The following is a 57,522-nucleotide window of genomic DNA, read 5'->3' as shown; positions in this document are numbered from 1 at the left end:
CCCGCCGGCAGGATGCCGATGCCCACCTCCAGCCGCGTGGCCGCCAGGATCGCCCCGGCCTGCGCGATGCCGCCGCGCCAGCTCATGTCCTCCACCACCCACAGGGCGGTGAAGCCGGCGTCCTGCGCCTGGCGCGCGTAGTCCAGCACCTGCCCGGCGGGCAGGTCGCGCGGCAGCAGCAGCCCGACCCGCGGCCGCCGACCCCGCCGGTCGGGAACGTCCTGGTGGGCAAGGGTCATGGCTCTCCTCGGTCTTCCGGTGGCGGTCCGGCGGCCGCTGCCGCCGGCCTGCGGGCCGACCCGTGCCACCGCGTGCGGTGGCACGGGTCGGCCCGGGGTTCAGTCGGACGCGAGCACGGCGAACGGTACCGCCAGCAGGTCCTCCGGGCGCGAGGACGGGCCCACCAGGGCCTCGAAGCCCCCCGGCTCGACCCGCCGGATTCCGGCGGCGTCCACGATCGAGCACTCCGCGACCGGCAGTTCCAGCACCACCCGGCGCTGCTCCCCGGGGGCGAGGTCGATCTGGCGGAAGGCCTTCAGCTCCCGGTCCGTCCAGCTGGCGGAGGTCACCTCGTCCCGGATGTACAGCTGGACCGTCTCCCGCACCGGGCGCCCGCCGGTGTTGGCGACGGTGACCTCGACCCGCAGCGTCCCCGCGGCGGTCAGCCGGTCGTCCGCCACCGCCGGGTCCGCGTAGGAGACGGTGGAGTAGGAGAGCCCCTGGCCGAAGGCGAACGCCGGCGTCTGGGTGAGGTCGGCGTACCGGGTGCCGTGCTGGCCCCGGACCTGGTTGTAGTAGGTCGGCTGCTGGCCCACGTGGCGCGGGAACGAGACCGGCAGCCTGCCGGACGGCTCCGAGAGCCCCAGCAACAGCTCCGCGACGGCCCGCCCGCCCTCCATGCCCGGGTTCGCCACCCACAGCAGTGCCGCCGCGCCGTACGCCGCCGGCGGCAGCACCAGCGGCTTCGAGGCCAGCAGCACCACCACCAGCGGCGTGCCGGTCGCCGCCAGCGCCTCCAGCAGTGCGGCCTGGCCGCCGAGCAGCTCCAGGGTCGCCGTCGAGCGGCCCTCGCCGACCAGCTCGATCCGGTCGCCCACGACCGCGACCACGTGGTCGGCCCCGCGGGCGGCCGCCACCGCCTCCGCGATCAGGGCGTCGTCGGGCTCCGCGGGCGCCACCACGGGCGGCCGGGGCTGGCCGTCGGGGAAGAGCGCGCCCTCCGGGTCCGGCGCCAGGGTCAGGATGTCCGCGCCCCTCGCCTCCGTCACCCGCCAGGTGTCCGGCACGGCGGCGCGGATTCCGTCGAGAACGGTGGTGATCATCGAGCGCGGCTGCCCGTCGGGCAGCCAGTCGGCCTGGCCGGACGAGCCGGCCCAGTCGCCCAACTGGGTCTGGGCGTCGTCGGCCAGCGGGCCGACCACCGCCACCGTGCGGGGGCCCGCGGCGGCCGGGCCGACCGCGCTCGCGCCGGTGCCCTCGGTCAGGCCGCCGGCCAGCGGCAGCACGCCGTCGTTGGCCAGCAGCACCAGCGAGCGCCGCGCGGCCTCCAGGTTGAGCCGGGCGTGCTCGGGCGACCCGACCACCGCCCGCTGCCGCCCCGGCTCCGGCAGCCGCGGGTCCTCGAACAGCCCGAGTTCGAACTTGAGGGCGAGGATGCGTGCGACCGCCCGGTCCAGGTCCTTCTCGGCCAGCATGCCCCGGTCGATGGCCTCCAGCGCGCCGGCGAAGAAGCCCGGCGTCGTCATGACCAGGTCGTTGCCGGCGCGCACCGCCGCCGCGGCGGCGTGGGCGTGGTCGGGCTGCACCCGCTGCTCCCACACCATGCGACCCACGTTGTCCCAGTCGGTCACCAGCACACCGGTGTACCCCCACTCGCCGCGGAGCACCTCGTCCAGCAGCCAGCTGTTGACGGTGATCGGGACGCCGTCGGTGGTCTGGTAGCCCAGCATGAAGGTGCGGCACCCCTCCCGGGCGACCCGCTCGAAGGGCGGGAGGAACCACGAGCGGAGCTTGCGCCGCGAGATGTCCGCCTCGCTGGCGTCCCGCCCGCCCTGCGTCTCGGAGTAGCCCGCGAAGTGCTTGGCGCAGGCCAGCACGGCGGTCGCGTCGGCCAACCCCTCGCCCTGGTACCCGCGCACCATCGCCGAGGCCAGTTCGCCGATGAGGAAGGGGTCCTCGCCGAACGTCTCGTTGACCCGGCCCCAGCGCAGGTCGCGCGCGATGCAGAGGACGGGGGAGAAGGTCCAGTGGATGCCGGTGGCCGACGCCTCCACCGCCGTCGCGCGCGCCACCCGCGCCAGCAGGTCGGCGTCCCAGGAGGCCGCCATGCCCAGCTGCGTGGGGAAGATCGTCGCGCCCTCGAAGAACGAGTGGCCGTGGATGCAGTCCTCGCCCACCAGCAGCGGGATGCGCAGCCGGGTGCGCGCCGTCAGCGCGTGCGCGGCCGCGAGCCGCTCCGGCGAGGCGTGCAGCACCGATCCGGCGTGGTGGTCGAGGACCACGTCCGTGAGGTCGCCGCGCGCGTCGAGTTGCAGCATCTGACCCGCCTTCTCCTGCGGGGTCATCAACGCCAGCAGGTGGGCGACCCGGTCGTCCACCGACCGGGAGGTGTCGAGGTGGGGGAGCTGGTCGGTCATGATGGGGTCTCTCCGTGGGTCGGGGCACGCGCCACGGGCATCCGCCGGCCCGAACTCCCGGTGGCACGGGCCGGTTACGGCTCCCCCGGGACGGCCACCCCGGGTGTGCACGATCGTACATTCGCCGCCCCCGCACGGCAGGTGGGCGCGGGCGTCCCGGAACGCCCGCCCCGTCCGCGCCGTCCCCCGGCCCCACCGCCGCGGCACGGCTCAGAGCTCGCGCAGCACCCCGTCGTCGTCGGCGGCCTCCGCGAACTCCTCCCAGCCCATGTTGGCCGTCGTCAGGTTGTTCTCCACCATCTGCACCGCCCGGGGGACGACGCGCAGCCGGCGCACGAGATCGTTCTCGTCGATGTCGATCTCCACCAGCAGCAGGTGGTGTTCGGCCGAGGTCACGGTGGTGGCATCCGCCACCAGCAGCAGTGTCGCCGCCGGTTCCTCGGGGCACTCCGGGTCCGCCGGAACCCGCTCCACCAGCTCCGCGGCGGCCAGTCCGGCGAACCTGCGGTCCTCGACCGGCTCGACCTCCGCCCGGAAGACCTCGCCGCGGCCCTGGGGGTGCGGGGCCAGCACGGCGTCGCGGACCGCCGTCCAGACCGCGTCGTCGCTGAAGTCGGTGCGGATCAACGGCACCTCCTCCGTCACCGGCAGGGTCGGCGTCCCACCGCCCGCGCGTATCCGCCAGGGCTCCGAGGGGCCGGCCGCCTCGCGCTCCTCCCGCCGTTCGAGGATGCGCCGCAGCCGCCCGAGCCGTCCGCCGTTGTCGTCCATCGTTCGCTCCGTCCTTCGTCGACGGAGGTCCGTCGAGCTGTCGGACCGTCAGTCTGCCGCCGCCCACTGACAGACCCGGCCCGCGCCCCGGTCGCCGCCCGCGGACGGCGACCGGCAGGGGGACATATGGGTGTTTCGGCGCAGTGGCGCAGGGCAGTCGCGAGAGGATCACGACGCCACGACCTGCTGACTGTCCCACGCCCACCGGAGGGACCCCGCATGACACCCCGACCGTCCCCCGCCACCGACCTCGGCTTCCACGCCTCGCACGAACAGTTCCCGCCCTCCGCCCTCCTGACGGCGCTGCGCGCGGCACAGGAGGCCGGGTTCTCGTCGGGAATGTGCTCCGACCACTTCGCGCCGTGGAGCAGCCGGCAGGGGCACTCCGGCCACGCCTGGACATGGCTGGGCGCCGGCCTGCAGGCCACCACCCTCCCGCTGGGCGTTGTCACCAGCCCCGGGCAGCGTTACCACCCGGCGGTGCACGCCCAGACGATGGCGACCCTTGCCGAGATGTTCCCCGGCCGGTTCTGGGCGGCGCTCGGCACCGGCCAGGCACTGAACGAGCGGATCACCGGAGGACGATGGCCACCGAAGGATGTCCGCGCGCGGCGGCTGCGCGAGTGCGTGGAAGTGATCCGCGCCCTCTTCGACGGCGAGGTGGTCGACCACGACGGACTGGTGCGCGTCGAAGGCGCCCAGCTGTGGACGCGGCCCGCCCGCCCACCGGGCCTGCTGATCGCGGCCGTGACACCCGCGACCGCCCGGCAGGCGGTCGCCGACTGGGCACCGGACGGCCTCATCACCGTCAACCAGCCCGAGGACGGCCACATCGACACCCTCACCGCCTACCGCGAGGCGGGCGGGGCCGGGCCGGCGGTGCTCCAGGCGCACCTCTCCTGGGACCGCAGCCGTGAAGCCGCCCTCGCCGCAGCGCACGACCAGTGGCGGGAGCCGGTGCTCGGCAGCGAGGTCGGCTGGGAGATCGCCCGGCCCCGGCACTTCGAGGAGGTGGGGCGGTTCGTCACCCCCGCCGACGTCGAACCGTACGTGCACGTCTCGGCGGACCTGGCCGAACACGCCGACTGGCTCGCCCGCCAGGCCGCCGCCGGGTTCGACCGGATCATGCTGCATCAGGTCGGCCCGGACCAGTTGCGGTTCGTCGAGGAGTTCGGAGCCCACGTTCTCCCGCAGCTGGCACCCGGGCGCTGACAGCGTCCGGCCCGCGGCAGACCGACCCGACGAAGGAGGAGCCACCGATGACGCCCGCACCGCCCCCGACGAGCGACAGCGACAGCCCCGCGTCCGGCGGCCACCGGCCCGGTGAGCCCCGACCGCCGCGGCGTCCGGCCGACGACTACCCGCCCATCGGCGACTACGCCTTCCTGTCCGACTGCCACACCAGCGCCCTGCTCGGCCCCGACGGCACCGTGGAATGGATGTGCGCGCCGCGGTTCGACAGCCCGAGCACCTTCGGGCGGATGCTCGACCGGGCCGCGGGAGGCTGGGAACTGACCGTGGCCGGGGCGGGTCCGCCGGAGCGGCGCTACGTGGACGACAGCCTCGTTCTGGAGACCCGCTGGGAGGCTCCGCACGCCACGGTCGTCGCCCACGACTTCCTCGCGCTGCGACCCGCCGGGCACGGCGACGACGAGGCGGACATCACCCCGGAGCACGTGCTCGTCCGGCTCGTCCGTTGTGTGGAGGGCACCGCCTCCATCACCCTGCGGGTCGAGGCCCGGCCCGACTACGCCCGCGCCACCGTCCGCTGGCGGGAGACCGACCACGGGCTCGCCACCGGCCACGGCACCGACGACGGCTCTGTGTGGCTGACGGGCGCACCACGCCCCGCGGCGACCGGTGACGAGCAGCAGGAGGCCGTCACCCGCGTCGAGCTCACGGCGGGCGCCGCGGCAGTGCAGGCGCTCGGCTACCGGGGCGGCCCGGCCCGCCCGCTCGACGTCGCGACGGCGGAACAGCTGCGCGACGCCACGGTCAGCGCCTGGCAGAGCTGGTCGGACCGATCCACCTACGACGGGGTGGGGGCCGCTCAGGTGCGCCGCAGTGCCCTGGTGCTCCGCGGCCTTCTTGCGGACGAGACCGGCGTGCTGCTGGCGGCCCCCACCACCTCGCTGCCGGAATGGATCGGCGGGGCACGCAACTGGGACTACCGCTACGTGTGGCACCGGGACGCCTCGCTGGGCGTCCTGGTACTGCTGCGCCTGGGCCACTCCGAGGAGGCGGGACGCTACCTCCGCTTCCTCCTCGGCCGGTGCCTCGTCCACCACGACCGGCTGGACCCCATGCTCACCGTCGACGGGACGACGGAGATCGCCGAGGCGGAGCTGGACCACCTCGAGGGGTACGCCGCCTCACGCCCCGTCCGGGTCGGGAACGAGGCGCACCAGCAGCACCAGATCGACGCCTACGGCCACATCGTCGACGCCGCCCACGCGTTCCACCAGGCCACGGGCAGCTTGAGTGACACGGAGGTGGAGGAGGTCGGGCGGCTGGTCGACGTGGTCGCAAAGCGGTGGCGGGAGAAGGACCACGGACTCTGGGAGGCCCGGGACTCGCCCCGCCACTGGACGCACTCCAAGCTGTGCTCCTGGGTGGCACTGGACCGCGGCGTCCTGCTCGCCGAACGCGCCGGGGCCGGCCGGGAGCCGGCGGTCGCGCGCTGGCGGCGGGAGCGCGACGAGGTCGCGGCCGAACTGCTGCGGGAGGGCTACGACGAGGGCGTCGGCTCGTTCGTCCAGTCCTACGGGGCGACGCACACCGATGCGTCCCTGCTGCACGTGCCGCTCTTCGGGTTCCTGGCCGGTGACGACCCCCGGGTGCTGTCCACCCTCGACCGCGTCGAGGCGGAACTGGGCATCGGCGGCGCCCTGCTGCGCCGCTACGACCCCGAGGCGACGGACGACGGGCTGGACGACCCGGAGGGGGCGTTCCTGATGAGCTCCTTCGACATGGTCTCGGCCCTGGTCCTGGCCGGCCGCCGGGAGGAGGCGGAGGAGCGGTTCGCAGCGCTGTGCTCCCACGTGGGCCCGCTGGGCCTCCTGCCCGAGCAGATGGACCGCGCGGGCACCTTCCTCGGCAACTATCCGCAGGCTTTCACCCACCTGGCGTTGATCGAGGCGGCGATGAACCTCGACGGCGCGGAGCAGGGCGAGGCCCTTCACACCTGGGCCGCCCGCCAACGTGGCGACGGGTGACCGGAGCCCCGGCACCGCTGGCGGGCCGCTGCGCGCGGTCGGTCGAGCCGTGGTTGCGGCGCCCGGCCGGCTCCGGGGCGCCCGCGGTTAGCATGGTGCGGACGGGCCGGAGGGCAGCGCCGCCGACGGCTCGTTGCCTCCCGCCGTGGCGCCACCGCGCCGGGGCGACCGAACCGCGCCGACGAGACGGGTGCCCGAGAACGTGCTGACAGAGGTCACCGCGACCCGCTACATCACCCCCCTGCGGGAGGGCGGCTCGCTCCCCGGACTGGTCGAGGCCGACGACCTCGGGACATACGTCATGAAGTTCACCGGCGCCGGCCAGGGGCGCCGCACCCTGGTCGCCGAGGTGATCAGCGGGGAGCTGGCCCGCCGGCTCGGGCTGCGCGTCCCCCGGCTGGCCGTGCTCGACCTGGACCCGGCGGTCGGGCGGGCCGAGCCCGACGAGGAGGTGCAGGCGCTGCTGCACGCCAGTCCCGGCCCCAACCTCGGGATGGACTACCTGCCCGGCTCCCTCGGCTTCGACCCGCTCGCCTACGCGGTGAGCCCGCGGGAGGCGGGCCGCGTCGTGTGGTTCGACGCGCTGGTCAACAACGTCGACCGCTCCTGGCGCAACCCGAACATGCTGGTCTGGCACGGCGACCTCTGGCTCATCGACCACGGGGCCACCCTCACCTGGCAGCACAACTGGCCGGCCGTCGAGGCGGCCGCCGCCCGGCCCTACGACGCCTCCGACCACGCGCTGGCGCCCTGCCGGCCGGACCTGGGTGCGGCCGCCGACGACCTCGCGCCGCTGGTGACCGCCGAGCTGCTCGCGGAGGTCACCGCCCTCGTCCCCGACGCCTGGCTCGTCGGCGACGACGAGACCGCCGACCCGGCCGCGCTGCGGGCCCGCCACGCCGAGCTGCTGCTCGCACGGGCCGCCGTGGTCTCCGAGGCCATCACCGTCGGCGACCCCACGCCCGCGCGTCCGCCCGCCCCACCCGGCTGGCTGCTGGCCCCCGCGCCCCGCCGGGCGGGGGAGGGCCGATGACCGCCGCCGCGCCCACGCCCCGTGCCGTTTTCGAGTACGCCCTGCTCCGTGTGGTCCCCCGGATCGAACGGGGCGAGCACATCAACGCCGGGGTCCTCGTGTACTGCCGCCCCCGGGGTTTTCTCGCCGCCCATGTCCACCTCGACCCCGCGCGGCTGCGGGCGCTCGACCCGACGGCCGACGTGGCCGGCGTGCGGGCCGCCCTCGGCGCGGCGCAGGCGCTGTGCAGCGGCGGGCCGGGCGCCGGTCAGGCGGCGGCGGACGACGCCGGGCGGCGGTTCCGCTGGCTGACGGCCCCCCGCAGCACCGTGGTCCAGCCCGGTCCGGTGCACACCGGCCTCACCGCCGACCCCGCCGCCGAGGCGGAGCGGCTGCTGGAGCTCCTGGTCCGCTGAGTCCGGGGAGACGGCGCGTTCGGACGGCGCCCGCCTGCCGGTTGCCCGACCTGCTGGCGGGCCGGGGGCACCGTTGACACCTCGGTCCGCGCCTTCTAGCGTCCGGTCCGGACCACGCGTCCGCCCGGCCCCGTCGGCCCCGGGCGGCCCCACAGCCCCGGGAGGCACCCGCTGTCCACCGACCGCCGCGTCGCCGTCGTCACCGGAGCCGCCCGCGGTATCGGGGCCGCCACCGCGCTCCGCCTCGCCCGGGACGGCCGGTGCGTCGCCGTCCTTGACCTCGACGAGGCGGAGTGCGCCGCCACCGTCGCCGCCGTCAGCGAGGACGGCGGTACCGCGCGGGCAGTCGGCTGTGACGTGACCGACGCCGCGGCGGTGACGGCGGCCGTGGAGCGGGTGACCGCCGAACTCGGCCCGCCCGCTGTGCTGGTCAACAACGCGGGTGTCATCCGCGACAACGCGCTGTTCCGGATGACCGAGGACGACTGGGACACCGTTCTCGCGGTGCATCTGCGCGGCGCCTTCCTGATGACCCGGGCCTGCCAGTCCGCCATGGTGGACGCGGGCTTCGGACGGATCGTCAACATCTCCTCCACCTCGGCCCTCGGCAACCGCGGGCAGGCCAACTACGCGGCGGCGAAGGCCGGCATCCAGGGCTTCACCAGGACGGTCGCCCTCGAACTCGGGCGGTTCGGTATCACCGCCAACGCCGTCGCCCCCGGTTTCGTCGCGACCGCGATGACCGCTGCCGCGGCGGAACGCGCCGGCCTGACGGTCGAGGAGTTCGAGGCGGAGGTCGCCGCGCGCACCGCAGTCCGGCGGATCGGGCGCCCGGAGGACGTGGCCGGCGCGGTCGCCTACCTGGCCGGGGACGGCGCCGGCTATGTCTCCGGCCAGACGCTGTACGTCGCCGGCGGCCCCGCCGGCTGAGCAGGGGGCGCCCCGCCCCGAGTACGCCCGGCCACGACGCCCGGCCACGACGCCCGGCCACGACGACAGGACCCGACGACCGACCGAGAGGCCGCCACCATGAGCGCAGCGCAGTCCCCGCCCGGCCCCGCCCACGAGCGCCGCGACGCCGCACCTCCGCCCGGGAGCGAGGTGGCCCTCGTGACCGGTTCCAGCCGTGGCATCGGCCTGGCGGTCGCCGAGGCGCTCGTGGCGCGCGGCGACCGCGTCTGCCTGACCGGCCGCGACCCGGAGACGTTGGAACAGGCGGTGGCGCACCTCGGGCCGGACCGTGCGATGGGCGTGGTCGGCAGGGTGCACGACCCCGACCACCGGCGGGAGGTCGTCGACCGGGTGATGGCCCGCTGGGGGCGCCTGGACCACCTCGTCAACAACGCCGGGATCAACCCCGCGGTGGGCACGCTGGCCGACGCGGACCTCGGCACCGTCGCGAAGGTCCTGGAGGTCAACGTCCTCTCCGCGCTGGCCCTCGCCCAGCTGACCTGGGCCGCCTGGCAGCGCGACCACGGGGGAACCGTGGTCAACATGGCCTCCGTCGCCGGGGTGTCGGCCTTCCCGATGCTCGGCGCCTACGGCATCAGCAAGGCGGCCCTGATCAGCCTGACCCAGCAGCTCGCCCACGAACTCGCCCCCGGCGTCCGCGTCAACGCCGTCGCGCCTGCCGTGGTCCGGACCCGGTTCGCCGCCGCGCTGTACGAGGGTCGGGAGGCCGAGGCGGCCGCGGCCTACCCGCTGGGCCGGCTCGGCGCGCCGCAGGACGTGGCGGGGGCGGTCGCCTTCCTCAGCTCCCGCGAGTCCGGCTGGATCACCGGTCAGACGCTGCTCGTCGACGGCGGGCTGCTGCTGGGCGCCACCGTCACCTGAGGCCGGGGCGCCCCCGCCGGCCGCGGTGCGCGGTACCGGGAGGCGGGCGGCCCCGGGGAGTGTCCGACCCCCGGGGTACGTTCGGGCGTATCACTGGCGACGGCGACCGGAGGTCCGCACGTGTTCGAGAAGCTGCCCGAGTCCTGGCGGGACGCCCTGGGCGAGGAGCTCGCCCACCCCCGCTACGAGGAGCTGGCCGCGTTCCTCACCGCGGAGCGGGCCGCCGGCCCGGTGTTCCCGCCGCAGGACGAGGTCTTCGCCGCGCTGGAGGCCACGCCGTACCACGACGTCCGCGTCGTGGTGCTCGGGCAGGACCCGTACCACGGGGAGGGCCAGGGCCACGGCCTGTGCTTCTCCGTCCGGCCCGGGGTGAAGGTCCCGCCGTCGCTGCGCAACATCTACAAGGAGATGCTCAGCGACCTCGGCCACCCCGTGCCCGACAACGGGTACCTCATGCCCTGGGCGCACCAGGGCGTGCTGCTCCTCAACACCGTGCTCACGGTCCGCTCGGGCGAGGCCAACTCCCACAAGGGCCGCGGCTGGGAGAAGTTCACCGACGCCGTGATCTCCGCCGTCTCCGCGCGCGACGAGCCGGCGGTGTTCGTGCTGTGGGGCAACCACGCCAAGAAGAAGGCGGCGCTGATCGACACCGACCGGCACGCGATCGTCGACGGCGCCCACCCCTCACCGCTCTCCGCGCGCAAGTTCCTGGGCTCCCAGCCGTTCTCGCGCATCGACGCGGCCCTCGCCGCCCAGGGCCACCCGCCCGTCGACTGGCGGGTGCCCGACCTCGCGGGCTGAGCCGCCGGACGCGCCGCGCAGCGGCCCCGCGTTGCGCCACCCGGGTCGGGATGGCGCGGCGGGGGCCGCGCCGCGCCCGCCTCCCGGCCGCCGTCCGGTCTAGCCTCGGGGTCCGCCGCCGTCCAGCCGCCCAGGAGGGCAGGTGCCCCAGCACACCCCGAGCCAGCACCCGGTGATGCAGCGCGTCGGCCAGGCCGTCATGCTCCACCGCGCCGGCGACCGCGAGGAGGCGCGCAACCGCCTCGCCGCGCTCTGGGCCGACCCCGGACCGGGGGCCGGGCCCCTGCAGCGCTGCACCATCGCCCACTACCTGGCCGCCGCGCAGGACGACCCGCGCACCGCTCTGCACTGGGACCTGGTCGCCCTGGCGGAGGCCGACGCAGCCGCGGGCGGGGACGAGGCGCCGCCCGGCGCCACCCGCGCAGCCGGCGCACCAGAGGCACGCGGCACGGCCGAGGACGCCGAACCGGCCGGCCCCGCACCGCGGTCGGCCACCGCGGACGCCCGCGGCCTCTACCCCCTGCTGTACCTGAGGCTGGCCGGCGACCACGTCGCGCTGGACTGCGTCACCGCCGCCCGCCACGAACTCGGTCGTGCCCGGCGTGCGGCGGCCCGGCTCCGGGACGACGACCACGGGCGGCGGACCAGGGCCGCCGTCGAGTCCCTGGCCGCCCGGCTCGCCGCCGGCTCCGGTCGGCGCGGTGGCGGCGGCGACCCGCCGCCGCACCGTACGGCGGACGGCCCGGATCTGGCCTAGGCTGCGCGGCACCGGGGCGACGGTCCGCCTCGGCGCACAGCGGCGGGCCGGCGGTCGGGCGCCGGCGAGCGAGAGGAGACACCGGTGAGGATCGCGGTGATCGGACTGGGCGACATCGCCCGCAAGGCCTACCTGCCGGTGCTCACCGCGCTCCCCGGCGTGCGGCTTCACCTCCACACCCGCTCCCCGGCCACCCTCGCCGAGGTCGGCGACGCCTTCCACATCCCGCCCGACCGCCGCCACGGGGAGCTCGACGCCCTGCTCGCCACGGCACCCGACGCGGCGCTGGTCCACGCGCCGACCGAGGCGCACCCCTCCCTGGTGACCCGGCTGCTGGGCGCGGGCGTCCCCACCTACGTCGACAAGCCGCTCGCCTACCACCTGGACGACGCCCGCCGACTCACGGAGCTGGCGGCGTCCCGCGGACTCCCGCTGGCGGTGGGCTTCAACCGCCGCTTCGCCCCCGGCTACGCGCAGTGCCGGGACCACCCGCGCGACCTGGTCGTCCTGCAGAAGCACCGCGTGGGGCTCCCGGACCAGCCGCGGCGCGTCGTCTTCGACGACTTCATCCACGTCGCGGACACCCTCCGGTTCCTGGCGCCGGGCGAGGTGACCGCGACCGACGTCAGCGCCCGGGTCCGCGACGGGCAGCTCCACCACGTGGTGCTGCGCCTGTCGGGCGACGGCTTCACCGCGCTGGGGGTGATGAACCGGATGTCCGGCTCGGCCGAGGAGGTGCTGGAGGTCTCCGGCGCGGACACCAAGCGCGAGGTCCGCAACCTGGCGGAGGTCATCGACCACAAGGGCCAGCCGACCGTGCGCCGCCGCGGTGACTGGGTGCCGGTCGCCCGGCAGCGCGGCATCGAGCAGGCGGTGCACGCCTTCCTGGACACCGTGCGCACCGGTCGCGTCGAGGCCGTCGCCGACGCGGAGGACGCGCTCCGCACCCACGAGCTGTGCGAAGAGATCGTCCGCCGCGTGACTGCGTGACTGCGTGACTGCGTGACTGCGTGACCGCGTGACCGCGTGACCGCGTGGCCACGTGACGGCCGGTTGGGTTCCGTCCCGCAGCGGCGGGCGGGGCCTCGGGCGGCCCCGTCCGCCGCCCGAGGTGTCAGCCGCCGAACTCGGCGCCGGCCAGCGGCTCCAGGACACCGGCCCACACCAGCACCAGGATCGCGACACCCACGACGATCCGGTACCAGACGAACGGCATGAAGCTGCGGGTCGAGACCCAGCGCATGAACCACGCGATCACCGCCCACCCGATGGCGAACGAGACGAGCGTCGCGAAGAGCGTCGCCCCCCACCCCGCGTGCCCGGTGTCGCCCCCGATCTCGCGCAGCTCGTAGAAACCGGAGCCCATGACCGCCGGGATCGCCAGCAGGAACGCGTAGCGCGCCGCCGCCTCGCGGGTGTACCCGAGGAACAGGCCGCCGGTGATGGTGGCGCCGGACCGCGAGGCCCCGGGGATCAGGGCCAGCGCCTGCCAGAGGCCGAAGAAGACGCCGTCGCGGACGGACAGCTGGTTCAGCTCCTTCAGCGGCTTGCGCGCCCGGTGGCGGCCACCGCGCTCCGCCTGCGTGGCCATGCGGTCGGCGACGCCCAGCGCGATACCGAGGACGATGAAGCCGAGCGCGATGAGCCGGAGGTCGCGGAAGGGCCCCTCCACGGTGTCCTTGAGCAGGATGCCGAGGACGGCGATGGGCACCGAGCCGACGATCACCAGCCAGCCCATGCGGGCGTTGGGGTCGCTGCGTAGCGACCGGTCGAACAGCGACCGCGTCCAAGTGGTGACGATGGCCCAGATGTCCTTGCGGAAGTAGATCAGGATCGCCACCTCGGTGCCGATCTGGGTCACCGCCGTGAACGCCGCGCCGGGGTCCTCCCAGCCGGCGACGACCGCGGTCAGCCGGATGTGCGCGCTGGAGGAGATGGGCAGGAACTCCGTGAGCCCCTGGACGATTCCGAGGACCAGTGCTTCGAACCAGGTCATGGCGTGCTGTGCTCGTCCCTGTGGTCGAGGGTGGCGGTACCGGCGGCGCCGGCGGGGGTGGAGCACCCGGTCGAGCCGGGATGCGAACCGTCACCGGTCCCGCCGCCGGCACGGCGGTCGGGACCGGCGAGCGCGGTAGGGTCGGCGGCTTCCACGGCGGCGCCGTGCTCGGCCGCCGCCGCGGCGGCCCGCTCGCGACGGGCGCGCCGGCGCCGCCACACCGAGGCGGAGACCGGCCCGGAGAGCACGAGGAAGGCGACCGCCGACAGGAAAGCGGGGGAGACGGGGTCGGTGGCCCGCGCCCCGGCCACCGCGAACGCCGTGTTCTGGGGGAGGCCGCCCAGGGCCGTCGCCGCGAGGAACGGCAGCCACGGCACCCGCGAGACGGCGGCGACGGTGTTGACCACGGCGAACGGCAGGATCGGCACCAGCCGCAGCACCAGCAGCGACCGGAAGCCGTGGCCGCTCAGCTGCCGGTCCGCGGCCGTCAGTAGCCTGCCGCGCACCAGCGGGCGCAGCGCCCGCTGGCCCAGAAGCCGTCCGGCGGCGAACCCCGCCGCCGCGCCCAGCATCGTGCCGACCACGGCGAGTGCGGCGCCGGCCGCCACTCCGAAGAGCGCGCCGGCCGCCAACGCCATGACCGGCCGCGGCACCATGAGCGCGCTGAGGACGGCGAAACCGAGGGTGAAGACGATCCAGGTGCCGAGCCCGGCCGAACCAAGGGTCTCCTCCGTCAGCAGGCGCTGCGGTTCCAGCGCGGCGACCGCCAGGAGTCCGCCGCCGAGCAGTGCCCCCAGCACCAGCAGCCGGAGTGCCACGGCCGTCCGCGAGAGCGGCGGTTCGGGCAGGACAGCGGCGGCTTCGTCAACGGCGGTGGACACGCGGCGAGCCTAGCCCACGGGGTGTGAACAACCGAGAGCCCCGAGGCGGCCGTGGTGTGGCGTACCCGCGAACGGGTGTCGCGCCCGGCCGCTGTGACCGGCGGGGATACTGGGGGAGTGACCAGCGCCCCCGCCCGGCCCGTCAGCGGCCCCGTCGCCCATGGCACCGCCCGCCTCCTCCCGGACCTCGACCGGCCGCACGCCTGGCTGCTGACGGTCGACGACGTGCCGCAGTCCTACGTCGACCTCGCGGACCCGGGGCACCTGGAGTTCGAGTACGTCCGGCGCCTCGCGCAGCTGCTGACGACGACCGTCCCCGACGAGCAGCCGCCGCGCGTCGTCCACCTCGGCGGCGGGGCGCTGAGCCTGCCCCGCCACCTGGCGCACCGCCGGCCCGGCTCGCGGCACCTGGTGGTCGAGGACGACGGCGCTCTCATCGAGCTGGTGACCGCGACCCTCGGTGAGCCGCCGGCCGGGGTGGAGCTCTGCCACGGCGACGCGGCCGCGGTCCTCTCCGAACTGCCGCCGCACTCCGTGGACGCGGTGGTCGCGGACGTCTTCAGCGGCGACCGGACGCCCGCCCACCTCACGACCCCGGCCTTCCTGCGGCGGTCGGCCGCGGCGCTGCGGCCCGGCGGCGTCCACCTCGCCAACCTCGCGGACTCCGCCCCCTTCGCCTTCCTCCGACCCCAACTGGCCGCCGCTGCGGAGGTCTTCGCGGAGGTCTGCCTGGTCGCCGAGCCGTCGGTGCTGCGCGGCCGCCGCTTCGGGAACGTGGTGCTCGCCGCCTCCGACCGGTCGCTGCCGGTGGCGGAGCTCACCCGCGGCTGCGCCGCCGACGCCTTCCCCGCCCGCGTGGTCCACGGTCCGGCGCTGCTGCGGTTCCTCGGCGATGCCCGGCCGCCCGGCGACGCGGGCATCCCCTCGCCCCGGCCGCCGGAGGGCGCCTTCACCGTCGGGTGAGCCGGGACGCCACGCCCCGGCCCGCCGCCGTCCGGTGTCCCGGGCGGGCGGCTTCCGCACGGCGGGAACACGCCCTCCCCGCCGGCCCTACCGACTGGTAACGTGCCGCTCATGACGGAGACCACGCCCGCGCGTACGCCCACTGTCGGGGACCAGCTCGCCGCCTCGGTGCCGATGGCCCGCACCCTGGGGCTCGAGTTCACCGAGACCACCGCCGAGCGGGCCGTCGTCCGGCTCCCGGACCGGCCCGAGTACCGCAACCACGTCGGCGGCCCGCACGCCGGGGCGATGTTCACCCTCGCGGAGTCCGCCTCCGGCGCCATCGTGCTCGCCGCCTTCGCCGACCAGCTCGGTCGCGCCGTGCCGCTCGCCGTGCGCGCCGAGATCGGCTACCGCAAGCTCGCGATGGGCCCCATCACCGCCACCGCCGTGATGCGCCGCCCCATCGTCGACGTCGTCGCCGACCTCGACGCCGGCACCCGTCCGGAGTTCGAGGTCCACGTCACCCTCCGCCGGGAGAACGGCGACGTCACCGGTGAGATGACGGTGGTCTGGACGCTGCGCCCCAGCAACTGACGCGCAGGAGGGGACGGCGGGACGGGCGGGCGGGGGCGATGATGCTGACGGCACTGCGGCGCCTCGCCGGCCGCGCCGCCTCGGGCACGGCGCACGCGCTGTGGCGCCGCCTGCGGGCGGCGGCGGCCGTCACCGCCGACCGCCCCGGCCCCTACGCCTTCCACCACCTGGGGGAGCGAACCCGCCTGGCGTTCCCGCAGGGCACCGTCTTCGGCGAGCGGTACATCTCGCTCGGCGCACGGTGCGTCGTCGGGCAGGACGTCACCCTCACCGTCGGCATGGCGCCCGGCCTGGACCTCGGACCCGGGCTGCGCATCACCCTCGGCGACGGCGTGGTCCTCGGCAGGGGCAGTCACATCGTCGCCGACGCGCCCGTCGACGTGGCGGACGACGTCTTCCTCGGGCCGTACTGCTACGTCACCTCCACCAACCACTCCTACGACGACCCGGCGCGGCCCGTCGGACTCCAGTGGCCCCGCGCGGCGCCGGTCGCCATAGGAGCCGGCAGCTGGCTCGGCGCGGGCGCCGTCGTCCTCCCCGGCGCCCGCCTCGGGCGCAACGTCGTGGTGGCGGCGGGCGCGGTGGTCCGCGGCGAGATACCGGACCACACCGTCGTCGCGGGGGTCCCGGCGCGCGTGGTGCGCCGCTGGAGCGCCGAGGAGGGCTGGCAGCCGCCGCTGCGCACCCCCGCCCCGGTGCCGTGGACGGGGCCGCCACCCGGGGAGTGACCCGCCGTCGCGGACACGGCGCGCCGCGGCCGTCCGCGCCCCGCGCCGGGAGCGGGGCGCTGCCGTTATCGGGCCGGCCGTGCCGGTGGCGCCGTCAGCCGCCCGCCGTCCGCAGGTCGGCGAAGTCCGGCCGCCCCAGCTCGATCGCCGGGCAGCGGTCCATCACCATGGCCACGCCGGCGTCCCGGACCCGGTCGAACGCCGCCTCGTCCACGACGCCGAGCTGGAACCAGACCGCGCGTGCCCCCACGGCCACCGCCTCGTCCGCGACGGCGCCGGCCTGCGCGCTGTTGACGAACACGTCCACCACGTCCACCGGGAACGGGATCTCGGACAGCGAGGCGTACCCCGGCTCGCCCAGTACGGTCTCCGCCTTCGGGTGGACCGGCACGATCCGCTTCCCGAACCGCTGCAGCAGCTCGGCCACGCCGTGGGCGGCCCGCGCCCGGTTGGTGGACAGGCCGACCACGGCCCAGGTCTCTCCCGCCGGTGCGAGTATCGAGCGCACCGTCCCGTCGTCTCCGTACATACCCGCGCCAACAGCCGTGCGCGTCGCGCCATTCCCCGGTGGCGGGAGACCCGCGCGGTGCCGGTGCCCCGGCCGGGGCCGGGCCCGCTCCCGGGCGGGGCGCGCCCCGCGCCTAGGGTGGCCCCATGTCCGCACCCGACCGCTACCTGACCGTGCCGGGCCCCGGGGTCCACGAGACCGAGGTGAACCGCTCGCGGTTCGTCTGCACCCTGGACCCCGTCGCCACCGAGGCGGAGGCGGCGGCCGTCGTCGCCCGGGAGCGGCAGCGCCACCCCGCCGCCTCGCACCACTGCTGGGCGTACGTCCTCGGCGCCGACGGCGCGGACCGCAAGTGCTCCGACGACGGCGAGCCCGGCGGCACCGCAGGGCTGCCCATGCTGCAGATGCTGACCCGCCGCGAGGTGCGCTGCGTCGTCGCCGTCGTCAGCCGCTACTTCGGCGGTACCAAGCTCGGCGCCGGCGGCCTCATCCGGGCCTACGGCGCCGCCGTCGGCACCGCCCTCGACAGCCTCGGCACCGTCACCCGCACCCGGTACCGGCTCGCCACCGTGACCGTGGACCACCAGCGCGCGGGGAAACTGGAGAACGAACTGCGCGCCCGGGGCCACGTGGTGCGCGACGTCGCCTACGGCAGCGCGGTCACCATCACCACGGCGCTGCCGGGAACCGAACTCGACGCCTTCACCGCCTGGCTCGCCGACGCCACCGCGGGCACCGCCGCCCTGGAGCCCGGCGGTGACTGGTACGGCGAGGGCCGACCCGGCGGCGGCTGGTAGCGTTCCGGTGCCGCCGGGCCCTCCGGGCCCCGGGGGCGGGGTGACAGGGGACGACGACAGGGGACGAAGGGGACGCCGCACGTGCGACTGCTGCACACCTCCGACTGGCATCTGGGGCGGGGCCTGCACCGTGTGCCGCTGCTGGACGCGCAGCGCGACGCGCTGGAGCACCTGGTCGCCGTCGCCGTCGAACACCAGGTCGACGCGGTGCTGGTCGCGGGCGACGTCTACGACCGGGCCGTTCCGCCGCTCTCCGCCGTGCGCCTCTACGACGAGCTCCTGCACCGCCTCGCCGACCACGGTGTCGCCGCCGTCATCATCTCCGGCAACCACGACTCCCCGCACCGGCTCGGGGTCGCCGCCGGCCTCATCGGGCGCGCCGGGGTCCACCTGCGGACCGATCCCGCCGACTGCGACCGGCCGGTCCTGTTGGAGGACGCCCACGGGACGGTGGCCGTCTACGGCATCCCCTACCTCGAACCCGCGCTGGCGCGGGCCGAGTTCGGCGTCGAGCGCGCGGGTCACCGTGAGGTGCTGGGCGCCGCGGCCGACCGCATCCGCGCGGACCTCGCGACCCGCGGCCCCGGCGTCCGCTCGGTCGTGCTCTCCCACGCCTTCGTCACCGGCGGCGTCGGGTCCGACAGCGAACGCGACATCACCGCCGGGGGAGCGGCGGCCGTTCCGGCCTCGCTGTTCGACGGCTTCGACTACACCGCGCTCGGCCACCTCCACGGCGCACAGACCATCAGCGACCGCGTCCGCTACTCGGGTTCGCCGCTCGCCTACTCCTTCTCCGAGGCCGCCCACCGCAAGAGCATGTGGCTGATCGAGCTGGGCCCGGACGGCGAACTCGCCGCGCAGACCGTGCCCCACCCGGTGCCGCGCCCCCTCGGACGCATCCGCGGCCGCATCGACGACCTCCTCGCCGATCCCGCGCACGAGGGCCTGGAACAGCACTGGCTGGAGGCGACCCTGACCGACCCGGCACGGCCCGAGGAGCCCATGCCCCGGCTGCGCGCCCGCTTCCCCCACCTCATCAGCCTGGTCCTCGACCCGGACCCGGTGCCCGGGGACGGCGCCACCACCTACGCCCAGCGGCTGCGCGGCCGCACCGACCGCGAGATCGCCGCCGACTTCGTCCGCCACGTGCGTCCCGGCTCGGGACCGAGTCCCGCCGAGGCCGCGCTGCTGGACCGCGCCCTGGAGGCGGCCCGCGTCGACACCCCGCGCGGCGGGCCGGAGGAGCACACCGCATGAGGCTCCACCACCTGACGGTCACCGCCTTCGGGCCCTACGCCGGTACCGAGCACGTCGACTTCGACCGGCTCGGCGCCGCCGGACTGTTCCTGCTCCACGGCCCGACCGGCGCCGGCAAGACCGCCGTCCTCGACGCCGTCTGCTACGCGCTCTACGGCTCCGTCCCCGGCACCCGCCGCGCCGATCTCGGAGCACTCCGCAGCCACCACGCCCCCGCCGACACCGCCACGGAGGTGGTCCTCGACGTCACCGTCGAGGGTCGCCGTCTGCAGGTCACGCGACGCCCCGAGCAGCTCCGCCCGAAGAAGCGCGGCACCGGGCACACCCGCGACAAGGCCGTCAGCCTGCTCGCCGAACGCGGCGCCGACGGCCGGCTGCGCCCGCTGAGCCGGTCCCATCAGGAGATCGCCGAGGAGATCGGCACCCTCCTCGGCATGAACCGCGACCAGTTCTGCCAGGTGGTGCTGCTGCCCCAGGGCGACTTCGCCCGGTTCCTGCGCGCCGACGCGGAGGAGCGCGCCAAGCTGCTCGGCCGGCTCTTCGACACCCGCCGGTTCGCCGCCGCCGAGCAGTACCTCTCCGCCGCGCGCGGCGAGGCGCTGGAGGCGCTGCGCGACGCCGACCGCACGGTCGACCAGCTGCTGCACCGGGTGCACCAGGCCACCGGTGGCGGGGAGCCGCCCCCGGCCGCGCCGGACACCCCCGCCCACGGCGGGGACCGCACCGACGCCGTGATCGGCTGGGCCGCGGTCGCACGCTGCGCGGCACGCGAGGACCGCGAGCGCACCGCCCTGGCCACCGCCGCCGCCGAGTCACGCCACACCACCGCACGCGCCGCCCACGAGGCGAGCGCCGAGACCGCCCGGCTCCAGCAGCGCCACGCCGAGGCCCGGCAGCGGGCCGACCGCCTCGCCGCCGCGGCCGGCCACGTCGCCGACCTGCGCCACCGGCTCGCGACCGGCCGTGCCGCCGCCACCGTCGCGTCCGCCCTCGACCTCAGGGAGGACGCCGCCGCGGAGGTCGCCCGCACCCGCGCCGCGGAGCAGGCGGCCCGGGAACGGCTCCCCGCGGAGCTGCGCGGCGCCGGCGCCGAGACGCTGACCGACCGCGCCCACACGGCCCGGCGGGAGTCCGGCGCGCTCGATGCGGCCCGGCGCGCCGAGGAGCGCGCCCGCAGACTGCGCGGGGAGGCGGACGCACTCGACACGGCCGCCGCCACCGAGTCCACCGAGCTCGACACCGCGCTCCGGGAGCACGAGGACGCCGCCGGCTCCCTGCGGGAGCTCCGCGACCGGCTCGCCGCCGAGCGCCGCCACGCGGCCGAGGCCGACGGGCTGGCCGAACGACTCCGGCCGCTGCGGGACCGGTTGGCGGCGGCCCGTGAGGCGGAGCGGACCGCCGCCTCGCTCCCCGCGCTGCGCACCGCCGTGGACGAGGCCCGCGAGGCGTCGCGCGCCGCCCACGAGCGGTGGCTGACGGTCCGCGAACGCCGGCTCGACTCCCTCGCCGCCGAACTCGCCGCCGGGCTGGCCCCGGGGGAGCCCTGTGCCGTGTGCGGCGGCACCGAGCACCCGGCGCCGGCGGCACCCCGGGCGACCGCGCCGGACCTCGCCGAGGAGGAGGCGGCGCTCGCCCGCCACGAGGCCGCCACCGACCACCGGCGCGCCGCCGAGCACGACCTGGCCGCCGCCGAGGCACGCCACGACCAGCTCCGCGACACCGCGGGCGACACCGCGGCCGCCCTCACCGAGGCCGAGTCCCACCTGGCTGCCGAGACCGACGCCGCCCGGAGCGCCGGCCCCGCGGCCGACCGGACCGCGGCGCGGCTGGAGCGGATCGCCGACCACCACGGCGGGCTGGGCCGGCGGATCACCGAACTGCGCGAACGCGAACGCGCCCGCGCCGACCGCCGGACCGCGCTCACCGCCGACCTCGCCGAGGCCCTCGACGAGATCCGGCGGGCCCGCGGCGACGCCGCAGGGGTCGCCGAGCACGCACGCGCGCTGGAGGAGACCGCCGACCTCCTCGACACCGCCGCCGCGGCGGTGACGGCGGCCGCCGACGCCGCCTCCCGCCACAAGGACGCGGACGCCCGCGCCGCCGACGCGGCGTTCCGCGCCGGCTTCACCGGGCCGGACGCCGCGGCCGACGCCCTGCTCCCCGACGGCGAGCTGCGGTCCCTCGCCGAGGAGATCGACGCCCACACCGCCGAGGAGAGCGTGGTGGCCGCGATCCTCGGCGACCTCGCCACGGCCCGCGCGGCGGAGCTGCCCCCCGCCGACCCGGCCGCCACCGCCCGAGCCCTGGACGTCGCGTTGCGCGAGCTGCGCGCGGCCGGCGCGGCCGAGGCCGCCGCCGACGGCCGGTCCCGTGAACTCGACACGCTGTCCGATCGGTTGACCGCCGCGCTGCGCCGGCAACTGCCGCTGCGGACCCACGCGGGCCAGGTCTCCCGGCTGGCCCAGCTCACCGCCGGCACGGCGGCGGAGAACCGCCACCGGATGCGGCTGGAGACGTACGTGCTCGCCGCCCGGCTCGAACAGGTCGCCCACGCCGCGGGCTCCCGCCTGCACCGGATGTCCGCCGGCCGCTACACCCTCACCCACACCGACGCCCGCTCCGGACGCGCCCGCTCCGGTCTCGGACTGCGCGTCACCGACGCCTGGACCGGACGCGACCGCGACACCGCGACCCTCTCCGGCGGCGAGTCCTTCCTGGTCTCCCTCGCCCTGGCGCTCGGGCTCGCCGACGCCGTCGCCGAGGAGGCGGGCGGACGCCGACTCGACACCCTCTTCATCGACGAGGGGTTCGGAACCCTCGACGAGGACACCCTCGACGAGGTGCTGGACCTCCTCGACGCGCTCCGCGAACAGGACCGCACCGTCGGGATCGTCAGCCACGTCCCGGAACTGCGCGCCCGCGTCCCGGCCCGGCTGGAGGTCCGCAAGGGCAGCGAGGGCTCAACGCTGCGGCACCACGCCGCCCCCCTCGACCGCTAGCGTCCTGCCCGGCGCGTCCCGCTGCGCCCGCGCCGCTCACCCGACAGGACCGGGGCCGGACTCCGCCGGCGCGGGCGGCAGCACCGGACCGCACTCCCACCGGCCGAAGATCAGCCGCGTCTCCACCCGGGCCACCTCCCGCCGAGCGGTGAACTCCTCCAGCACCAACCGCTGCAGCGCCGCCGGACCGGCGACCGCCACATGTACGAGATAGTCGTCCGGCCCCGTCAGGTGGAAGAGCGCCCGCGCCTGCGGCAGCGCCCGGACCCGCTCGACGAACGGCCCGATCAGCTCCGCCCGATGCGGGCGCACCTGTACCGAGAGCAGCGCCTCCAGCGGGCGGCCCAGCCGCGCGGGATCGACCCGCAGCACCTGCCCGAGGATCACCCCGCCGCGCCGCAGCCGGGCGACCCGGTCCAGGCAGGTGGACGCCGCCACTCCCACCGCGGCCGCCAGCTCCCGGTACGTCATCCGGGCGTCGTTCTGCAGCAGGCGGAGGATCTCCAGATCCACCGGATCGAGAACCACCGAATCGGACACCGGCCGAACGTAGCACGGTGCGGCCCCCGCCGACCCCGGCCGATGTTCAGAATCTCTCGCCATGGACATCCCGAGCTCCGCACCCCCACGCCCTCCGGGCGCCGCCCGCTCGCTGACCACCGAGGCCGTGCACGCCGGGCGGGAGGACCTCACCGCCCTCGGCCTGCACGCCCCGCCCCTGGACCTCTCCACCACCTATCCCAGCCCGGACAGCCGCGGCGAGGCGGCCCGGCTGGACGCGTTCGCCGCCACCGGTGAGCAGTTGGCGGGGCCGCCGGTGTACGCCCGGCTGGACAACCCCACCACCGCCCGCTTCGAGCGGGCCCTGGCGCGGTTGGAGGGCACCGAGTCGGCCGTGGCGTTCGCCAGCGGCATGGCGGCGCTCACCGCCGTCCTGCTCGCGCGCGGCGCCGCCGGACTGCGGCACGTCGTCGCCGTGCGGCCCCTCTACGGCTGCAGCGACCACCTGCTGGAGAGCGGGCTGCTCGGCACGGAGGTCACCTGGGCCGCGCCCGAGGAGGTACCGGCCGCGCTGCGCCCCGACACCGGCCTGGTGCTGGCGGAGACGCCGGCCAACCCGACGCTGGCCGAGACGGACCTCGACGCGCTGGCCGAGCGGTGCGGCGACGTGCCGCTCCTGGTGGACAACACCTTCGCCACTCCCGTCCTGCAGCGCCCCCGCGAGCACGGCGCGGCAATGGTGCTGCACAGCGCCACCAAGTACCTCGGCGGCCACGGCGACGTGCTCGGCGGCGTGGTGGCCTGCGGCGAGGAGCAGGCGCGGGCGCTGCGGCAGATCCGGTTCGCGACCGGCGGCGTGCTGCACCCGCTCGCCGGCTACCTCCTGCTCCGGGGGTTGGCCACGCTCCCGGTCCGGATGCGGGCGCAGTCGTCGACCGCGGCCGAGATCGCCCGGCGGCTCGCCGCCGACCCCCGGGTCTCCCGCGTGCACTACCCGCGCCTCGGCGGCGCGATGGTGGCTTTCGAGGTCGAGGGCGACCCGCACGCGGTGATCGGTGCGGTGCGGCTGATCACCCCTGCGGTCAGCCTGGGCAGCGTCGACACCCTCATTCAGCACCCCGGGTCGATCAGCCACCGGATCGTCGCCGCCGAGGACCGCCGCGCCGGCGGCATCAGCGACCGGCTGCTGCGGATGTCGGTCGGCCTGGAGGACGTCGAGGACCTGTGGCGTGATCTGGACGGGGCGCTGGCGGCCTCGGCCACCGCCGTCAGCGGACCCGCGGCTGCGTCCGCGCCGCCGGCCGGTGCGCTGGTGCCGTGAGGTCGCGCGGTGCCGTGACGCCACCCTCCCACCGCGGGCGGCCGCGGTGGGAGCGCCATGGGGTCAGCGCCGGGGCGGCGAGGTGACCGGGACGGCGTTCCGGGCGGTCCGCGCGCTCACCACCAGCGCGCCGTCGCTGTGGTCGTACTCCAGCGGCAGCCCGGTGCCGCGCATGGTCCGCACCATCGCCGTGTCGGAAGGGCGGGTGACGGCGTAGACGGTCCTACGGCCGGACAGCGCGGCGAGCGCCAGCAGTTCGCTGAGCAGAGCGGTACCGACACCCCGGCGCTGCCAGGCGTCCTCCACCAGGAGGGCGACCTCGGCCTCGTCCCCGTCCCACAGGAGATGGCCCAGCCCGACGAGTCGGCCGTCCGCGGACCAGGCGGCCACCGACCGGCCGTGGTGCGGGCCCAGGAGGTGGGGCAGGTAGCGGCTCGCCTCACCGGGCGGTCCGTGGTAGCGCCGTGCGAGGGACTCCTCCGAGCAGCGGTCGTGCATGGCGCCGGCCGCCGCGAGCTCCGCCGGCCCCGCGGGGCGCAGCACGATCCCCGCGGGGGCCGCGACGGGCGCCGCCGTCGGGGGCGCGGCGGCAGCGGCCGTCGACGGACGGCACAGCCGCCCGGCGCCGGACCCCGACCGGTCGGTCGCCCGCCACGGGCGTCGGCTCGGCCCTCGGTACGCGGAGGTCTCACTCATGCCCCCACTGTCACCCCCCGGTATTGCGCGGTCACCAACGTTCTGTGACCGGTAAGTTAAGGATCTTTCCGGCAGATCGCCGCAAGGCGGTCGTCGCGCCGACAGGGCGCGGACCGTCCAGGCCGCCCCGTCCTCGCGGCGGCACGCGGCGTGACGGCTCGGACACCACGAGCTGACGAGCCGTCAGGGACGCCATCCTAGTACCGGCGCGCCTCCCTGATGGGAACGTTTCCAGCCTCCGGACGGCGGGAGCGCCGCCCGGCCCCGGCGTACGGATGCGCGCCGGTGTCGAAGCGGGCCGAGCGGCCCCGGTGCGCTACCGGTCGGCCCCGTTCGGTCCGCCCGCGCGCGACTCCCGCGCGCGGCGCGCTCCTCGCTCCGCCCGCTCGGGTGCCCGCGCCGCGGGGACGGTATCCGTCGGCGCCGGTGTATCCCGGGTCACAGTCCGCCGGAGACCCGCAGCACCGCCCCGGTGGTGTAGCCGGCGTCGGGGGAGAGCAGCCAGGCCACCGCGCCCGCGACCTCCTCCGGTCGGCCGGGGCGGCCGACCGGCACCCGGTCCGCCCGGCGCCACGGCCGCTCCGGGTCGCCCATCGCGGCGTGCATGTCGGTCACGATCATCCCGGGCTGCACGGAGTTGACCCGCACCCCCTCCAGGGCCAGCTCCTTGGCGAGCCCCGTGGTGATGGTGTCCACGGCCGCCTTGGACCCCGCGTAGTGCACGTACTCGCCGGGGCTGCCCAGCGTCGCCGCGCACGAGGAGATGTTGACGACGGCGCCGCCCTCGCCGCCGTGCCGGGTCGACATCTCCCGCACGGCGCGGCGGCAGCACAGCAGGGTCCCCATCACGTTGACCTCCCACACGCGGCGCATCGTCTCGGGAGAGGTGTCGGTCAGCCGGCCGAGTCGGCCCGTCACTCCCGCGTTGTTCACCAGCCCCGTCACCGGGCCCAGTTCGCGGGCTGCCGCGTCGAACAGTGCCTCGACCTCCGCCTCCACGCTGACATCCGCGCGCACCGCCACGGCCGTGCCCCCGGCCTCGGTGATCCCCCGCACGGTCTCCGCCGCGGCGGCCTCGTCCCGTGTCCACCCCACGGCGACCCGGTGCCCCTCGGACGCCAGCCGCGCCGAGACGGCGGCCCCGATCCCCCGACTGCCGCCGGTGACCACGGTGACCCGCGCCTGCTCCGCCATGCCCGCACTCCCCGTCCCCGGGGAGCCCCCGGTACGCCGACAACTCCCGGGATCGTACCGGGGGAGGACCGCCGTCCCGGTGGGCGGATTGGTCTTGACCAAGTCCCGGCGGCGCCTCTATCGTCCGTCATATAAGAAAGAACCTTTCATAATCCGGCGCGGGGGCGGACCCGGTCGGGTGCGGGGCGGAGGCAGCGGTGGGGACCACACACGTAGAGCAGGGCGTCGAGCCCAAGCACCGTCAGCTCAAGACGGTCCTCTCCGAGGCGCTGGAGACCGAGTTCGCCGTCGGGCAGGTGCTGCCGAACGAGCGTGAACTCGCCGCGCGCTTCGGCGTCGCACGCGCCACTCTGCGGCAGGCCCTGGAACAGCTCGAGCTCGACGGCAGACTGCAGCGGCGCCGCGGGGTCGGCACCACCGTCGCCCCGCCGCGCACGGTCGTGGACGTGAGCGCCTCGCCCGACGCCTGGCCCGGCGGCCCGGACGACGACTGGGAGGTCACCGGACGCATGCGGGCGCTGCCGCCGCTGACCGTCGCCCGCCTGCTCGGCACCGCCCCCGGCGAACTCGTCGAGACCGTCCACCGCTACCGCGGCGGCGACGGCAGGCCGGTCGCCGTCGAACTGCTCCACGTTCCGCAGTCGCGGCTCGGCGGGACCGTCTCGACCGAACCGGCCGGCGGCGCCGCGGCCGAGGATGTCGAGGAAGGCCGTCGCGTCCTGCGCCGGCTCCAGCGGTTCGCCCTGGACGGCCTGGACCGCTCGGTGGAGCTGGGGTCGGCCACGGACGTGGACGCCGGCAGGCTCGGCCGCCTGCCGGGCGCGCCGGTGCTCGTCGTCACCTCCCAGTACGTCGTCGCCGGGAAGGTCGCCGCGGTGGGCGTGGCCACCTACCGCGCGGACACCTGCCGGCTCACCATCGGCGACCGACACAGCTGACCGCCCGTCACTGCCGGCGGGGGCGCTCCCCGTGCACGGCGCCCGGCCGACGCGTCAGCCGGGCGCCTCCACGCGGAACAGCTCCTCCTCGACCCGGTCCAGCGCCACCCGCAGCGCGCCGGTCGCCACCGCGTCCTCCCCGAGCGCGGACAGTTCGACCCGCGGGGCCCACAGGCAGTACTCCGGCAGTTCACGGCGCAGTGTCCCGAGCACCTCCTCCAGGCCGGCGGCCCAGCCGCCGAGGACGACCAGCTCCGGGTCGAGCGCCAGCACCAGCGCCGTCACGTCGTGGAGCACCCGGCGCGAGAAGCGGTCCACCGCGCCCACGGCCCGGCGGTCCCCCGAGCGCGCCAGGGCGAACACCCGGCTCACCGCCGCCTCGTCCAGCGGGTGCAGCGGCTCCCCGTCGGTCGACAGCAGATGCTCCGGGGTGAGCTCCCGACCCAGCAGGTGCAGCGCCCCGATTTCACCGGCCGCACCGCGGTGGCCGCGGTGCAGTCGCCCCCCGATCAGTGAACCCGCCCCGGGGCTCAGCCCGGCCAGCACCATCACGACATCGCCGCACCCCGCGGCCGCGCCCGCCCAGTGCTCACCGAGGACGGCCGCGTTGGCATCGTTCTCCAGCAGCACCGTGCACCCGAGCGCCGCACGCAGCCGTTCCCCCAGCGCGAGCCCCGTCCACCCGGGCAGCGCCGAGCACAACCGGACGGTCCCCTCCGGCCCGATCACCCCCGGGGTGCCGACGCCGGCCGCCCGCAGGGACCCCCGCTCCACCGCCGCCGCCGCGAGCACCTCCGCCACCACCGCGTCCACCACCGCCAGCCGGGCCTCGGCCGACGCGCGCTCCGCGACCGGCGCCCCCGCCGATCCCAGCCGCCGCCCGGCGAGATCGGCCAGCACCACTTGGACCCGGTGCGCGCCGATGCCGACCCCCAGGGTGTGGCCGGCCTCCGCCCGGAACCGGAAGCGGCGGGCCGGGCGGCCCACCCGCCGGGCCTCCGGCCCGCCCGAGGCCTCCACCACCAGCCCGGCGGCGGCAAGACCCTCCAGTACCCCCTCGACCGTGGGGCGGGAGAGGCTCGTCGCCGAGGCCAGGTCACTGAGGGTCGGCGCGTCCCCCGCGTCCCCCGCGTCGCGCAGCGCCCGCAGCACCACCGACGAGTTGATCTTGCGCAGGAGCGACGGGTCACCGCCCGTGAGCTTCCCCACTGTCCGCCTCCCTGGGGTGACCACCGATCGCGCGATGGTAACCGCTGGTCCCGGCAGCCGCGAGGTGCGTCACCGCTGCCCGCGGGCGCCGGGGCGGGCCGGCGGGTCCGTCAGAGAATCGCGCCGGGGGAGTAGGCGGCCTCCGCGGGGAACCGTTCCGCGACCTTCTCGACCGCGGTGACCACCGCGGCCACCTGCGCCTCCGCGGCACCGGTGAACGCCAACCGGTCCGACATCAGGGCCTCCAGCGCGGGGCGGTCCAGCGGCAGCCGCTCGTCGGCGGCGAGCCGGTCGACCAGCTCGTTGCGCTCGGCGCCCTCCCGCAGGGCCAGGGCGGAAGCCACCGCGTGCTCCTTGATCACCTCGTGGGCCTCCTCGCGGCCCACTCCGGCGCGCACCGCGCCCATCAGCACCTTGGTGGTCGCCAGGAAGGGCAGGTAGCGGTCGAGCTCGCGCTCGACCACTGCGGGGAAGACACCGAACTCGTCCAGCACGGTGAGGAAGGTCTCCAGCAGGCCGTCCAGCGCGAAGAACGCGTCGGGCAGCGCGACCCGCCGGACCACGGAGCAGGAGACGTCGCCCTCGTTCCACTGGTCGCCCGCGAGCTCGCCGACCATCGAGGCGTGTCCGCGCAGGATCACCGCGAAGCCGTTGACGCGCTCGCAGGAACGGGTGTTCATCTTGTGCGGCATGGCCGACGAACCGACCTGCCCGGCACGGAACCCCTCCGTCACCAGCTCCTGGCCGGCCATCAGCCGGATCGTCCGGGCCAGCGAGGACGGGGCCGCGGCCACCTGCACCAGGGCCGTGACGACCTCGTAGTCCAGCGACCGCGGGTAGACCTGGCCGACGGAGGTCATCGCGTGGGCGAAACCGAGGTGGCCCGCGACGCGCTGCTCCAACTGCTCCAGCTTCTCGGCGTCCCCGCCGAGGAGGTCGAGCATGTCCTGCGACGTCCCGACCGGACCCTTCACGCCGCGCAGCGGGTACCGCGCCAGCAGCTCCTCCAGGCGGCCCAGCCCCACCAGCAGTTCGTCGGCGGCGGTCGCGAAACGCTTGCCGAGCGTCGTGGCCTGGGCGGGGACATTGTGCGAACGGCCCGCCATCACCAGCCCCGAGTGCTCCGCGGCCAGCCGCGCCAGCCGCGCGAGCAGCGCGACGGTGCGGCCGCGCACATGCTCCAGCGAGAGCCGGATCTGCAACTGCTCGACGTTCTCGGTGAGGTCGCGGGAGGTCATGCCCTTGTGGACCTGCTCGTGACCGGCGAGCGCGTTGAACTCCTCGATCCGGGCCTTCACGTCGTGGCGGGTGACCCGCTCGCGCTCGGCGATGGAGGCCAGGTCGACCTGGTCCACCACGCGCTCGTAGTCGCCGGGGGCGCCGTCGGGCACCGGGATGCCGAGGTCGCGCTGTGCCCGCAGCACGGCGAGCCACAGGCGGCGCTCCAACACCACCTTGTGCTCGGGCGACCACAGTCGCGCCAGCTCCTCGGAGGCGTAGCGGCCGGCCAGGACGTTCGGGATGCGGGGCTTCTCAGTCACGACAGGGGATTCTACGGCGCCGCAGGTGGGGCCGTGGGAGGAGCCCGGCCACGCGGTCGGACCGAAAGGCAAGGGGGCCGGTCCTGCGGGTGCGGGCGGGCCCCGGGGGCGCCGCGGTCAGGCGTGGGGGGAGGCCTCGTCGGAACGCAGCCGCCCGAGCGCCTCGCGCCGGTCGGCCGCCAGCGGCAGGTGCGACACGACGCCGGTCACGGTGAAGACCCGCCAGACGGACGAGGCGAACGGCCCGGCGATCACCAGCGCTCGCCCCTCCTCCCGATGGTCCTCGACGGTCGAGAGCAGCAGCCCCAGCAGGGTCGAGTCGGCGAAGGTGAGGCCGGAGAGGTCCAGCAGGGTGCCGCGAGAGGGCGACCGCAGCGCCGCGGTCAGTGCCTCGGCGAGCGGCTCGCTCGCGTCCATGTCGAACTCACCGCGCGGTGCTACGCCGGCGATCTCGTCCGGCGAGCCCGGAGCGGTCACGACGACGGCAGCTGAAAGGCCCACATGATCAGTCTGGCACGGCTGTGGCCCGGGGAGAAGGAGTGGGAACGGCAGGGCGTGAGAGGTTGACCGCCCTCGTGGGGGCGCCATGGCGGGCATGTGTCGAATTCGTGGGACGGGCGGAGCGTCACCGCGTCTCCCGTCGGCGCCCGCTCCCCGGTGACGACCCGTGTCGTGGCCGGTCGCCGGCGGTTCCGGTCGCTGCGGGGCCCCGGTGGCACCCGGCTCGTTCGACCCGGTGATCGAACATGCCGTGGTGGGGGTGTGTGAAGTGCGGGTCGAGCGCGAGTTCGACCGACGGTTCCCCCGGACGGCGCATCGCGCCGCCGCGCGGGTCGACCGGCGCGGCCGCCGCAGGAGAGACGGGTCCGTCCGACCGCAGCCGCCGGACACCGACCCCGCCGTCCGCATCGGCGACCGGGCGGGACGCTGCGCGCTGCGACGGCCGCCGGCGCGGGCGGTCGGGGTGGGGCGGCCGATCGAGGGAGCCGCGGAAGTGCCCCGGGCCGCCGCCCACCCACCGCCGCGGGTCCCGCCGGCCCCCGCCCGTCGGTACTGGCCCGTCCGCCCTCCGCCCGGTTGTGCTGCTGTTACTGTCCCCGTACCGCCTGGCCAGGAGGAGGAGCGGGTTGACCACGGAGGACGAGCTCTTCGCGTCCGTCGACGCGCTGCTGGAGGAGGAACCGCAGCTGCCGCCACCGGCCGAGCGCGCTCGGCTTCGCGAGGCCGCGGGAGTCACCCAGGGGCGGTTGGCCACCGTGCTGCGCTCCACGGCGCAGACGGTCGCCAACTGGGAGTCCGGCCGCTCCGAGCCGAGACCGCCGCGACTCGCCGCCTACCGGAGACTGCTGGAGGGCTGGGCCGCCAAGTACCCGCCGCCGGGGACGCACACCGAGCCGGCCCCCGCCGCCCCGACGGCGCCGGCCCCGGCGTCGTCGCCGATGCCCGGCACCCCCGCGGCGTCCGACCGCTCCGCCGCCTTCACCGCCTCCACCGACTCCACCGACTCCGCCGACGCCACAGCCGCCGTCCGGTCGGAGGCCGGACCCGCCGGCGCCGAGGAGCCCTCGCGGGACGGCGCACCCCGGCCGGAACGGGGATCCGCTCGCGCGGGGGCCCGCCGCACCGGGCGTCGCGGCACCGCGCCCGGGCCACGCGCCGACCCGGTCCCGGACGGCTCCGACAGCGGCCCTCCGCACGGTCCTCTCGCGGTGCTCGACGGCGAGGGCGACGCCCACGCCGCAGACGGTCTCGTGCTGTCCTGCCCGGCGGCCACGCTGCCCGAGCTCGCGGAGTGGGCGCTGGCCGCGGGCCTGGGCGCGCGCCGGCTGCACCGCCACGGGCGGGAGGCCGATCCGCTGGTCGTGCTGACGGAATCCGCGGCGCTCCGCCTCGGGCTGCCCGCCGAACTGTCCACCCCGCACCAGCGCCGCGAGCTGCGGTTGGAGGACGACCACCCGGTCGTGCGGGAGGTGCTCACCGCCGGCTGGCAGTTGACCCGCCGCGGCCTCGGCCCCTGGGCGCGGCTGTACCGGCCGGTCCACGAGGGACTCCGTCGGTGCGTCCAACTGGCGGTGCTGCCCTGGGAGGCGCTGGACCCCCGGACCTGGCCCGGCCTCGCGGAGCTGCCCCCTCCGGTGATCGCCGGGGCGCTCACCGATTACGCCAGGCGGGTCCTCACGCCCCGCGGCTCGCCGGCCGTCTCCGGACTGGAGCTGATGACCTCGCTGCGGCCGCCCACCCGGCCGGTGCGGGACCGCTCCGGCGGTTGGGCCTCGGCACCCAACCCCGGCGGGCTCGGAACCGAGGCCGTGGACCCGGCACCACCCGAGGCCCCGGCCGAACACCCCGTTGCACAGGGGTGGACGGGCGGCTTCCTGGACGAGGAGGCCTACCAGTGGTGCCGCGGACGTGGACACCCTGACCGGGGAGGAGTGCGCGCGCCCCCACGCCGTCGGGCTGGACATCAACGCGGCGTTCCTCGCGGCGGCCTCGCGGCTGCCCGTCGGGTTGAGCGGCCCGCGCCACGTCCGGGCGCCCGACTTCGACCCGCGGATTCCCGGTAGTTGGCTGGTCGACCTCTCGGGCATCGTGCTCGACCCGCGGCTGCCCTCGCCTTTCACCCCCTCCGGCCTCCCGCCGGACGGGCCCGCGTGGTACCAGACGCAGACCGTGGCCTACGCACGGGAACTCGGCCACGAGGTGGCGCCGTCGGAGGCGTACCTCCGCCACGAGGCCGGCCCGTACCTCGACCCGTGGCACGACCGGTTGCGGGCGGCCTACCTCGCGACGCTGGCGGATCTCGGGGTCACCGCCGACCTCGACGAGGAGGAGTACCTGGCCGCCATGGACCGCGTGAAGGCGTCCGACCCGGCCGCCGCGGCGGTCCTCACTGCGGTGAAAGCCACCGTCAAGGGCGGCATCGGCAAACTGCGGGAGCGGCCGCAGGGTCGCCGGTACCGGCCCGGGGACCGGTGGCCGGCGCTGGAGCGGCCCACCTGGCGGCCGGACATCCGCGCGGCGGTCATCGCACGGGCCCGGGTGAACATGCACCGCAAGATGGCGCGGACCGCCGCGGCCACCGGACGCTATCCCCTGGCCGTGCTCTCCGACTGCGTCGTCTACTCCGTCCCGGACCTGTCGCCGCGCGGGCTCGTCCCGCACACCCCCGACGGCGCGCCGGTGCCCGGCGCGTTCCGGTTCGGCCCCTCGCCCGGGATGTGCAAGGTGGAGGGGGTCCAGCAGACCGCGTGGGCGGTGGACCTGCTGGAGCAGGGCCTCAACCCCGCCCGGCACCTGAAGGCGGGCGACGAGTAGTCCGCCGAAGGACCGGTTCTCGCGGACGTGCCCGGCGGGCGGGAGGACCGGCGCGACACGAGCGGGTGCAGGCCGTACCGGCGGCCGTGTTCGCTACCGTGTCGGTCGCCCCGTCCGCGGCCGCGTGGGTGCGGCGGCACGGACAGGACGGCGCGCACCGGCACCCGCCGGCCGGGGCCGGGGGAACCGACGGCGTGCGCGCCACGGTGTGAGGGAGTGGCAGTGGGCGAGATCGACGAGGCGCTGGTCCGCGCGGACGAGGAAGGGTTCACCCGGCCTCCGCCCAGCACTCTGTTGGGCAGGGTCAACTTCCTGCTGCGCCAGTTGGGGAGTGCCCGCGCGGTGGCGGCCGAGCTGGGAGTGACCGCCGACTCCGTCAACCGCTACCGGCGCGGTGCACGCCGCAACCCGCCGCCGGAGGTGGCGCGTCGGCTGGAGGCTGCCGTCCGGCAGCGGTGGCAGCCCCGGGTGCGGCGGCGGCGTCGGCGGCAGGCGGCGGCGACGCGGACCGGCATCACCATCGAGACGCGGGCCAGGTTCGGCTACGCGGCGGCGCCGGGCACCACCGACGACGATCCGCGGTTCCGCCGGCTGACGGTCCATCTCCCGCCGGCCTACGCGCAGCGGCTGTTCGACGCCCGCGACACGGGGGCCCCCGAGGGACGGATGCGGCAGATCGTCGCCGAGGGGTTGCGCGAGGTCTACTTCCAGGACGACGGCCGCCGGGCCGCCGGACTGGAGGTGGAGTTCACCGGGATCGACTACCTCGACGCCTCGTTCTGAGCCGGAGGCCGAGCCCGGGCCGAAACCGTCGCCGCACGCTCGCTCGCACGCCACATGCCGTCACGCCTCGGGGCGCCGATCGGGGGCTTGGTCTCGTTGTCACCTCAAGCGCACACCCTGCGCGATGGGTTTGGCCCAACGCACTGCTGGAGAATCCGGAGGTCAACTGATGTCCCCGATTCGCTTCGACTCGCTGAGCGAGGAGCTGATCGGCGCGCTTGTCGCGTCCGGGTGGAGCGCAGACAGGAGGGTCGACGCAGGACAATGGGTGGAGCAGATGGAGCGTGAAGGGTACCGGTCCCACCCGTTGGCGGTGGAGATCCTTGCGACGGTGGGAGGGCTCTCGATCGATCCCCTCAATCGAGTCGGCCCGAACTTCAGTAATGACGAGCCCTACAATGTCGATCCCATCGCCGCTGGATCAGGACAGCGTGGCCTGGCAAAAGAGGTGGAGGATGTTCTCGGTGCGTACTGTTTTCCCATCGGTGAGTGGCTCAGTTTCTCAAGTGTCTTCGTAGAAGCCGGGGGGAGAGTGGTTGCTGCCGGCATGGGTTGGATCTGGGAGCTCGGTCCCACCTTCGAAGACTCCCTGGAGATGGCGGTCCGCGCGAATCGCCCGCTGCGCTGTCTGCACTCCGATCCGGGACTCGATCCGTGGCCGAGGGCTGACTCCCATGGGTGAATCAGCCGTCGGGTGGCGTGCGGAGCCAGCCGCGATCGGGTGCGGAGTCAGCGCCATCGCTGTGGACCCCACCAGCTCTACTCGGCGCTGTCCACGACCTCCGCGCGGCTCGCGAACACGGCGTCGCCGGGATGGTCTGTGAGTAGCGACTTCGGCTTCTGGAAGCGCTCGACCGCGAACCCCGAGGATGTTTTCGACAATCTCGCCGAGGGCGACACCAGCGATCTTGTCGGGAGCCCTGACCCAGGCAACGCCTCGCAAGGCCGGAAACGGTTGCGGATGCGCCTGACGGGGGGCTCGGTCCTCACACTCTTCCGTGGGTCCGCATGGGTTCGTTGAGGGTGCAGAAACACGCGCGTGAAGTCCCCTCAGGTCGTTCCTGTCGGGCCTTCTGCGCCGTGTGAAGGTGGATTCCGCTCGTAGGGTCGTCCACCGGTGGCGTGTTCCCGCCGCCGACCCTACCGCGCGCCCCGCGAGGCGGGTTGGAACCGGCTCAGTGGCCGACCGCCGTCGCGATCCGCCGGGCGGCTTCGGCGGGGGAGAGGTGCGTGGTGTCGATGACCTCGGCCTCGGCGTGGAGCCAGGTTCGGGCCGCCTCCGCGTACGGTTCGAGGTGGTCCAAGCGGAACGGCGAGTCCCGGCCGACCACCGTGTCGCCGCCGATGCGGCCGCGGAGGGTGGCCTGGTCGGCGTGGATGACGAAGTGCCGGACGGGGATCGCGTGCGCGGCGAGCCCCGCGGCGATCTCGCGCCAGTACGCCTCGACGAGGACGGTCATGGGCATCACCAGGGTGCCGCCCGTCCAGTCGAGCACGCGGCGGGCGGTTTCGACGACGAGGGGCCGCCACGGCGGCCAGTGCTGGAAGTTGTCGGTCGCCGGCAACCCCGGTCGGATGTCCATGAGTGCCTCGCCCACCTTCTCGGCGTCGAACACCCGCGAGTCGGGGATGAGGTGCTGCACCAGCTCGGCGGTGGTCGTCTTTCCCGCGCCGTGGGTGCCGTTCAGCCATACGATCACGGTCCCCGACCATAGCGGCGAGGGGCTGTCCCGGACAACGGTGCCGCCGGGCTCGGAGGGTCCCCGCGCGCTCTTCCGGGCAGGGCGCCCGCCGACGGTCCGCCTGCCGCCGGCCGGTGCCGACGTGGCTGCCGCCGACCGGGTCCGCGGACTGCCGGTGGGTGGCACCCGTGCGCGTCATTCGGCCCCCGACGGTGCCGGCCGCTCCCCGTCCGCTCCCGGAGGGGCGCCCAGCGTCGTTGCCACCAGCTGCGCGAGTGCGTCGCGCAGCGCCTCCCGGTCGTTGCCGGGCTGCGCGGCGAGGTGGACCACCAGATCCGCGCGGACGGCAGACAGCAGCGCGTGGGCGGTGAAGTCGGCGCCGGGTACGGCCAGCCGGGCGATCTCGTCGCGCACCAACCGGTGCGCCCGGGCGTACTGCTCGGTGCCGTAGGGGCTGCCCGAGCCGGCCGACTCCAGCGCGGCCGCCAGCTGGCGGTGGTCGAACTTGAAGCACAGCATCGCGTCGAGCAGCGCAGCCACCCGCCGGCGCGGAGGTGTGCCCGGTCCCAGGGGCGGGGGTCCGTCGTCGATCTCGGCCCACAGCGGCCCCAGGTGTGCCTGCCAGAGTGCCCGCAGCAGTCCGGTGCGGTCGCCGTAGCCGCGGAACAGCGTCGCCTTGCCGACGCCGGCCTCGGTGGCGACGGCGGCCATGGTGACCTCGTCGGATGAGGCGCACCGGCTGAACAGCCGGTCGGCCGCGGCCAGGACCGCCTCGCGGTTGCGTGCCGCGTCGACGCGCGGTCGGCGCTCTGTCATGGCGTTTCCCCCGAGTGTTGAAGCGGACCACTGGTCCGTATAGTTTGATGCGGACCGCTGGTCCGCATCGTACGCGGTGGGGCCCGGTGGCGTCCGCCCCTGCCGGGCGCGTCCCGGCGGAGCGCCCCCGCCCACGACATCGGAGAACCTCCTGTGCCCACCGAACCCGCCGTGCCCACCGAGCCCGCCCCCGCCGGCCGCATCCTCGTCCTCGGCGCCACCGGCACCACCGGACGTCGCCTCACCGCTCGCCTCCGGGCCGGCGGCGCGACGGTGCTCGCCGCCTCCCGCGCCGGCCGCACGGGGTGTGCGGGCGCGCTCCCGGTCCGCTTCGACTGGTACGACGCCGCCACGCACGACGCGGCGCTCGCCGGTGCGGACCGTCTCTACCTGATACCGCCGGTCGGCGACCCGGATCCCGCTGCCGTGGTCCTCCCCTTCCTGCGCCGGGCGCGCGCTGCCGGGGTGCGTCGTGTCGTGCTGCTCAGCTCCTCCGCCGTGCCCGCCGGTGGCCCGGCGGTGGGGGAGGTGCATGCCGCACTGCCGGGTCTGGTCCCGGAGTGGGCCGTCCTGCGGCCGTCGTGGTTCATGCAGAACTTCACCGGCGACCACCTCCACGCACGCAGCGCCCGCCGAGAAGGGGTGCTGCGGACCGCCACCGGCGACGGCCGGGTCGCGTTCGTCGACGCCGGCGACATCGCCGCCGTGGCCGCAGCCGCGCTCACCGCACCCACGGCACCCGATGCGGAGCTGGTGATCACCGGCCCGCGGGCGCTCAGCTACGACCAGGTGGCCGAGGAGCTCACCCGGGCCGGCTCCCGGCCCGTCGTCCACGAGCGGCTGTCCCTCCCGGCGATGACCGACCACCTCGCGCGGGAGCTGCCGCGCCCCTTCGCCGAGCTGCTGGCCGGGCTCGACGCAGCCGTCGCCCGCGGCGAGGAGGCCGGGGTCACCGACACCGTCCTGCGGGTCACCGGGCGTCCCCCTCGCGACTTCGCCGCCGTCCTCGCCGCGGAACCTCCCCTTGCCGCCGCCCGGGGGTGAGCGCCCGTCGGGCCCGGCTGTCGGCGGGTGATCCACCGGATCGGCGGCAGCCGCGGAGGGCTTCGGTGTGATACGCCAAGTACCCGACTGATCACGCTTTTTGGGAGCTTCGAGGGGTTTTCGGGTAAGTTCCTCCCCGTGCGGCCCGCGCGACACCCGGACGGGTGCGGGCGTCCCCCGGCTGCCGTCCCACCCCGGGCCGGCCCGCGGGGAAGCGGACGGGCCGCCGGCCGACCGGCCGCTGAACAGCGACACCGTTGCCCGTTCCGGAGCCCAGGAGTCCTCACATGACCACCGACGCCCTCCTCACCCATGACACGGCGCACGCCGCAGAGCGGCTGGGGCGGGGGTCGGTCCGTGTCGAGGAACGCGACCTCTCCTACCAGGGGTTCGCCTACACCTGCCGCGTCGTGCACCCCGTCGCCGCGCTCACCGAACCGGTCCTGGTCCTCGGCGGGTCGGCCCAGGACCGCAACTCGTGGACGCGGCACGAGCGGTGGCTCGGCGCCGTCGCCCAGGTCATCACCGTCGACCTCCCCGGCTACGGCACCGCCGACTTCCTGCCCAGCCGCTACGGTGTGGACTTCCTCGCCGACGCCGCGCGCCACATGCTCGACGAACTCGGGGTGCGGCGCGTCAACCTGGTCGGCGCCTGCTACGGCGGGGCCGTGGGCGTGCGGCTGGCGCAGCACCACCCCTCCCTCATCGCCCGGTTGCTGCTGGTCGGCATGACCACCCATGTCACCGCCGAGTACACGGCCTCGATGAAGCGCTGGGCCGAGATGATCGAGCGCGGGGAGACCTCGGCGGTGGCGCGGGAACTGGCGGACGGGTTCGTCTCCCCGCTGGGCGCCGGGCGGGTCCGCCGCCACGCCGCGATGGCCCGCCTGGTCCACCAGCAGATCATCGGTCAGAGCCCCGAGCAGCGCCGCCGCTCCACCGAGCACAACACCCGGATGCTGCGTCACGAGTGGTTCCGCCCTGAGCCGGTGCCCGCCGTCCCCAGCCTGGTCGTGACGGGGGAGTACGACACGCTGACCACCCCGGCCATGGGACGTGAGGTGGCCCGGCAGCTCCCGCTCGCGCGGTTCCTGACCATCGAGGAGACCGACCACCTCGCGCCGATGGAGCGCATCGCCGACTTCGCCGATCTGCTGGTCCGCTTCTGCACCGACGCCTCCCTGGACGCCCTGCCGTACTGCGGGGCGGCAGAGACCTACGGCACCTCCCTCACCCGGCGCTGACGCGCCCGCCCCGGCCGGCGCCTGGACCCGTCCCGCCACCCGGCCGGGCCCACGGCGCGACGGGTCCGGCGGGGGCGCGGTCAGGGCCCGGCCGGCGGCACGGCGCAGTGCCGCAGCATCGCCTGGGCGATCCGGTCGGCCTGGCGGAACAGCGCCGCATCGGTCCCTGCCCGGGCCCCGATGGCCGTGTTCCACTCCAGCCCCTCCAGCGGGATGCCGAACGCGAACAGGTCGGCCGCCGGCCGCCCGGCACGGTCGCGCACCCGGAAGTCGGCGAGGTCGACGTCGAGGGCCCCCGTCGGCGGCCCCTCGCCCGCCGGGCCCGCCCGGTGCGGCCGCGCGGCGCCGGAGCGCACCAGCCCCGCCAGAAGCGGGTCCGCGGTGCGGGCGAGGTCGGCCGACGGCAGCCAGGCGTCCAGCAGCGCTCCGGTGCTCACCGTCCGGTCGGGCAGCGATGCCGTCCGCACGGTGAAGCAGCCCGTGCCCGCCTCCGCAGGGCCGGTGGACACCGCCGGACGCGCACCGAGGAACTCCACCACGCCGGCCTCCGCCAGCGCCAGCAGCTCCGCGGCCCGCGAGGCCGGCGGCCCGCTGGCCACATGCGCCCCGAACGACCGGAACTCCGCCAGCTCCGCGACCGACGCGGCGTCCAGCACGCCGGAGGCGGCGATGCGCCGCACCGGGGCCTTGACAGCGGCGATCGCGGCGGCGGCCGCCTTCCGGGGCGATCGCTGCGGCGTGAGCGCCGCTGCGAGGTCCTCCGCCAGCCAGTGACGCACCCAGGCGTTCAGAGCTTCCGCGTCGGGGAACGTCAGCCCGCCCAGGGGCCGATCGAGCCGGGCGGCGTCGAACCGGTTCCGCTCGGCGGGCACCGCCGCGGCGACCACGGCGTGCTCCGCGGCGGAGCCGGCCTCGGCGGCCGCGTAGGCGGCCAGGAACTCCTCCGGGGACTGGTCGAGTCCGTCGGGGGAGTGCGCCGCCAGCGTCCGGTACCAGGCGTAGCCGGCCTCCTTGAGGATCAGGGGCAGCACGTCCTCGCCGAAGGAGACGCTGCCGGGAGCGGCTGCCGTCAGCCGCGCCACCGCCGCCGCGTCCAGCACCGCCGGCCGGTGGGACGGCGGCGTGTCCGCGCCGACCCGGGCGCGTGCGAGGTACGGAACGCCGCGTCCGGAGGTGACGAGCAGTCGCGGCTCCCGCCCCGAGGGCAGGTAGCGGAGCCGGCCGTCCGGGCCGTCCCCGCTCCGGGCGGGCAGCGGTGTGAAGCGGCCGCCGCGCCCCTCGGTGAGCAGCGCCAACTGGTCGAAGAAGCCCATGGCCAGACCGCGAACCACGACCGTGCCCCCCGGGGCCAACGAGGTCGTGTCACGCTCCTGCGCGTGGCCCGAAGGCAGGCGGACGAGGCCGTGGCGTGCCGCGTGGGCATCGAGGGCCGCGTCGGCGGAGGTCGGCGCGCGGTCGGTGTGGCCGGTGGCGAGGACCACCGCGTCCGCGGTCAGCCCCGGCGCGTCGGCGAGGGTGATCCGGTGCCGGCCGTCGGGGGTTCGCGCCAGGCCGGTCGCCCGGGTGGGGTGGTGCACGACGCGCACCTCCGGCGGAGCGCCCGCCACCGTCGTGCGGTACGCCCACGAGAGGTAGCGCCCCATCAGCGCGCGCGCCGGGTAGGCGTGGGCGTCGAGCGGTGACCCGCGCCGCTGCGCCCACGCGCGCAGCGAGGGACCCGGGGCGGCCGGCCCGGTCAGCCGGGCGTCCGCGTCGGGGAAGGCCGTCGCGTGCCCGGCGAGGGTGTTCATCAGCAGCAGCGGCGACTGGTCCGGGTCCCACACCCGGCCCGCGCCCGGCGGGTGCGGATCGACGACGTGGATCTCGGCGCGCGCCCCGGGCACCGCGGCGAGGTGCGCGATCAGCCGCGCCACGACGGCCGAGCCGCGGGGCCCGGCCCCGATCACCGCCAGGACGGGCGGCTCGGCGTCGTGCGGGAGGTGCGTGGTCACGCCGCCGGGTCCTGCTCGGGCTCGTCCCAGATGTCGGCGAGGACCCGCATCAGGTTGCCGCCGAGGATCTTGCGCAGGTCGTCGGCGGTGTAGCCGCGCGCCGCCAGCACCTCGGTGATGCGGGGGAGGTCCGCGGGGGTACCCATGCCCACGGGGTGGATGCGCTCCAGGTCGAGATCGTCGTCGATGATCGGGATCTCCGGGTACAGCCGCCGGACCCGGGCCATCCCCTCCTTGCTGTACTTGCGTTCGTCGCCGACGTCGGTCCCGACGACGACGTGGTCGATGCCGGCGACCTCGACGAGGTGGTCGATGTTGTCGGCGAAGACCTCCGGGCCGACCGGGGCGCGCAGCCCGTCGGGGCTGAGGAAGCCCGCCTTGGCCGCGAGACCGAAGACCCCGCCGCGCGCGGCGAGTTCCCGGACCACCTCGTCGCTCTTGTTGCGCGGGCTGTCCACGAACCGGGTCAGTCCGGCGTGGGTGACGAGCACCGGCTTCGCCGACAGCTCGATGGTCTCCAGCGTGGAGCGCTCGCCGGTGTGGGAGAGGTCCAGGGCGACGCCGAGCCGGTTGCACTCGCGCACCAGGGAGCGGCCGAAGCGGCTGAGTCCGCCGTTGGCGGTCTCGCCCGAGCCGTCGCCGGCGAAGTTGCGGTTCTGGTAGGTCAGGCCGAGGAACCGCAGCCCCAGCTGGTGGAGCGCATCGAGGCGCCACAGCTCCTCCCCGACGGGCTTGCTGTCCTCGAACCCGACGAACCAGGCGACGGAGCCCTCCGCGTCGGCGCGGCGGACGTCGGCGAGGCCGCGCCCCTGGAAGACCCGTCCGCCGGTCTCGGCCACCCGCCGCTGCCAGCCCACGATGGCGGCGACCGCGGCGTCGTAGTCCCCCGAGATGACGGTGGCGTGGTTGAAGGCGGTGACGCCCGACGCGGCGAGCTTCGCCAGGTAGGTCTCGTCGGCCCAGGACAGCGGGGTGCAGTCCAGTGCGTTGAAGACCACGCTGTCGCGGTGCAGCGCGGCCGGGTCGGTGACGGGTGAGGGGGAGGCGGTGGTCACGGTGCGGCCTTTCGGGTCGGGTGGGCGGTGGGCGTGCAGCAGTGCGGTGTGGTGCGGGCTCAGCCGGAGCGCAGGCTTCGTCGCAGGCCGAGGCTGCGCTCGACGAACACGACGGCGACCACGGACAGCACCACCAGGCAGACGGAGAGCGCGGCGACCGCGGGGTCGCTCCGGTACTCCACGTACTGCAGGACGGCCACCGGGAGCGGCGTCACGTTCTGCCCGGAGACGAAGAGCGAGATGACGGTCTCGTCGAAGGACAGCAGGAAGGCGATGACCCCGCCGGAGACGACGCCCGGCAGGATCGTCGGCAGGATGATGCGGCGCGCCACCGTGAAGGTGTCGGCGCCCAGCGTGCGCGCGGCCTCCTCGGCGCGTGGATCGGCGCCGGCCAGTGAGGCGCACACCGTCCGCACGACGTAGGGGATGGTGATGCCGAGGTGGGCGAGGATCAGTCCGGTGTAGGTGTCCGTCAGCGGGATCGGCGCGAAGAGCACCAGCAGCGCCAGGCCCAGCACGATGTTGGGCACCAGCAGCGGCGAGAGGAACGCCGACTCCATCGCCTCGCGGCCGCGGAACGGCACCCGGGAGAGGGCGAGCGCCGCGGGGACGCCCGTCACCACCGCCAGCAGGGCGGTGATCGAGGCGGTGACGGCGCTGACCTGGATGGCGGAGCGGAAGTCGTCGTTGGCGAACACCTGCCGGTAGGCGTCGAGGGTGAAGCCCTCGGGCGGGAACCGCAGGAAGGTGGCGTCGTCGAAGGAGACCACCAGGACGACGATGATCGGCGCGAGCAGGAACAGGTACAGGACGACGAGCAGCGCGACCCAGGCCGCGCGCCCCGCGGGACCGGTCCTCATGACGCGGCACCCCTCTCTCCCAGGATCCGGCGCTCGACGAACCGCTGGAGCCGGGTGTAGACCACGATCACGAGGCCGAACAGCACCAGCAGCAGCATCGAGAGCACGGCGGCGACGGGCCAGTTCAGCGCCGTGATCGCCTCGTCGTAGATCTCGGTGGCCAGCACGAAGACGCGGCCGCCCCCGATCAGCCGGGGCGTGACGTAGCCGCTGAGGCTCAGGACGAAGACCAGGAGGCCGGCGGTGAGCACCCCCGGCAGCGTCAGCGGGAGCACCACCCGGCGCAGCACCGCGAGGCGCCCGGCGCCCAGCGAGGCCGCGGCCCGCTCCAGCTCCGGGTCGAGGCGGCCGAAGCCGCTGATCATCACCAGGATGGCGAACGGCATGTAGATCTCGGTGGAGGCGATGACGACGCCGGTGAGGTTGTTGGCCAGCTGGAGCGGGGTGTCGATGATCCCGACCGACTGGAGCGTCTTGTTGACCACTCCCTGGTTGCCGAGGATCGCCATCCAGCCGAAGGTGCGCGCCACCGAGGAGATCAGCAGGGGCGTGACCGCCAGGGCGATCAGCAGCCCGCGCCAGCGGGTCGTGGTCCGGGCCAGGAACAGCGCGAGCGGGTAGGACAGCAGCAGGGTGAAGACGGTGACCAGCGCACCGAGTTCGACGGTCTGCCAGATCACCCGCCAGTAGTGGCCGTCGGTCAGGACGTCGGCGAAGGTGCCGAGGGTGAGCGTCTGCCGGATGGCGCCGCCGGGGAGCGGTTCGTTGAACGCCATCCGCGCCACCCACACCAGCGGCATGGCGTAGGTGAGCAGCAGCGCCACCAGCCCCGGCAGCAGCAGCGCGGCCGCCGTCCGCCCGGGCGTCCACCGGCCCGGCGCCGGGCGCTCGGCGCCGGGGGCCGTCGTGCTCCCCGTGTCGGACCCCGTTTCGGTCCCCGGGGCAGCGGCGCTCACGCGGCCCCGCCCCGGGGGTCGCGGTCCCCGGCGGGCCCGCCGCCGTCGGCCGCCTCGGCGTCGCCGCCCGACCGGGGCGCGGCCGGCACCAGGCGGGCGGCGCCCTGCTGCCAGGAGACGCCGACCTCGGCACCGGGCGCCGACGGCCGGTGCGAGCCGCTCGGCAGCTCCACGTCCAGCTCCGGACCGGAGCCGCCGACCCGCACGCGGTAGGCGACGGTCTCCCCGGTGTACCCCGCGGTCAGCACGGTGCCCCGCGCGATGCCGCCGTCGGGGTCGTGCGCGTCGAGGACGACGCGGTGCGGGCGGAGCAGCACGGTGACCGGCTCCCCGGGGGCCGGGGACGCGCCCTGCGCGGTGATCCGGCCGATGCCGGGCACCTCGACCTCCGCCGCCGCGGCCTCGCCGGCGGAGGCGGCCGCGACCACCGTCGCGGGCAGCAGGTTGGCCCGGCCGACGAACTCGGCGGTGAACCGGGAGGCGGGACGCTCGTAGATCTCCTGGGGCGTGCCGAGCTGCTCCAGCCGACCCTCGTGGAGCACGGCGACCCGGTCCGCCATGGAGAGGGCCTCGTGCTGGTCGTGGGTGACGAAGACCGTGGTGATACCGGTCTCCTGCTGGATGCGGCGGATCTCCTCCCGCATCGTGGTCCGCAACTGGGCGTCCAGGTTGGACAGCGGTTCGTCGAGCAGCAGCACGGTGGGCCGCACCACCAGCGCGCGGGCGAGCGCCACGCGCTGCTGCTGGCCCCCGGACAGCTGGGAGACGCGGCGGCGCGCCAGGTGGTCCAGCCGCACCAGTTCCAGCGCCTCGGTGACGCGCCGCTCCCGCTCGGGACGCGGGACCTTCCGCATCTCGAGCCCGAAGGCGACGTTGCCGGCGACGTCCATGTGCGGGAAGAGGGCGTAGGACTGGAAGACGACACCCATGTCCCGGTGGTGGGCCGGGGTGCCGGTGACGTCCTTCCCGTCGACGAGCACGCTCCCCGCGGAGGGCGCCACCAGCCCGGCGATCATCCGCAGCGTGGTGGACTTGCCGCAGCCCGAGGGGCCGAGCACCGCCAGCATGGCGCCGCGCGGCACCGAGAGCGAGACGCCGCGGACGGCGGCGCCGTGGCGGCCCGGGTAGGTCTTGACCAGGTCGCGGAGGACCAGGTGGCCCTCGTCCGCCGCGGGGGCCCCTGCGGCCCCCGCCCCCGCCGCCGTGGGCGACGGGACGCCGGTGGTGGGGTCAGTCACCGATGACCTCCCGCTTGATGCGGTCGACCCACGCGGTGTAGCGCGTGGTGAGCCAGCTCCAGTCGACCGCGATCTGCTTGTCCTGCTGGGCCTCGGAGGCGGTGGTGCGCTCGGCGACCTCCGGGTCGAGTTCGGCGTTCTCGTTGACCGGGGCGTAGTAGGCGTCGTCGCCGAAGGCCTTCTGCGCCTCGGCGCTGATGGCGTAGTCGATGAACTTCTGCGCCGCGTCCGCGGCGGGGGAGTTGTTGACGAGGTTGATCGAGTTGATCTGCTGCACGGTCCCCTCCTCGGGCAGGACCGGGACCACCGTGCCGTCGGAGGAGTCCTGGTAGAACTGGCCGCGGGCGTTCCACCCCACCGCCACGTCCACCTCGCCGGACTGCACGGAGGTGTAGACGTCCGGCGAGGGCTGCCAGGTCTGCACCCCGGGCGCCAGCTCCCTGAGCCGTTCGATCGCCGGGTCGATGTCCTCCTGGTGGTCCACGCCGAGGATGTCCGAGAGCGCGATGAGCAGGGCGACCCCGCGGGTGTCGGCGATGGGCATCGCCAGCCGGCCCTCGAAGCGCTCGTCCCACAGGTCGTCCCAGCTGGTGGGCGCCTCCGCGACCCGGTCGCTGTTGTAGAGGATCGACAGGCTGTCCAGGGTGAGGCCCGGCCCGTACCCGTCCTGGAGGCGGGCGGCGTCGACCAGTTCCTCCAGGTTCGGGACCAGGGCGGGGTCGAGTTCCGCGAACAGCCCCTCCTCGTTGGCGGTCGGCGCCACCGAGCTGTCCATCAGGGCGATGTCCGCCACGGGGCGCTCCTTGCTGGCGCGCAGCTTGGCCAGCACCTCGGCGGAGTTCTGGATCGGCACGTACTCGATCTCGATGTCCGGGTTGGCATCCTCGAAGGGCTCGATGACCGTCTTGGTGAACGAGTCCTGGAAAGTGCCGAAGAAGCCCATGAACGTCACCGTCTGGCGGCCGGAGCCGTCCGCGGCGCCGCCGCCGGGCGCGGTGGCCGACCCGGCGCAGGAGGTGAGGAGGAGGGCGCCGGACAACAGGCCGGCGGAGACGGCGAGGGCTCGGGGGCGCAGGGGCATGGCGGGGGCTCCGGTTCGAGGCAGGGGGAGGAGGTCGGTCGGCGCGGTGGCCGCGGTGCGGGGCGGGGACGTCCGGCCGGCGGCCCGGTCGGCGCCGCGTCAGCGGGTGGCGTCGCGGGGCGCGTCGGGGCCGGACGTCCCGGTACAGCAGCCCCCGGGGCACGGCTCACCGGGCGGCGCCGGGGCACCGAGGGTCTGCATCAGGCGGTTGGCCCAGCCGAAGAGCGCGGCGCAGTGCACCAGGTCGAGCAGTTCCGCCCCGTCGAGTCCGGCTGCGCGCACCGCCGCCAGGTCCGCGCCGTCGGCGGTCGGGGCCGGGGCCGCCAGGCGCTCGGCGAAACGCGCGACCGCCTGCCGCCGCGGGTCGGCGTCCAGCGCGGCGGACCCGTGCGCGAGGAGCTGGTCGGTCAGCTGCTCGTCGCGGACCATCCGGGCGAACTTGCGGGCGTGGACCCCGGCGCAGTAGGCGCAGCCGTTGACCCGCGAGGCGACGAGGGTGACCAGCTCGCGGTCGGCCCGGGCCAGGCCGCCCCGGCCGTACATCAGCGCGTTGTAGAGGTGTGTGCGGTGGTCCAGGGCGACGGGGTCGTGGAGCAGCGTCCGGTAGTACGGGGAGTCGGTGGAGAGCGTGGCGTGCCGGTCGAGCACCGCGCGCTGCGCGGCGGAGAGCCGGTCGGCGTCCACCGCCTGCACCCAGGGGTGCCACACCAGGGGAGCGGTGGTGAAGGCGACGGGCGGCGCCGGGATCGGCCGGGCCGCGGCCTCCCGCTGCCCGCCGGAGGTCCAGCCGGCCAGGAGTTCGCGGCCGGCGGCCACGCGGACCTCGTAGGAGACGAACGCGACCAGCTGCGCGAGGGAGACGACGCCGGCGGTGTCCAGCCCGGCGGCCGCCAGGGCGTCGACTCCGTCGCGGCCCACCGTCGCGGGGGCGAGGGTGGCCGAACGGGTCCAGTCGCGCACCGCCTCGCGCAGCGCGGACCGGCCGGCGGGCGCGGGACCGCCCGCTGTGCCGGAGCCGAGCGCGCGGTAGCGGGCGACGAGATCGGGCCGGCCGGCCGACTCAGCGGCGTGGACGGCTGCCTCCGTCCGCAGCGCGTGGTCCAGCGGACCGGGGCCGGGCGGTCGCAGCAGTGCGTCGCGGGCCGCTTCGGCGTGCCCGAGGACTTCGGCTCGGTGGAGCGGGGCGGGTTCATCCATCGGGCTCTGCTCCTCTCGGCACGAGGAAGGTCGGACGCGGCGGCCGACACGGGAGGAAAGTGACGCTCGCAGCGGACCGGGGAGCGCCGCGGAGCGGATCGGGGCGGTGCGGCGGGGACGTCGTCGTCCTGTTGCCACCGGGGCGGATGCGGCGCCGCCGAGCGGTCCGATCACCATGCGGACTCGCTTTCGAGACGCGATTCCGGGAGAGAATCTAGCCCGGGTCCCGCAGCGCACGCAAAGGTCCGGCGTCATCGGACGGGGACGCTTCGTGTCCGTTACGCCGCTCATCCATGCAGGTCGGGGCGGTGCGACCTGATGCATCAAGGAGTAGTGGCTCCGCTTCCCCCGGCCCTGGACGGCGGTTGGCCCGTACTGCCTGATGCATCAGGCAGGCATGTGGGGGTACCGTCGTCGGGGCTCGTCACGCCGTGGCGGCTCGAAAAGACGCCCGAAACTGTCTCGACATACGAGAAGCGGTCCGAATTGTGAGACGAATGATGAGCTCCGTCCCGGCGTACCGCCGCCTCGCCGACGATCTGCGCTCCCGGATCGCCGCCGGGGAGTTCCCGCCCGGCAGCCCTCTCCCCTCCCGCGCCGAGCTCGCCACGGGCTACGGCGTGGGCTCCAACGTCGCTGCCGCCGCCGTGCGGCTGCTCGTGGCGGAAGGGCTGGCACAGGGGCGGGCCGGCCGGGGGGTGTTCGTGCGCGAGCCGCGGACCACCGCCACCATGGCGCGAGGCTGGTCCCCCGAACGCGTCGCCGGCCGCCTCGCCGTCGCCCCCGGCGACCCGCCCCACCGCGCCCCCGCAGACGGCTGCGCCGCCACCCGCGTCCTCGCGGGCGCCCCGGGGCTCACCGCCGCCCCGGCGCCCCTCGGCGGCGAGGCGTCCTCCCGGACGCTGCGCGGCACCCCGGACTCCGCCACCGAGGCCGCCACCGGCAGGGTCGCCGCCCGGCTGGCGCTGACCGCCGGTGAGCCCGTCATCCGCAGCGCGTACCTGCTGCACAGCGACGACCTCCCCGCGATGCTCTGCGTCAGCTGGGAGCCGCTCGGCATCACCGGCGGCACCCCGGTGAGCCTCCCGGGCGCCGGACCCGTCGCCGGCGGCAGCGTCGTCGCCCGGATGGCCTACATCGGCATCCGCGTCACCCGCGTCACCGAGACCGTCACCGCGCGGCCGGGCACCCCCGCCGAGATCGCCGCACTCGACCTCGCCGAGGGCGCCGTGGTCGCCGCGATCGAGCGGACCTACTACGCGGAGGACCGCCCCCTGGAGACGGCCGACCTGGTCGTCCCCGGCGAACGGTTCCGGCTCGGCTACGAGATCCCGGCCACGCCCGCCACGGACCTGCCCGCCACGGACCCGCCCTGACCGCGCGGTGCTCCCGGCTCCCGGCCGAAACTCGTCCTACGATCGGCCCATCCGCCGAACGGCGGCGCACTGAGGGAGGCACGCGGTGAGCGACAACCACACGTCCGGGGACCGGCCCGGCGAACCCGCCGCCGCGCCGCCCCCACCGCAGACCACCGAACCCCCGGTCCGGCTGCTGCGCCCGGACGCGCACCGACCGGGCCGCCTGCTGATGCAGATCCGCCGCACCGACGTCCCCTTCCTCCTCACCGCCGCGCTGGCCGAAGGAGTCGGCTCCAGCGAACTCGGTCTGGACCGGGGACGGCTCGGCAAGGGACGGCTGGCCGAGTTCCGCCGCGCGGGCGACCGCGTCGTTCTCGTGCTGACACCCAAGCACCACCGGGTCGCCGGCGCCGTGGCGGCTGCCACGGCGGGCGCGGAGTCGTTCGCCGACTCCGCGCTGTGGAGCGCGCCGGTGCTCCACCAGAGCCCCGACGGCCCGGTGGTGGACGCCACCGGCCTGGCCCTGCTGGACCTGCACGGCACGGCGGTGACGCTCGCCGCCCGCGGCCAGGGCGACCACGACCTGGAACGTGACGCCTCCCACCTGATACCGGAGCAGGTGACCGACGGCCCCCGGGGCACCCGCCTCGCCGCACGCCTCACCTTCCGCACCGCCCGGCCCGGTGACGCCGTGAGCCGGGTGGCGCCCCTGCCCGGCACCCTCAGCGTTGTCCAGCACCTCCACCTCGTCCCGCTGCCCGAGCCCCCGCTGGCCGCCCGCCGGCACCACCCGGCCTCCGGCGGGTACGGGATCGGCCACCACGACCACGGCGCCCCACCGGACCAGGGCACCCGCCTCACCCTCCAGCCCCGCTTCCGGGTCACGCTCGGCAGCGACGGGAAACCGAACCGACCGATCGTCTTCCTCGTCGACCCCGCGATCCCGGAACCCTGGCGGACGGCGGTCGTGGACGGCGGCAGCTGGTGGTCCGAAGCCTTCGAATCGGCGGGGCTTCCCGGCGCCTTCCGGGTCGAGGTCGCCCCCGACGGCACCGACCTGCACGACCTCGCCCACAACGTCGTGCTCTGGGTGCACCGGGACGGCCGGGGCTGGTCCCACGGCCAGGCCCTCACCGACCCCCGCACCGGCGAGATCCTCGCCGGCCGGGTGAGGCTCGGGTCGCAGCGCACCGAGCAGGTCACCGCGCTGGCCGAGGCGCTGCTCGCCCCCTACGGCCGCCCCGACGAAGCGACCCGGCTCGCCGCCGTGCGCGAGGCCGTCCTGCGGCGGATGCGGCGGCTCGCCGCGCACGAGATCGGCCACGCGCTCGGCTTCATGCACAACTTCGCCGACCGCGCGCACCCGCTGCCGTCCGTCATGGACTACCCGCACCCCGAGATCTCCCTCACCGAGGACGGCGTCCCCGACCTCTCCGACTCCTACCACCAGGGGCTCGGTCCCTGGGACCACTTCCTGGTCGCCCACGCCTACGGTCCCGACACGGCGGAGACCCCCACCACCGCCGGCTCGCTCGCCGCGCTGCGCCGCGACACCGCCCACCTGGCGAACCTCGCCGACGAGGACGCCCAGGGCCCCGGCGCCGCCCACGCCGACGGTTCCGTGTGGCTGCCCCACGAGCCGGACCCGTTCGCGGTGCTGCGCCGGACGCTGGCGGTGCGCCGCGCGGCACTGGCCGGGTTCACCCGCGGCGTGCTCCCACCCCACCGGCAGACCGGCGAGCTGGAATCCCGCGCCGCGGCGCTCCACCTGCTCCACCGGCACGCCCTGACCGCGGTCGCCCGGCAGGTCGGCGGCGTCCGCTACCGCTACGCGGCGGCCGGCGAGCCGCTCCCGGAGGAGGCGGGCGCCGAGACCGTCACCGCCGCCGACCAGTGGGCGGCGCTGCGGCGCTGCGCCGAACTGCTGGCCCCGCCCGAACTGGTGCTGCCCCACGCCGTCGAACGACTCCTCACCCCGCCGGCGATCCGCCACACCCGCAGTAGGGAGTACCTCGACACCCGGGCCGGGCGCGTCTTCGACCCGCTGTCGGCGGTCGAGGCGGCCGCCGCGCTGGTGGCGGAGGCGCTGCTGGAACCCGCGCGACTGGCCCGCACCGCCTGGCAGCACGCCACCGACCCCGCCCGCCCCGGCCCCGGCGAGGTCGTCGACGTCCTGCTCGACGCCTGCCGCCCCTCGGAGCCGGAGCCGGAGCCGGAGCCGGAGACCGAGGCGGGCGGCCGCCCGGCCACCGCCGGCCTCACCGCCGGCCAGGCCGCGCTGGCCCGGCGGACCGCCGAGTGGGTCGTGCTACGCCACCTCGCCGCGGCGATCGGCGGCGACGCGCTCGCTCCGGCGGTGCGCGCCCCGCTGGAGGACCGGCTGCACGACCTGGCCGACCGTCTCGACCCCCCGCCGGGTGCGCTCGGCCGGCCCACCGGGACGGCCACTTCTCACGGCGGGTCCGGCGACCGGGCGACCGGGCGCAGGATTCGGACGTTCCTCGCCGTACCCACCGCCGCCGGGCTCGGCGCACTGCCGCGCGTCCCGCCGGGCGCTCCACTCTGAGGCGGCGTCTCAGCCGCCCCCGTTCCGCCGGCCCAGCGTGCGGTGGCACCAACCGATGGCCACCGCGTTGACCAGCCCGGACGCCCTCACCGGCGCGACGAGGAAGAACGGCCCGTCCGGGAGCGGCAGCAGGAGGGCGGCAACGCTGAGCGGCGCTGTCGCCGGCACCGGCCAGATCCCCGCCAGCGAGGCGTCCTCGGTGTGGACCGCCCCGAGCAAGGCCGCGCCCACCAGCAGGACGAGGACCAGACCGAGGTAGGCGCGGGCGAACGGCGACGACAGGGCCGAGCGGAGCGTGTCGGTGATCGACTGCCGCCCGGGGCCGTCGGCCGGTGGTCGGTCCGGCAGATCGGGTGTGTCCACGGTGTGGGAGTCCTCTCGGAAGGGGGTGGCCGAGCGCATGGGTGAGGGGCAACTCTCGGGCGGTGGGCGGTGGGCGGTGGGCGGTGGGCGGTGGGCGGTGGGCGGTGGGCGGTGGGCGGGACCCGCGAGCCGCTCGGTGGCGGGACCGCCTCAGTCCCCATCCCCGGGCGGCCGGGGATGTGCCAGCCCGAGGTCGTAGGCGAGGATCGTCGCCTGGACGCGGTCGCGCAGCCCCAACTTCCGCAGCAGCGCGTTGATGTGCGACTTCACCGTGCCCACCGTGATCCCCAGCTGATCGGCGATCTCCGCGTTGTTCAGACCACAGGAGACGAGCGTCAGCACGTACCGCTCCCGCTCCGTCAACCGCGTGAGCGCACCGGCCGTCGGCCGCCCGCGGTCCGGCCCCGCCGCGTAGTGGGCGATCAGCCGGCGGGTGGCGGCGGGGGAGAGGACGCTTTCGCCCGCCGCCACCACCCGCACGCCGTCCAGCAGTTCGGCGGCCCGCACGTCCTTCAGCAGGAAGCCGGAGGCACCCGCGCGCAGCGCGTCGAAGACGTACGCGTCCAGGTCGAAGGTGGTCAGCACCAGCACCCGCGGCGGCTCCGGGCGGGAGGTGAGGATGCGGGTGGCAGTGATGCCGTCGAGCTCAGGCATCCGCACGTCCATCACCACCACGTCCGGACGCAGCTGTTCCGCCAACCTGACCGCGGCTGCGCCGTCGCCGGCCTCGCCCACCACCGTCAGGTCCTCCTCGGCGTCGATGACCGCCGCGAAACCCGCCCGCACCACACTCTGGTCGTCCACGACCATCACGGTCACCGACATCGGGGACCCCCCTTCTCCTCGGGGGCGCCGCCCCCGTGTCCGTCACAACCCGCCGGGCGTCCGTCGTCGGCCGCCTCCCCGATCCACCCGCTTCCCAGCGGAAGCACCAGCCGGGCGCCGCCCGGCGGCGCGGTGGAGAACGTACCCCGCAGCATCACGGCGGCCGCGGCCGGCTCCGCACACCGCTCCGGCGGCAGCTCCGGCAGCCCGTCCGCGTGCAGCGTCAACCGGTCGGGGCCGCGCTCCAGCCGCAGCGCCACCGGCTTGCGGCCCGCCGCTCCAGCAGCGACTCCGCCGCCCGGTAGCCGGCCAGGTCCACCGCCACCGGCAGCCCCCGCAACGCCGCGGCCTCCGCCCGGATCTAGGCGCTTCGGCCGGCGGCGCGGCTCTGCCGCACCCGCAGGTTCAGCGCACGCGGGGTCGGTTGCGGCCGCCGCTCGGCGTACGCGGTGGTCCCGCCCTGCCGGTCGAGCAGCACCCGCATCGCGCCGAGCGCCTCCCGGGCCCGCTCGGCCGTCTCGGCCAGCCGGCCGGCCTCCGCCTCGCGGACCATGCCGGTGGTCCTCGCCGACACCGTTTTCTCCAACCCGGCCGTGACCCGGCTGCGTTCGGCCCACGCGTCCCGCACCGCCTCCCCCGTCCACCCGGTGATCCGCTCTTCGTGCTCCCGTCGTGCCACCCGTTCTCGCTCCCCGTCCCGGCGGCCGGACCACCAGGCTGCAGCCACCGCCGCCGGCACCGCGGGCGCCACGACCGCGGTCGCCGCCTCCCACCCCGGCACATGGTCCGACCGTGCGGCGACCGCCCACCCGACCGCCGCGTGGACGGCGACCGCACCCGCCGGGGCCGCCCACGCAGGGTGCCGGGTCGCGGCGGTGGCGACCGCCGGCGCCACACCGCTCGCCACCGCGGGCGCCACCGGCGACCCGTCGTACCCGCCCGCCCAGGCCGCCGGCGGCCGCAGCGCCACGAGCGCCGGCACACCTGCCGGCGTGCGGTGCCCGGGCCGACCACAGCAGGACCACGGACCGGGCCGCCGCTACCAGCGCGAACACCAGCCCCGTCGAGACCTCCTCGCCACCACCGCTGCCCTCCGCCCGCGGCACCGTCATCGGCACGAGCGGGTTGAGCAGGACCAGCGCCGCGACCGGCGCCTGTGCCGCACGCCGCGCGGCCCCCCACCCGCAGGCCCCCGCGTACAGCACCGCGGTGAGCGCCAGGTCCAGCCCGTCCCGCTCGCCGAGGCCGTGGAGCGGCACCATCCGCAGCAGCTGCCACAGCGCCAGGGTGAGCGTGCAGAGCAGCGCCGTGCCGCTGTCCCGCGACAGCGCGTCCGCGTGGAGGGCCGGCGCCGTGCCCGCCGTCCCCAGCACGGCGGTGGCGCCCACCGGGAGTGCCCCGGAGACCAGCGCGAGCGACCCGCAGGTCGCCACCAGTGCCGGTACGGGCCGCTCGCGCCGCACCGTCAGTGCGCCCGCCACCACCAGCGCGGCCGGCGCCACGGCCGGCAGATGGGCCGGCCGTGTCCGGCACCTGGCCGCGCAGGAGCGGAACCCGGGGCCACACCAGGAACTGGGCGGCCGTCAGCAGGACCGGCAGCAACCGGTCGTCCGTTCGCGTCATGATGAAAGGGAGGCTATGGCCCGGCCCTGCCCGCCCGCCTCCCGCCCGCGGATGACCGTCGCCTGCAACCAGCGATGGAGACGCGCTCCGTACGGCGCGGCCGGCACACACCGCACAGGCCCTGCCCCGCCGGCGGGGGGCCGTTCCGGCCGGTTCGGGCCGATCGCCCACTGGCGGGGCGCTCCACGGGGCAGACTCCCGGGGGACGGCCGCGGGGACGGCCGTCGCCGTCCCCGCGCGGCGGGGGCGGACCGCAGGTCGAGGGGGCTGGGCCATGGACGTGCTCTGGACACTCGTCGTCGTCCTTGTCGGCGGCGCGCTGCTGGCCGTCGTCGTCAACGGGGTGGTGCGGGGCGAGCGGCGGGGGCTCCTCCGCCGCGGGCGCCGAGCGCGGCGCGGCCCGGACACCCCCGACGGCGACCCGGGAGGCGACCGCCGGGGATGAACCGCGCCCCGCCGGACGGCGGGCGTGCTCGGGAGGGGCGTCCGGCGCGGCGCCGCGGGACCCCGTGTCATGGCCGGAACGCGCGCCCGCGCCCTGTACGCCCCGACCACGGCGTGCCACCCTGCCGACGACGCGGCGGGCGCCGACCCCACCGCGCCGCCCCGCCGTTCCCGCTCGGCGCTGCTCCGTGACCCGCCCGGGGAGGACGAGGCGTCGTGGACACCGGAAAGGGGAAGCCGACCGGCCGGATGTGGCTCCGATCCGGGGTCGCCGGCATGGCCTCCTACCTCGACGCCGCCGCGATCGTCTCCACCGGCGCCGCGCTCGTGCTGTACAAGGACCCGCTCGGTCTCTCCGCCGCGGCCATCGGCGCCCTCTCCGCCGCCCTCACCCTGGCCATCGCCGTCGGGTCACTGCTCGGGGGGCGGCTCGGCGACCGCTTCGGCCGCCGCCGGGTGTTCGTCGCCACGGTCAGCATGCTCGCGACCGGTGCCGCGGTGCTCGCCGCGGCACCGAGCCGCGGCTGGCTGCTGCCCGGCGTCCTGCTGCTGGGGTTCGCGGCCGGGGCCGACCTGCCCGTCTCCATCTCGCTGATCGGCGAGGAGGCGCCGGCGGGGGCCCGGGGCAAGCTCATCGCGCTCTCTCAGCTGCTCTGGTACCTCGGCATGTGCGCCACCCAGCTGACCGGACTGCTGGTCGGCGGCCTCGGCGCCACCGGCGCCCGACTGCTCTACCTTCACGTCCTGCTGGTGGCCCTGCTGGTACTGGCCCTCCGGCTCCGGATGCCGGAGTCCCGCCAGTGGGCGTCCCAACGGCGGCTCGCCCGCGAGCTGGACGCCGGCGCGGCCGCGCGGGTGACGGCGGGCCGGCAACTGCTGCGGGCGCCGCACCGCCGCGCCGTGGCGTCGCTGGCCTGCTTCTACGTGCTCACCCTCGTGGCGGCCAACACCATGGGCCAGTTCACCACCTACCTGTACGTCGAGGTCGCCGGGACGACCGTGCAGGTAGCCTCCGGCATCAACCTGGCGATCCTGTTCTTCAGCCTCGCCATGGCGGCGCTCTTCATGCGGGTGGTCGACGGCCGCCACCGCATGCGCTGGTACACCCTGGGCGCGGTCGGGTTCGTGCTGTACTTCGCCTTGCCGGCCGTCCTCGGCGTCCACGTGTGGAGCCTGGCGCTGGCCAAGGTCATCGGGACCTTCGGCACGGCGCTCGCCTTCGAGGCGATCTTCAAGGTGTGGTCGCAGGAGGCGTTCCCGACCCTGCTGCGCTCCACCGCGCAGGGCGCCGTCATGGCGGTCGCCCGGGGCGCCGCCGCGGCCGCCGCGCTGTGGACCCCGACCCTGCTGGACACCACACCGCGCACCCTCTTCGTGGTGCTCGCCGCCGTGGTGGCCGTCGCGATGCTGCTCGGACCGTTCATCGAACGTCTTCCCAAACGCACGCTGAGTCTCGGCACCCCGGGCGGGCCCGCCGCCGACGGCGGCCTCCCGGCGGAGCCCCGGCCGGGCTGACGCTCCCCGCCCTGGGCGGGGAGCGTCACGCTCACCGCAGTTCGGTGGCGGCCTCCCCGGTCCGCGTCACCACGCCGACCACCTCGGCCTCCGCATCCGGCGCCGCCGGGACGGCCAGGGTGCGCCCGTCCGCCGCGCCGTCCACGTCCCCTCGGACCGTCAGCTCACCGACACCGGGACTGGCCGCGGCGATCAGGTACCAGCCGTCGTCGGGGGACTCCCAGAGGGCCGAGGCGGTGAAGTGGTGCTCCCGCAGCGTGCAGTCCGCGCCCCCCTCGGCGCGGGCGGTGATCACCCCGGCCTCACCGAACTCGCGGGCGCCGCCGTCGTCCGCCGCCGGCTCCCCGTCGGGCGGCAACTGCAGCTGGGTGACGGTACGAACGCCCTCGCCGCGCCAGGTCTCCGCCCGGGTGCAGACCCAGCTGGCCCGGCCACCGCCGTCGGGCAGCTCCTGGGTGGCGAACTCCCAGCTGTTGACCAGGCGGACCCCGCTCCCCGCCAGGTCGGGGAGGTGGCAGGCGGTGCGGGCCAGCCGGTCGGCGGCCTCGCCGCGCAGCGGATGGCCGTGGCCCACGCCGGGGGCCGCGTCGGTCACCGCCGCCGGGACCAGCTCACCCATGTCGACCAGCACACCGGTCGGCAGCCCCGGCGGCGTCGTCAGCTCCAGCAGCGGGGAGTCGACGCACTCCGCGGACCCGACCCCCGTCGGGACCGGCCCGGTCACGCCGTCCTCCCCGAGGGCCACCCGGGCGGGGTCCGCCCCGGGCGCCAGCAGGTCGTGGACGTCGGCCCGCTCGACCCACGGCGCCGTCAGGTAGCGCACGCCGTCCGTCCCCCGGTGCAGAACGACCGCCGGATGCCCGCCGCTCGCACCGTCCACCCGGGCCAGTTCCAGCGTCGAGCCGGTGACGGGGGCGTCGCGCCCGCCGCCGGAGCGGCCGGCCCGCTCGCCGTCCGCCCCGGCGGCCTCCCCTGCCGGGCCCGCCGCGGGCTCGGCGAAGCGCGCCAGCCGGAGGCCGTCGTGCAGCAGCACCACCGAGCGTTCCGCAACCCGGCCCGCGTACAGCAGCCGCGGCGCGGCGGGCGGCGGGCCCGTCGCCGTGCCCGGCGTGACCGTGACCGCGACGGCCGGATCGGCGGTGGACCACGCGGCGAGCGCCCGACCGAGCAGTTCCTCGTCGTCCACGGCGGACCCGCGCGGCTCCCAGGCGGAGAAGTCCACCCGGCTCGCATCCCGCCACGCGCCCTCGCGGACCCGCTCCAGCTGCTCCGGGTCGGCACTGGCGACCAGCGCGGGATTGAGGGGAGCCGTCTCCCCGGACCGCGCGTCGTCAACGGCGCCCGCCCCCTCGGGGGCCTCCCCGCCACCGGTGGTGGTCACCAGGCCGGCCCCGAGCAGCAGCGCCGCAGCCGCGGCCGTGCCCGTCCGGCGGTACTGGCGGCGGCGCAGCAGGTCCCCCGGGCGCGCACGGAGCGCGCAGGGGTCCTCCAACGCCGGCCGGTCGCCGCCGGGGAGCGCGGCCGCGGCGCTCACCGCGGCCCGGGCCTCCTGCGGACGCACCCGGGCGGCGGTGAGCAGGCTCTCCGCCTCGTCGGCCGCGAGGTGCTCCAGCCGCGTCAGGGCGAACGCGGCACGGACGGCGGGGGTGGACGCCAGCAGGGCCTGCTCCATCGCGAGGGCCTCGGCACCCCCGGGCAGCGGCGAGAGCCGCAGGCCGAGCACCTGGGGGAGGAGCCGTGGGCCGCGGCCGAGGCGGCGCAGCGTCCCGGCCGGCCCCCGGCGGCCGCCCGCCGACCGGCGCGCCACCGCCAGGGCGGAGGTCACCAGGCGCTCGCGCAGGCAGCCGTACCCCGGGTCGGCCTCGGCGAGCGCGGCGCAGTCCCGGCCGTCGGGGTCGTCCGGGGCGGACGGCGCGCGGGGGTGTCGCACGAGCGCGGGCGCGCACCGGGAGGCGAGGTGATGCGCCCGCCGCGTGCGGTGCGGGCGGGGGCCTCCGTCAACACGACGGCGTGAAGTAAC

Annotated in this window: 50 protein-coding genes and 1 pseudogene (1 of these 51 only partly in view); 26 read left to right on the top strand and 25 right to left on the bottom strand. The window is 76.0% G+C overall.

Translation table 11 applies throughout. The annotated features are described in order from the left end of the window. From HCN56_RS01915 to HCN56_RS01905, 3 genes are all read right to left on the bottom strand, one after another. A protein-coding gene (locus tag HCN56_RS01915; RefSeq protein ID WP_167967660.1) for an LLM class flavin-dependent oxidoreductase crosses the window boundary here: on the bottom strand, positions 1-239 show its beginning. The gene continues 742 nt to the left of window position 1, outside the view; the window shows 239 of its 981 coding nt (coding positions 1-239); its start codon is at positions 237-239; the stop codon falls past the left edge of the window. Between the two features lie 99 nt (positions 240-338). Next, positions 339-2,636 (bottom strand): exo-beta-d-1,3/1,6-glucosidase, encoded by a 2,298-nt coding sequence (locus HCN56_RS01910; protein WP_167967659.1) that lies wholly within the window; start codon positions 2,634-2,636, stop codon positions 339-341. Positions 2,637-2,846: 210 nt separating this feature from the next. After that, positions 2,847-3,407: a DUF6924 domain-containing protein gene (locus HCN56_RS01905; RefSeq protein WP_167967658.1), complete on the bottom strand. Its 561-nt coding sequence runs from the start codon at positions 3,405-3,407 to the stop codon at positions 2,847-2,849. A gap of 219 nt (positions 3,408-3,626) precedes the next feature. On the opposite strand from HCN56_RS01905, the gene HCN56_RS01900 reads away from it, so the two are divergent. The 9 genes from HCN56_RS01900 (at position 3,627) to HCN56_RS01860 (ending at position 12,431) form a co-directional block, all read left to right on the top strand. Next, positions 3,627-4,619, top strand: coding sequence for a TIGR03885 family FMN-dependent LLM class oxidoreductase (locus HCN56_RS01900; RefSeq protein ID WP_167967657.1), 993 nt, complete (start codon positions 3,627-3,629; stop codon positions 4,617-4,619). A gap of 47 nt (positions 4,620-4,666) precedes the next feature. Continuing rightward, a complete protein-coding gene (locus HCN56_RS01895) occupies positions 4,667-6,622 on the top strand; it encodes a glycoside hydrolase family 15 protein (protein ID WP_167967656.1) in 1,956 nt (651 codons plus the stop codon). 202 nt (positions 6,623-6,824) lie between these two features. Continuing rightward, positions 6,825-7,655 (top strand): HipA family kinase, encoded by an 831-nt coding sequence (locus HCN56_RS01890; protein WP_167967674.1) that lies wholly within the window; start codon positions 6,825-6,827, stop codon positions 7,653-7,655. Continuing rightward, positions 7,652-8,050 (top strand): DUF3037 domain-containing protein, encoded by a 399-nt coding sequence (locus tag HCN56_RS01885; RefSeq protein ID WP_167967655.1) that lies wholly within the window; start codon positions 7,652-7,654, stop codon positions 8,048-8,050. Before HCN56_RS01890 ends, HCN56_RS01885 begins: the two co-directional genes overlap by 4 nt. A gap of 171 nt (positions 8,051-8,221) precedes the next feature. Then, positions 8,222-8,980, top strand: coding sequence for a 3-oxoacyl-ACP reductase FabG (fabG, locus tag HCN56_RS01880; RefSeq protein ID WP_167967673.1), 759 nt, complete (start codon positions 8,222-8,224; stop codon positions 8,978-8,980). A 99-nt stretch (positions 8,981-9,079) separates the two neighbouring features. Next, the gene (locus HCN56_RS01875) at positions 9,080-9,883 is read left to right on the top strand and encodes an SDR family oxidoreductase (protein ID WP_167967654.1); all 804 of its coding nucleotides are present in this window, start codon (positions 9,080-9,082) and stop codon (positions 9,881-9,883) included. Positions 9,884-10,003: 120 nt separating this feature from the next. After that, positions 10,004-10,684: a uracil-DNA glycosylase gene (ung, locus tag HCN56_RS01870; RefSeq protein ID WP_167967653.1), complete on the top strand. Its 681-nt coding sequence runs from the start codon at positions 10,004-10,006 to the stop codon at positions 10,682-10,684. A 142-nt stretch (positions 10,685-10,826) separates the two neighbouring features. Next, positions 10,827-11,441, top strand: a complete 615-nt coding sequence (locus tag HCN56_RS01865; protein ID WP_209312229.1) for a hypothetical protein — start codon at positions 10,827-10,829, stop codon at positions 11,439-11,441. An 84-nt stretch (positions 11,442-11,525) separates the two neighbouring features. After that, complete coding sequence (locus tag HCN56_RS01860; protein WP_167967652.1) at positions 11,526-12,431, top strand: Gfo/Idh/MocA family protein; 906 nt, start codon at positions 11,526-11,528, stop codon at positions 12,429-12,431. Positions 12,432-12,555: 124 nt separating this feature from the next. Here the strand turns inward: HCN56_RS01860 and HCN56_RS01855 are convergent, their stop codons facing one another. Continuing rightward, positions 12,556-13,437, bottom strand: a complete 882-nt coding sequence (locus tag HCN56_RS01855; RefSeq protein WP_167967651.1) for an undecaprenyl-diphosphate phosphatase — start codon at positions 13,435-13,437, stop codon at positions 12,556-12,558. Next, positions 13,434-14,318: a TVP38/TMEM64 family protein gene (locus HCN56_RS01850; protein ID WP_167967650.1), complete on the bottom strand. Its 885-nt coding sequence runs from the start codon at positions 14,316-14,318 to the stop codon at positions 13,434-13,436. The genes HCN56_RS01855 and HCN56_RS01850 overlap by 4 nt, the downstream gene beginning before the upstream one ends. Positions 14,319-14,435: 117 nt before the next feature. Here HCN56_RS01850 and HCN56_RS01845 point away from each other — a divergent pair, with 117 nt between their 5' ends. From HCN56_RS01845 to HCN56_RS01835, 3 genes are all read left to right on the top strand, one after another. Next, positions 14,436-15,281: a spermidine synthase gene (locus HCN56_RS01845; RefSeq protein WP_167967649.1), complete on the top strand. Its 846-nt coding sequence runs from the start codon at positions 14,436-14,438 to the stop codon at positions 15,279-15,281. A 111-nt stretch (positions 15,282-15,392) separates the two neighbouring features. Further along, positions 15,393-15,857, top strand: a complete 465-nt coding sequence (locus HCN56_RS01840) for a DUF4442 domain-containing protein (protein ID WP_167967648.1) — start codon at positions 15,393-15,395, stop codon at positions 15,855-15,857. Between the two features lie 38 nt (positions 15,858-15,895). After that, on the top strand, positions 15,896-16,585 hold the full coding sequence (locus HCN56_RS01835) for an acyltransferase (protein WP_167967647.1): 690 nt from the start codon (positions 15,896-15,898) through the stop codon (positions 16,583-16,585). A 94-nt stretch (positions 16,586-16,679) separates the two neighbouring features. Here HCN56_RS01835 and HCN56_RS01830 read toward each other — a convergent pair whose 3' ends face one another. After that, positions 16,680-17,114: a CoA-binding protein gene (locus tag HCN56_RS01830; RefSeq protein WP_167967646.1), complete on the bottom strand. Its 435-nt coding sequence runs from the start codon at positions 17,112-17,114 to the stop codon at positions 16,680-16,682. A 125-nt stretch (positions 17,115-17,239) separates the two neighbouring features. Between HCN56_RS01830 and HCN56_RS01825 the strand changes: the two genes are divergently transcribed. The 3 genes from HCN56_RS01825 (at position 17,240) to HCN56_RS01815 (ending at position 22,146) form a co-directional block, all read left to right on the top strand. Further along, a complete protein-coding gene (locus tag HCN56_RS01825; protein ID WP_167967645.1) occupies positions 17,240-17,890 on the top strand; it encodes an IMPACT family protein in 651 nt (216 codons plus the stop codon). Between the two features lie 81 nt (positions 17,891-17,971). Next, positions 17,972-19,147 carry an exonuclease SbcCD subunit D gene (locus HCN56_RS01820; RefSeq protein ID WP_167967644.1) on the top strand — a complete coding sequence of 392 codons (1,176 nt, stop codon included), beginning with the start codon at positions 17,972-17,974 and terminating at the stop codon, positions 19,145-19,147. Next, a complete protein-coding gene (locus tag HCN56_RS01815; protein ID WP_167967643.1) occupies positions 19,144-22,146 on the top strand; it encodes an AAA family ATPase in 3,003 nt (1,000 codons plus the stop codon). Before HCN56_RS01820 ends, HCN56_RS01815 begins: the two co-directional genes overlap by 4 nt. 36 nt (positions 22,147-22,182) lie before the next feature. Here HCN56_RS01815 and HCN56_RS01810 read toward each other — a convergent pair whose 3' ends face one another. Next, positions 22,183-22,686: an Lrp/AsnC family transcriptional regulator gene (locus HCN56_RS01810; protein WP_167967642.1), complete on the bottom strand. Its 504-nt coding sequence runs from the start codon at positions 22,684-22,686 to the stop codon at positions 22,183-22,185. Positions 22,687-22,747: 61 nt separating this feature from the next. On the opposite strand from HCN56_RS01810, the gene HCN56_RS01805 reads away from it, so the two are divergent. Then, positions 22,748-23,968 (top strand): trans-sulfuration enzyme family protein, encoded by a 1,221-nt coding sequence (locus tag HCN56_RS01805; RefSeq protein ID WP_167967641.1) that lies wholly within the window; start codon positions 22,748-22,750, stop codon positions 23,966-23,968. Positions 23,969-24,031: 63 nt separating this feature from the next. Here the strand turns inward: HCN56_RS01805 and HCN56_RS01800 are convergent, their stop codons facing one another. Continuing rightward, positions 24,032-24,664 (bottom strand): GNAT family N-acetyltransferase, encoded by a 633-nt coding sequence (locus HCN56_RS01800; protein ID WP_167967640.1) that lies wholly within the window; start codon positions 24,662-24,664, stop codon positions 24,032-24,034. Between the two features lie 438 nt (positions 24,665-25,102). Then, positions 25,103-25,858 (bottom strand): SDR family oxidoreductase, encoded by a 756-nt coding sequence (locus HCN56_RS01795; protein WP_167967639.1) that lies wholly within the window; start codon positions 25,856-25,858, stop codon positions 25,103-25,105. 197 nt (positions 25,859-26,055) lie between these two features. Here HCN56_RS01795 and HCN56_RS01790 point away from each other — a divergent pair, with 197 nt between their 5' ends. Beyond that, positions 26,056-26,796, top strand: a complete 741-nt coding sequence (locus HCN56_RS01790; protein ID WP_167967638.1) for a GntR family transcriptional regulator — start codon at positions 26,056-26,058, stop codon at positions 26,794-26,796. Between the two features lie 54 nt (positions 26,797-26,850). Here the strand turns inward: HCN56_RS01790 and HCN56_RS01785 are convergent, their stop codons facing one another. The 3 genes from HCN56_RS01785 to HCN56_RS01775 form a co-directional block, all read right to left on the bottom strand. Then, positions 26,851-28,005 carry an ROK family protein gene (locus HCN56_RS01785; RefSeq protein ID WP_167967637.1) on the bottom strand — a complete coding sequence of 385 codons (1,155 nt, stop codon included), beginning with the start codon at positions 28,003-28,005 and terminating at the stop codon, positions 26,851-26,853. A 110-nt stretch (positions 28,006-28,115) separates the two neighbouring features. Beyond that, on the bottom strand, positions 28,116-29,546 hold the full coding sequence (gene purB / locus HCN56_RS01780) for an adenylosuccinate lyase (protein ID WP_167967636.1): 1,431 nt from the start codon (positions 29,544-29,546) through the stop codon (positions 28,116-28,118). A gap of 117 nt (positions 29,547-29,663) precedes the next feature. Continuing rightward, positions 29,664-30,047 carry an STAS domain-containing protein gene (locus tag HCN56_RS01775; protein ID WP_167967635.1) on the bottom strand — a complete coding sequence of 128 codons (384 nt, stop codon included), beginning with the start codon at positions 30,045-30,047 and terminating at the stop codon, positions 29,664-29,666. 626 nt (positions 30,048-30,673) lie between these two features. On the opposite strand from HCN56_RS01775, the pseudogene tap reads away from it, so the two are divergent. The 3 genes and pseudogenes from tap (at position 30,674) to HCN56_RS01760 (ending at position 34,326) form a co-directional block, all read left to right on the top strand. Continuing rightward, positions 30,674-32,861: pseudogene (gene tap, locus HCN56_RS01770) on the top strand (telomere-associated protein Tap). 222 nt (positions 32,862-33,083) lie between these two features. Further along, complete coding sequence (gene tpg / locus HCN56_RS01765) at positions 33,084-33,644, top strand: telomere-protecting terminal protein Tpg (protein WP_167967634.1); 561 nt, start codon at positions 33,084-33,086, stop codon at positions 33,642-33,644. Between the two features lie 169 nt (positions 33,645-33,813). Continuing rightward, positions 33,814-34,326 carry an SUKH-3 domain-containing protein gene (locus HCN56_RS01760; protein ID WP_167967633.1) on the top strand — a complete coding sequence of 171 codons (513 nt, stop codon included), beginning with the start codon at positions 33,814-33,816 and terminating at the stop codon, positions 34,324-34,326. A gap of 493 nt (positions 34,327-34,819) precedes the next feature. Here the strand turns inward: HCN56_RS01760 and HCN56_RS01755 are convergent, their stop codons facing one another. Continuing rightward, on the bottom strand, positions 34,820-35,344 hold the full coding sequence (locus HCN56_RS01755; protein ID WP_167967632.1) for a P-loop nucleotide/nucleoside kinase family protein: 525 nt from the start codon (positions 35,342-35,344) through the stop codon (positions 34,820-34,822). Positions 35,345-35,521: 177 nt separating this feature from the next. Continuing rightward, the gene (locus HCN56_RS01750) at positions 35,522-36,142 is read right to left on the bottom strand and encodes a TetR/AcrR family transcriptional regulator (RefSeq protein ID WP_167967631.1); all 621 of its coding nucleotides are present in this window, start codon (positions 36,140-36,142) and stop codon (positions 35,522-35,524) included. A 153-nt stretch (positions 36,143-36,295) separates the two neighbouring features. Here HCN56_RS01750 and HCN56_RS01745 point away from each other — a divergent pair, with 153 nt between their 5' ends. Both HCN56_RS01745 and HCN56_RS01740 read left to right on the top strand, forming a co-directional pair. Then, positions 36,296-37,186 (top strand): NAD-dependent epimerase/dehydratase family protein, encoded by an 891-nt coding sequence (locus HCN56_RS01745; protein ID WP_312871000.1) that lies wholly within the window; start codon positions 36,296-36,298, stop codon positions 37,184-37,186. A gap of 287 nt (positions 37,187-37,473) precedes the next feature. Continuing rightward, positions 37,474-38,430, top strand: coding sequence for an alpha/beta fold hydrolase (locus tag HCN56_RS01740; protein WP_167967630.1), 957 nt, complete (start codon positions 37,474-37,476; stop codon positions 38,428-38,430). An 80-nt stretch (positions 38,431-38,510) separates the two neighbouring features. On the opposite strand, the gene HCN56_RS01735 is transcribed toward HCN56_RS01740, so the two are convergent. From HCN56_RS01735 to HCN56_RS01705, 7 genes are all read right to left on the bottom strand, one after another. Further along, entirely contained in the window at positions 38,511-40,421 is a 1,911-nt protein-coding gene (locus HCN56_RS01735) for an FAD/NAD(P)-binding protein (protein ID WP_167967629.1), read from the bottom strand. After that, the gene (locus HCN56_RS01730) at positions 40,418-41,476 is read right to left on the bottom strand and encodes a dipeptidase (RefSeq protein ID WP_167967628.1); all 1,059 of its coding nucleotides are present in this window, start codon (positions 41,474-41,476) and stop codon (positions 40,418-40,420) included. The genes HCN56_RS01735 and HCN56_RS01730 overlap by 4 nt, the downstream gene beginning before the upstream one ends. A 59-nt stretch (positions 41,477-41,535) precedes the next feature. Continuing rightward, positions 41,536-42,336 carry an ABC transporter permease gene (locus tag HCN56_RS01725; RefSeq protein WP_167967627.1) on the bottom strand — a complete coding sequence of 267 codons (801 nt, stop codon included), beginning with the start codon at positions 42,334-42,336 and terminating at the stop codon, positions 41,536-41,538. After that, entirely contained in the window at positions 42,333-43,292 is a 960-nt protein-coding gene (locus HCN56_RS01720; protein WP_312870999.1) for an ABC transporter permease, read from the bottom strand. Before HCN56_RS01720 ends, HCN56_RS01725 begins: the two co-directional genes overlap by 4 nt. Then, positions 43,289-44,530 (bottom strand): ABC transporter ATP-binding protein, encoded by a 1,242-nt coding sequence (locus HCN56_RS01715; protein ID WP_167967626.1) that lies wholly within the window; start codon positions 44,528-44,530, stop codon positions 43,289-43,291. Before HCN56_RS01715 ends, HCN56_RS01720 begins: the two co-directional genes overlap by 4 nt. Next, positions 44,523-45,611, bottom strand: coding sequence for an ABC transporter substrate-binding protein (locus tag HCN56_RS01710; protein ID WP_167967625.1), 1,089 nt, complete (start codon positions 45,609-45,611; stop codon positions 44,523-44,525). The genes HCN56_RS01715 and HCN56_RS01710 overlap by 8 nt, the downstream gene beginning before the upstream one ends. Before the next feature lie 99 nt (positions 45,612-45,710). After that, on the bottom strand, positions 45,711-46,808 hold the full coding sequence (locus HCN56_RS01705; RefSeq protein WP_167967624.1) for a peroxidase-related enzyme: 1,098 nt from the start codon (positions 46,806-46,808) through the stop codon (positions 45,711-45,713). A gap of 497 nt (positions 46,809-47,305) precedes the next feature. On the opposite strand from HCN56_RS01705, the gene HCN56_RS01700 reads away from it, so the two are divergent. Next, positions 47,306-48,184 (top strand): GntR family transcriptional regulator, encoded by an 879-nt coding sequence (locus HCN56_RS01700; RefSeq protein WP_167967623.1) that lies wholly within the window; start codon positions 47,306-47,308, stop codon positions 48,182-48,184. 85 nt (positions 48,185-48,269) lie between these two features. After that, the gene (locus HCN56_RS01695; protein WP_312870998.1) at positions 48,270-50,732 is read left to right on the top strand and encodes a zinc-dependent metalloprotease; all 2,463 of its coding nucleotides are present in this window, start codon (positions 48,270-48,272) and stop codon (positions 50,730-50,732) included. 9 nt (positions 50,733-50,741) lie between these two features. Here HCN56_RS01695 and HCN56_RS01690 read toward each other — a convergent pair whose 3' ends face one another. The 3 genes from HCN56_RS01690 to HCN56_RS01680 form a co-directional block, all read right to left on the bottom strand. After that, positions 50,742-51,095: an SCO4225 family membrane protein gene (locus HCN56_RS01690; RefSeq protein WP_167967622.1), complete on the bottom strand. Its 354-nt coding sequence runs from the start codon at positions 51,093-51,095 to the stop codon at positions 50,742-50,744. Positions 51,096-51,245: 150 nt separating this feature from the next. Continuing rightward, positions 51,246-51,920, bottom strand: a complete 675-nt coding sequence (locus tag HCN56_RS01685; protein WP_167967621.1) for a response regulator — start codon at positions 51,918-51,920, stop codon at positions 51,246-51,248. A 361-nt stretch (positions 51,921-52,281) separates the two neighbouring features. Then, positions 52,282-52,902 carry a hypothetical protein gene (locus HCN56_RS01680; RefSeq protein WP_167967620.1) on the bottom strand — a complete coding sequence of 207 codons (621 nt, stop codon included), beginning with the start codon at positions 52,900-52,902 and terminating at the stop codon, positions 52,282-52,284. A gap of 915 nt (positions 52,903-53,817) precedes the next feature. Here HCN56_RS01680 and HCN56_RS01675 point away from each other — a divergent pair. Continuing rightward, complete coding sequence (locus HCN56_RS01675; RefSeq protein WP_167967619.1) at positions 53,818-53,988, top strand: hypothetical protein; 171 nt, start codon at positions 53,818-53,820, stop codon at positions 53,986-53,988. A gap of 215 nt (positions 53,989-54,203) precedes the next feature. Beyond that, entirely contained in the window at positions 54,204-55,502 is a 1,299-nt protein-coding gene (locus HCN56_RS01670) for an MFS transporter (RefSeq protein ID WP_167967618.1), read from the top strand. A gap of 31 nt (positions 55,503-55,533) precedes the next feature. Here the strand turns inward: HCN56_RS01670 and HCN56_RS26885 are convergent, their stop codons facing one another. After that, positions 55,534-57,432: a hypothetical protein gene (locus tag HCN56_RS26885; RefSeq protein WP_167967617.1), complete on the bottom strand. Its 1,899-nt coding sequence runs from the start codon at positions 57,430-57,432 to the stop codon at positions 55,534-55,536. Positions 57,433-57,522 lie beyond the last annotated feature (90 nt).

The organism is Streptomyces lonarensis, assembly GCF_012033735.1.
Taxonomy (GTDB): domain Bacteria; phylum Actinomycetota; class Actinomycetes; order Streptomycetales; family Streptomycetaceae; genus Streptomyces; species Streptomyces lonarensis.
This window is presented reverse-complemented; position numbering and strand designations above follow the sequence as displayed.

Coding starts and splice junctions, on each gene's coding strand:
- HCN56_RS01910 (WP_167967659.1), bottom strand. CDS start 2,636: ATGACCGACCAGCTCCCCCACCTCGACACCTCCCGGTCGGTGGACGAC.
- HCN56_RS01905 (WP_167967658.1), bottom strand. CDS start 3,407: ATGGACGACAACGGCGGACGGCTCGGGCGGCTGCGGCGCATCCTCGAA.
- HCN56_RS01900 (WP_167967657.1), top strand. CDS start 3,627: ATGACACCCCGACCGTCCCCCGCCACCGACCTCGGCTTCCACGCCTCG.
- HCN56_RS01895 (WP_167967656.1), top strand. CDS start 4,667: ATGACGCCCGCACCGCCCCCGACGAGCGACAGCGACAGCCCCGCGTCC.
- HCN56_RS01885 (WP_167967655.1), top strand. CDS start 7,652: ATGACCGCCGCCGCGCCCACGCCCCGTGCCGTTTTCGAGTACGCCCTG.
- HCN56_RS01875 (WP_167967654.1), top strand. CDS start 9,080: ATGAGCGCAGCGCAGTCCCCGCCCGGCCCCGCCCACGAGCGCCGCGAC.
- HCN56_RS01855 (WP_167967651.1), bottom strand. CDS start 13,437: ATGACCTGGTTCGAAGCACTGGTCCTCGGAATCGTCCAGGGGCTCACG.
- HCN56_RS01840 (WP_167967648.1), top strand. CDS start 15,393: ATGACGGAGACCACGCCCGCGCGTACGCCCACTGTCGGGGACCAGCTC.
- HCN56_RS01835 (WP_167967647.1), top strand. CDS start 15,896: ATGATGCTGACGGCACTGCGGCGCCTCGCCGGCCGCGCCGCCTCGGGC.
- HCN56_RS01830 (WP_167967646.1), bottom strand. CDS start 17,114: ATGTACGGAGACGACGGGACGGTGCGCTCGATACTCGCACCGGCGGGA.
- HCN56_RS01825 (WP_167967645.1), top strand. CDS start 17,240: ATGTCCGCACCCGACCGCTACCTGACCGTGCCGGGCCCCGGGGTCCAC.
- HCN56_RS01815 (WP_167967643.1), top strand. CDS start 19,144: ATGAGGCTCCACCACCTGACGGTCACCGCCTTCGGGCCCTACGCCGGT.
- HCN56_RS01805 (WP_167967641.1), top strand. CDS start 22,748: ATGGACATCCCGAGCTCCGCACCCCCACGCCCTCCGGGCGCCGCCCGC.
- HCN56_RS01800 (WP_167967640.1), bottom strand. CDS start 24,664: ATGAGTGAGACCTCCGCGTACCGAGGGCCGAGCCGACGCCCGTGGCGG.
- HCN56_RS01795 (WP_167967639.1), bottom strand. CDS start 25,858: ATGGCGGAGCAGGCGCGGGTCACCGTGGTCACCGGCGGCAGTCGGGGG.
- HCN56_RS01760 (WP_167967633.1), top strand. CDS start 33,814: ATGTCCCCGATTCGCTTCGACTCGCTGAGCGAGGAGCTGATCGGCGCG.
- HCN56_RS01750 (WP_167967631.1), bottom strand. CDS start 36,142: ATGACAGAGCGCCGACCGCGCGTCGACGCGGCACGCAACCGCGAGGCG.
- HCN56_RS01740 (WP_167967630.1), top strand. CDS start 37,474: ATGACCACCGACGCCCTCCTCACCCATGACACGGCGCACGCCGCAGAG.
- HCN56_RS01725 (WP_167967627.1), bottom strand. CDS start 42,336: ATGAGGACCGGTCCCGCGGGGCGCGCGGCCTGGGTCGCGCTGCTCGTC.
- HCN56_RS01710 (WP_167967625.1), bottom strand. CDS start 45,611: ATGCCCCTGCGCCCCCGAGCCCTCGCCGTCTCCGCCGGCCTGTTGTCC.
- HCN56_RS01705 (WP_167967624.1), bottom strand. CDS start 46,808: ATGGATGAACCCGCCCCGCTCCACCGAGCCGAAGTCCTCGGGCACGCC.
- HCN56_RS01700 (WP_167967623.1), top strand. CDS start 47,306: ATGATGAGCTCCGTCCCGGCGTACCGCCGCCTCGCCGACGATCTGCGC.
- HCN56_RS01685 (WP_167967621.1), bottom strand. CDS start 51,920: ATGTCGGTGACCGTGATGGTCGTGGACGACCAGAGTGTGGTGCGGGCG.
- HCN56_RS01675 (WP_167967619.1), top strand. CDS start 53,818: ATGGACGTGCTCTGGACACTCGTCGTCGTCCTTGTCGGCGGCGCGCTG.